This window comes from Paraburkholderia nodosa, from assembly GCF_001718195.1.
GTDB lineage: Bacteria > Pseudomonadota > Gammaproteobacteria > Burkholderiales > Burkholderiaceae > Paraburkholderia > Paraburkholderia nodosa_A.
Genome location: NZ_MCNV01000037.1, coordinates 1 through 57,671 on the forward strand (window position 1 = coordinate 1; position 57,671 = coordinate 57,671).

41 protein-coding genes and 17 pseudogenes (1 of these 58 running past the window's edge) are annotated in these 57,671 nt (G+C 57.4%); 18 read left to right on the top strand and 40 right to left on the bottom strand.

What is annotated here, in order from left to right:
• From BFD71_RS35100 to mdeB, 4 genes are all read right to left on the bottom strand, one after another.
• On the bottom strand, nucleotides 1–840 hold an 840-nt coding region (locus tag BFD71_RS35100; protein WP_141710900.1), incomplete at its 3' end, for an FAD-dependent oxidoreductase.
• A 43-nt stretch (nucleotides 841–883) separates the two neighbouring features.
• On the bottom strand, nucleotides 884–2,257 hold the full coding sequence (aceF, locus tag BFD71_RS35105; RefSeq protein ID WP_256095057.1) for a dihydrolipoyllysine-residue acetyltransferase: 1,374 nt from the start codon (nucleotides 2,255–2,257) through the stop codon (nucleotides 884–886).
• A gap of 99 nt (nucleotides 2,258–2,356) precedes the next feature.
• Complete coding sequence (ilvB, locus tag BFD71_RS35110; protein ID WP_141710901.1) at nucleotides 2,357–4,135, bottom strand: biosynthetic-type acetolactate synthase large subunit; 1,779 nt, start codon at nucleotides 4,133–4,135, stop codon at nucleotides 2,357–2,359.
• Nucleotides 4,136–4,161: 26 nt separating this feature from the next.
• Nucleotides 4,162–6,876: an alpha-ketoglutarate dehydrogenase gene (gene mdeB / locus BFD71_RS35115; protein ID WP_069268819.1), complete on the bottom strand. Its 2,715-nt coding sequence runs from the start codon at nucleotides 6,874–6,876 to the stop codon at nucleotides 4,162–4,164.
• 186 nt (nucleotides 6,877–7,062) lie between these two features.
• On the opposite strand from mdeB, the gene BFD71_RS35120 reads away from it, so the two are divergent.
• The gene (locus tag BFD71_RS35120; RefSeq protein ID WP_069268820.1) at nucleotides 7,063–7,602 is read left to right on the top strand and encodes an Lrp/AsnC family transcriptional regulator; all 540 of its coding nucleotides are present in this window, start codon (nucleotides 7,063–7,065) and stop codon (nucleotides 7,600–7,602) included.
• A gap of 306 nt (nucleotides 7,603–7,908) precedes the next feature.
• Here the strand turns inward: BFD71_RS35120 and BFD71_RS35125 are convergent, their stop codons facing one another.
• The 5 genes from BFD71_RS35125 to ehuB form a co-directional block, all read right to left on the bottom strand.
• Complete coding sequence (locus BFD71_RS35125; protein ID WP_069268821.1) at nucleotides 7,909–9,054, bottom strand: porin; 1,146 nt, start codon at nucleotides 9,052–9,054, stop codon at nucleotides 7,909–7,911.
• A gap of 416 nt (nucleotides 9,055–9,470) precedes the next feature.
• Nucleotides 9,471–10,253 (bottom strand): amino acid ABC transporter ATP-binding protein, encoded by a 783-nt coding sequence (locus BFD71_RS35130; RefSeq protein WP_069268856.1) that lies wholly within the window; start codon nucleotides 10,251–10,253, stop codon nucleotides 9,471–9,473.
• Between the two features lie 58 nt (nucleotides 10,254–10,311).
• Nucleotides 10,312–10,974, bottom strand: a complete 663-nt coding sequence (locus tag BFD71_RS35135) for an amino acid ABC transporter permease (protein ID WP_069268822.1) — start codon at nucleotides 10,972–10,974, stop codon at nucleotides 10,312–10,314.
• Entirely contained in the window at nucleotides 10,971–11,621 is a 651-nt protein-coding gene (locus BFD71_RS35140) for an amino acid ABC transporter permease (RefSeq protein WP_069268823.1), read from the bottom strand. The genes BFD71_RS35135 and BFD71_RS35140 overlap by 4 nt, the downstream gene beginning before the upstream one ends.
• A 30-nt stretch (nucleotides 11,622–11,651) precedes the next feature.
• Nucleotides 11,652–12,536: an ectoine/hydroxyectoine ABC transporter substrate-binding protein EhuB gene (ehuB, locus tag BFD71_RS35145; protein ID WP_069268824.1), complete on the bottom strand. Its 885-nt coding sequence runs from the start codon at nucleotides 12,534–12,536 to the stop codon at nucleotides 11,652–11,654.
• A 158-nt stretch (nucleotides 12,537–12,694) separates the two neighbouring features.
• Here ehuB and BFD71_RS35150 point away from each other — a divergent pair, with 158 nt between their 5' ends.
• From BFD71_RS35150 to BFD71_RS35175, 6 genes are all read left to right on the top strand, one after another.
• Nucleotides 12,695–13,387, top strand: a complete 693-nt coding sequence (locus tag BFD71_RS35150) for a GntR family transcriptional regulator (protein ID WP_069268825.1) — start codon at nucleotides 12,695–12,697, stop codon at nucleotides 13,385–13,387.
• Nucleotides 13,388–13,389: 2 nt separating this feature from the next.
• Nucleotides 13,390–14,586: a M24 family metallopeptidase gene (locus tag BFD71_RS35155; protein ID WP_069268826.1), complete on the top strand. Its 1,197-nt coding sequence runs from the start codon at nucleotides 13,390–13,392 to the stop codon at nucleotides 14,584–14,586.
• A gap of 91 nt (nucleotides 14,587–14,677) precedes the next feature.
• Entirely contained in the window at nucleotides 14,678–15,643 is a 966-nt protein-coding gene (locus BFD71_RS35160) for a succinylglutamate desuccinylase/aspartoacylase family protein (RefSeq protein ID WP_256095053.1), read from the top strand.
• Nucleotides 15,643–16,821 (top strand): threonine synthase, encoded by a 1,179-nt coding sequence (locus tag BFD71_RS35165; RefSeq protein ID WP_069268828.1) that lies wholly within the window; start codon nucleotides 15,643–15,645, stop codon nucleotides 16,819–16,821. The genes BFD71_RS35160 and BFD71_RS35165 overlap by 1 nt, the downstream gene beginning before the upstream one ends.
• 21 nt (nucleotides 16,822–16,842) lie before the next feature.
• Entirely contained in the window at nucleotides 16,843–18,306 is a 1,464-nt protein-coding gene (locus tag BFD71_RS35170) for an MmgE/PrpD family protein (RefSeq protein WP_069268829.1), read from the top strand.
• 526 nt (nucleotides 18,307–18,832) lie between these two features.
• Nucleotides 18,833–19,534: a GntR family transcriptional regulator gene (locus BFD71_RS35175; RefSeq protein ID WP_069268830.1), complete on the top strand. Its 702-nt coding sequence runs from the start codon at nucleotides 18,833–18,835 to the stop codon at nucleotides 19,532–19,534.
• A 291-nt stretch (nucleotides 19,535–19,825) separates the two neighbouring features.
• On the opposite strand, the gene BFD71_RS35180 is transcribed toward BFD71_RS35175, so the two are convergent.
• A complete protein-coding gene (locus tag BFD71_RS35180; protein ID WP_069268831.1) occupies nucleotides 19,826–20,452 on the bottom strand; it encodes a hypothetical protein in 627 nt (208 codons plus the stop codon).
• A 163-nt stretch (nucleotides 20,453–20,615) separates the two neighbouring features.
• Between BFD71_RS35180 and BFD71_RS43070 the strand changes: the two are divergent.
• A pseudogene (locus tag BFD71_RS43070) lies at nucleotides 20,616–20,702 on the top strand (IS6 family transposase); the annotation flags it as partial.
• Here the strand turns inward: BFD71_RS43070 and BFD71_RS35185 are convergent.
• Nucleotides 20,701–21,074, bottom strand: a pseudogene (locus BFD71_RS35185) (DUF4158 domain-containing protein); the annotation flags it as partial. The pseudogenes BFD71_RS43070 and BFD71_RS35185 sit on opposite strands and share 2 nt — an antisense overlap.
• Before the next feature lie 1,334 nt (nucleotides 21,075–22,408).
• A pseudogene (locus BFD71_RS43075) lies at nucleotides 22,409–22,840 on the bottom strand (IS6 family transposase); the annotation flags it as partial.
• Between the two features lie 345 nt (nucleotides 22,841–23,185).
• On the opposite strand from BFD71_RS43075, the gene BFD71_RS35200 reads away from it, so the two are divergent.
• Nucleotides 23,186–23,623 (top strand): hypothetical protein, encoded by a 438-nt coding sequence (locus BFD71_RS35200; protein WP_141710902.1) that lies wholly within the window; start codon nucleotides 23,186–23,188, stop codon nucleotides 23,621–23,623.
• Nucleotides 23,624–23,802: 179 nt separating this feature from the next.
• On the opposite strand, the gene BFD71_RS35205 is transcribed toward BFD71_RS35200, so the two are convergent.
• A complete protein-coding gene (locus BFD71_RS35205; RefSeq protein WP_069268836.1) occupies nucleotides 23,803–24,387 on the bottom strand; it encodes a hypothetical protein in 585 nt (194 codons plus the stop codon).
• Between the two features lie 42 nt (nucleotides 24,388–24,429).
• Complete coding sequence (locus BFD71_RS35210) at nucleotides 24,430–25,422, bottom strand: DNA-binding protein (protein ID WP_069268837.1); 993 nt, start codon at nucleotides 25,420–25,422, stop codon at nucleotides 24,430–24,432.
• A gap of 78 nt (nucleotides 25,423–25,500) precedes the next feature.
• Here BFD71_RS35210 and BFD71_RS42460 point away from each other — a divergent pair, with 78 nt between their 5' ends.
• On the top strand, nucleotides 25,501–25,905 hold the full coding sequence (locus BFD71_RS42460) for a type II toxin-antitoxin system VapB family antitoxin (protein ID WP_256095055.1): 405 nt from the start codon (nucleotides 25,501–25,503) through the stop codon (nucleotides 25,903–25,905).
• The gene (gene vapC, locus BFD71_RS35220) at nucleotides 25,902–26,306 is read left to right on the top strand and encodes a type II toxin-antitoxin system VapC family toxin (protein WP_027820332.1); all 405 of its coding nucleotides are present in this window, start codon (nucleotides 25,902–25,904) and stop codon (nucleotides 26,304–26,306) included. Before BFD71_RS42460 ends, vapC begins: the two co-directional genes overlap by 4 nt.
• Nucleotides 26,307–26,363: 57 nt before the next feature.
• Here vapC and BFD71_RS35225 read toward each other — a convergent pair whose 3' ends face one another.
• Complete coding sequence (locus tag BFD71_RS35225) at nucleotides 26,364–28,478, bottom strand: TOTE conflict system archaeo-eukaryotic primase domain-containing protein (protein ID WP_069268838.1); 2,115 nt, start codon at nucleotides 28,476–28,478, stop codon at nucleotides 26,364–26,366.
• Here BFD71_RS35225 and BFD71_RS35230 point away from each other — a divergent pair.
• A complete protein-coding gene (locus BFD71_RS35230) occupies nucleotides 28,477–28,824 on the top strand; it encodes a hypothetical protein (RefSeq protein ID WP_069268839.1) in 348 nt (115 codons plus the stop codon). The genes BFD71_RS35225 and BFD71_RS35230 overlap by 2 nt on opposite strands.
• A pseudogene (locus tag BFD71_RS39745) lies at nucleotides 28,796–29,036 on the top strand (integrase core domain-containing protein); the annotation flags it as partial. The gene BFD71_RS35230 and the pseudogene BFD71_RS39745, both read left to right, overlap by 29 nt.
• Before the next feature lie 88 nt (nucleotides 29,037–29,124).
• On the opposite strand, the gene BFD71_RS39750 reads toward BFD71_RS39745, so the two are convergent.
• Both BFD71_RS39750 and BFD71_RS40980 read right to left on the bottom strand, forming a co-directional pair.
• A complete protein-coding gene (locus tag BFD71_RS39750) occupies nucleotides 29,125–29,853 on the bottom strand; it encodes a GntR family transcriptional regulator (RefSeq protein WP_083245650.1) in 729 nt (242 codons plus the stop codon).
• Between the two features lie 84 nt (nucleotides 29,854–29,937).
• Nucleotides 29,938–30,171, bottom strand: a complete 234-nt coding sequence (locus BFD71_RS40980; protein ID WP_141710903.1) for a hypothetical protein — start codon at nucleotides 30,169–30,171, stop codon at nucleotides 29,938–29,940.
• 475 nt (nucleotides 30,172–30,646) lie between these two features.
• On the opposite strand from BFD71_RS40980, the pseudogene BFD71_RS35235 reads away from it, so the two are divergent.
• A pseudogene (locus BFD71_RS35235) lies at nucleotides 30,647–31,246 on the top strand (IS110 family transposase); the annotation flags it as partial.
• Here the strand turns inward: BFD71_RS35235 and BFD71_RS35240 are convergent.
• From BFD71_RS35240 to BFD71_RS41685, 11 genes and pseudogenes are all read right to left on the bottom strand, one after another.
• Nucleotides 31,173–32,309: pseudogene (locus BFD71_RS35240) on the bottom strand (IS630 family transposase). The pseudogenes BFD71_RS35235 and BFD71_RS35240 overlap by 74 nt on opposite strands.
• Before the next feature lie 126 nt (nucleotides 32,310–32,435).
• Nucleotides 32,436–34,079: a pyridoxal-phosphate dependent enzyme gene (locus tag BFD71_RS39755; protein ID WP_083245641.1), complete on the bottom strand. Its 1,644-nt coding sequence runs from the start codon at nucleotides 34,077–34,079 to the stop codon at nucleotides 32,436–32,438.
• A 22-nt stretch (nucleotides 34,080–34,101) separates the two neighbouring features.
• A complete protein-coding gene (locus tag BFD71_RS39760; protein WP_083245642.1) occupies nucleotides 34,102–34,986 on the bottom strand; it encodes a GHMP family kinase ATP-binding protein in 885 nt (294 codons plus the stop codon).
• Nucleotides 34,987–35,186: 200 nt separating this feature from the next.
• Nucleotides 35,187–35,428 (bottom strand): annotated as a pseudogene (locus BFD71_RS42465) (IS5/IS1182 family transposase); the annotation flags it as partial.
• Between the two features lie 359 nt (nucleotides 35,429–35,787).
• Nucleotides 35,788–36,154, bottom strand: a pseudogene (locus BFD71_RS39770) (secretin N-terminal domain-containing protein); the annotation flags it as partial.
• A gap of 8 nt (nucleotides 36,155–36,162) precedes the next feature.
• Nucleotides 36,163–36,999: pseudogene (locus BFD71_RS35255) on the bottom strand (IS5 family transposase).
• A 176-nt stretch (nucleotides 37,000–37,175) separates the two neighbouring features.
• Nucleotides 37,176–37,607, bottom strand: a pseudogene (locus tag BFD71_RS35260) (transposase); the annotation flags it as partial.
• Between the two features lie 18 nt (nucleotides 37,608–37,625).
• Nucleotides 37,626–38,016: pseudogene (locus BFD71_RS35265) on the bottom strand (transposase); the annotation flags it as partial.
• Nucleotide 38,017: 1 nt separating this feature from the next.
• Nucleotides 38,018–38,463, bottom strand: a pseudogene (locus BFD71_RS39775) (IS6 family transposase); the annotation flags it as partial.
• 24 nt (nucleotides 38,464–38,487) lie between these two features.
• Entirely contained in the window at nucleotides 38,488–39,228 is a 741-nt protein-coding gene (locus BFD71_RS39780) for an SDR family NAD(P)-dependent oxidoreductase (protein ID WP_083245643.1), read from the bottom strand.
• Nucleotides 39,229–39,358: 130 nt separating this feature from the next.
• Nucleotides 39,359–39,535, bottom strand: coding sequence for a hypothetical protein (locus BFD71_RS41685; RefSeq protein WP_176733000.1), 177 nt, complete (start codon nucleotides 39,533–39,535; stop codon nucleotides 39,359–39,361).
• Between the two features lie 870 nt (nucleotides 39,536–40,405).
• Here BFD71_RS41685 and fabF point away from each other — a divergent pair.
• Nucleotides 40,406–41,647 carry a beta-ketoacyl-ACP synthase II gene (gene fabF / locus BFD71_RS35275; RefSeq protein WP_069268843.1) on the top strand — a complete coding sequence of 414 codons (1,242 nt, stop codon included), beginning with the start codon at nucleotides 40,406–40,408 and terminating at the stop codon, nucleotides 41,645–41,647.
• A 287-nt stretch (nucleotides 41,648–41,934) separates the two neighbouring features.
• The gene (locus tag BFD71_RS42740; RefSeq protein WP_305120854.1) at nucleotides 41,935–42,156 is read left to right on the top strand and encodes a hypothetical protein; all 222 of its coding nucleotides are present in this window, start codon (nucleotides 41,935–41,937) and stop codon (nucleotides 42,154–42,156) included.
• A gap of 22 nt (nucleotides 42,157–42,178) precedes the next feature.
• Here the strand turns inward: BFD71_RS42740 and BFD71_RS35280 are convergent.
• From BFD71_RS35280 to BFD71_RS35290, 5 genes and pseudogenes are all read right to left on the bottom strand, one after another.
• Nucleotides 42,179–42,845 (bottom strand): annotated as a pseudogene (locus BFD71_RS35280) (methyl-accepting chemotaxis protein); the annotation flags it as partial.
• On the bottom strand, nucleotides 42,824–43,096 hold the full coding sequence (locus BFD71_RS41690) for a hypothetical protein (RefSeq protein ID WP_176733001.1): 273 nt from the start codon (nucleotides 43,094–43,096) through the stop codon (nucleotides 42,824–42,826). The gene BFD71_RS41690 and the pseudogene BFD71_RS35280, both read right to left, overlap by 22 nt.
• 544 nt (nucleotides 43,097–43,640) lie before the next feature.
• Nucleotides 43,641–43,793: an integrase core domain-containing protein gene (locus BFD71_RS42470; protein ID WP_370684338.1), complete on the bottom strand. Its 153-nt coding sequence runs from the start codon at nucleotides 43,791–43,793 to the stop codon at nucleotides 43,641–43,643.
• Nucleotides 43,767–44,641 (bottom strand): annotated as a pseudogene (locus tag BFD71_RS35285) (IS5 family transposase); the annotation flags it as partial. The pseudogene BFD71_RS35285 and the gene BFD71_RS42470, both read right to left, overlap by 27 nt.
• Nucleotides 44,642–44,878: 237 nt before the next feature.
• Nucleotides 44,879–45,145 (bottom strand): annotated as a pseudogene (locus BFD71_RS35290) (transposase); the annotation flags it as partial.
• An 888-nt stretch (nucleotides 45,146–46,033) separates the two neighbouring features.
• Here BFD71_RS35290 and BFD71_RS39785 point away from each other — a divergent pair.
• Nucleotides 46,034–47,200: a porin gene (locus BFD71_RS39785; protein ID WP_083245644.1), complete on the top strand. Its 1,167-nt coding sequence runs from the start codon at nucleotides 46,034–46,036 to the stop codon at nucleotides 47,198–47,200.
• A 527-nt stretch (nucleotides 47,201–47,727) separates the two neighbouring features.
• Nucleotides 47,728–49,014 (top strand): cytochrome P450, encoded by a 1,287-nt coding sequence (locus tag BFD71_RS35295; RefSeq protein ID WP_069268846.1) that lies wholly within the window; start codon nucleotides 47,728–47,730, stop codon nucleotides 49,012–49,014.
• Between the two features lie 418 nt (nucleotides 49,015–49,432).
• Here the strand turns inward: BFD71_RS35295 and BFD71_RS35300 are convergent, their stop codons facing one another.
• From BFD71_RS35300 to BFD71_RS35325, 7 genes and pseudogenes are all read right to left on the bottom strand, one after another.
• Complete coding sequence (locus BFD71_RS35300) at nucleotides 49,433–49,636, bottom strand: cold-shock protein (RefSeq protein WP_069268847.1); 204 nt, start codon at nucleotides 49,634–49,636, stop codon at nucleotides 49,433–49,435.
• A gap of 462 nt (nucleotides 49,637–50,098) precedes the next feature.
• A pseudogene (locus BFD71_RS35305) lies at nucleotides 50,099–51,341 on the bottom strand (IS256 family transposase).
• Between the two features lie 470 nt (nucleotides 51,342–51,811).
• Nucleotides 51,812–51,976, bottom strand: a pseudogene (locus BFD71_RS40995) (IS5/IS1182 family transposase); the annotation flags it as partial.
• 23 nt (nucleotides 51,977–51,999) lie between these two features.
• Entirely contained in the window at nucleotides 52,000–53,658 is a 1,659-nt protein-coding gene (locus BFD71_RS39795) for a C2 family cysteine protease (protein ID WP_141710904.1), read from the bottom strand.
• 331 nt (nucleotides 53,659–53,989) lie between these two features.
• On the bottom strand, nucleotides 53,990–55,438 hold the full coding sequence (locus BFD71_RS35315; protein WP_069268849.1) for a TolC family protein: 1,449 nt from the start codon (nucleotides 55,436–55,438) through the stop codon (nucleotides 53,990–53,992).
• Nucleotides 55,428–56,771 (bottom strand): HlyD family type I secretion periplasmic adaptor subunit, encoded by a 1,344-nt coding sequence (locus tag BFD71_RS35320; protein ID WP_069268850.1) that lies wholly within the window; start codon nucleotides 56,769–56,771, stop codon nucleotides 55,428–55,430. The genes BFD71_RS35315 and BFD71_RS35320 overlap by 11 nt, the downstream gene beginning before the upstream one ends.
• Nucleotides 56,768–57,671 carry the end of a type I secretion system permease/ATPase gene (locus BFD71_RS35325; protein WP_069268851.1) on the bottom strand. It continues 1,250 nt past the right edge of the window, so 904 of the gene's 2,154 nt are visible here — the last part of the coding sequence; the start codon falls outside the window, past its right edge; it ends in the stop codon at nucleotides 56,768–56,770. The genes BFD71_RS35320 and BFD71_RS35325 overlap by 4 nt, the downstream gene beginning before the upstream one ends.

Sequence of the window (57,671 nt, forward strand, 5' to 3'; positions counted from 1 at the left end):
CTGCGGAATCTGACGCAGTTCCAGCGCGCCGGTCGAATCGACCACGCGCGGATCTTCCGGCATGAACGGCAGTTTCACGGCCTGCGAACCCGCAGCGATGATCGCCTGCTTGAACTTGACGATCTTCTTGCCGTTCTCGCCCACCACTTCCATGTGGTTCGGATCGAGGAACGCGCCCACGCCCGTCACGACTTCGACCTTGCGCGCCTTCGCCATGCCGGCGAGGCCGCCCGTCAGCTTCTTGACGACGCCCGACTTGAAGTCGCGCAGGCGGTCCAGGTCGATTTGCGGCTTGCCGAACGTGATGCCGTGCGAGCCGAGCGCTTCGGCTTCGTCGATCACGAGCGCCGTGTGCAGCAGCGCCTTCGACGGGATGCAGCCCACGTTCAGGCACACGCCGCCAAGCGTCGAATAACGCTCGACCAGCACGGTCTTCATGCCGAGGTCGGCGGAGCGGAACGCCGCCGAGTAGCCGCCGGGGCCCGCGCCGAGCACGAGCATGTCGCATTCGACATCGGCGCTGCCGCTGAAGCTGCCGGCTTGCGGCGCCGGCGCTGCTGCCTTCGGCGCTTCAGCCTTCGGAGCCGGCGCCGCTGCGCCTTCTGAAGCCTCGACCAGAGCGATCACCGTGCCCTGCGAAGCCTTGTCACCGGCCTTGATCCTCACTTCCTTGACGGTGCCCGCGACGTCGCTAGGCACTTCCATCGTGGCCTTGTCCGATTCGAGCGAGAGCAGCGTCTGCTCCTTCTCGATGACGTCGCCCGCCTTGATGTTGACTTCGATGACGTCAATGTCCCTGAAGTCGCCGATGTCGGGCACTTTTACATCGATTAGCGTCATGTATTGGTTTCTTCCCTGCGGTTGTACCGGGGCTCGTCGCTCGTCAAAGCGATACCCGTCGATAGTCGGCCAGAATCGTGGCGAGATAGGCATTGAAGCGGCCAGCTTCTGCGCCATCAATGACGCGATGATCCCATGAAACCGACAGGGGCAGCATGAGGCGAGGCACAAACTGCCTGCCATCCCACACCGGCTTCATCGCGCTCTTCGACAGGCCGAGGATCGCCACTTCCGGTGCGTTGATGATCGGCGTGAAATGCGTGCCGCCGATGCCGCCGAGCGACGAGATCGAGAAGCAGCCGCCTTGCATCTGGTCGGGCTTGAGCTTGCCTTCTCGGGCGAGCTTCGAGAGCTCGGCCATTTCCTTCGCGATGTCGACGAGGCCCTTCTTGTCCGCGTCGCGGATCACCGGGACGACGAGGCCATTCGGCGTGTCGGCGGCAAAACCGATGTGGTAGTACTGCTTGAAGACGAGGTTGTCGCCGTCGAGGCTCGCATTGAACGCCGGGAACTTCTTGAGCGCCGCGACGCAGGCCTTGATGACGAACGCGAGCATCGTGAACTTCACGCCCGCCTTCTCGTTTTCCTTGTTCAACTGCACGCGCAGCGCTTCGAGGTCGGTGATGTCCGCTTCGTCGTTGTTCGTGACGTGCGGGATCATGACCCAGTTGCGATGCAGGTTCGCGCCGGAGATCTTCTTGATGCGCGACAGCGGCTGCGTGTCGATCGGGCCGAACTTCGTGAAATCGACCTTCGGCCACGGTAGCAGGTTCAGGCCCGTACCGCCCGCTGCCGCTGGGGCTACTCCAGCGGCAGCGCCAGCCGGCGCAGCGAGCGCGCCCGTCATTACGCCCTTCACGAACGCGGTGACGTCGTCCTGGCTGATGCGGCCCTTCGGCCCGGTGCCCTGAACTCGCGTGATGTCCACGCCGAGGTCGCGCGCCAGTTTACGCACCGACGGCGAGGCATGGCTTGATCCGCTCAGCCCAACCTCCTTCTCCGGGATCACGGCCGCTGGCGCAGGCGCGGATGGATGACCTGCCGGACTGCGCTCCTCATCAACAATGGGTGAGCCATCTCGACGCCCGGTCTTCTCGCTCGCGTCAACCTTACCGGTAACCGCCTCGGCCGCCGCACCTTGCGGCTCCATGAGCAGGATGACCGAACCTTCCGACACCGCATCGCCGACCCTGAGCTTTATTTCCCGAACGACGCCACCAAAAGGACTGGGCACGTCCATGGTGGCCTTGTCCGACTCCAGCGTAACCAGCGATTGCTCCTCCCGTACTACATCACCGGGGCCAACCAGTACCTCGATGACGGGGACGCCCTTGTAGTCGCCGATGTCAGGCACCTTAATCTCTGTTACACGCACGTCAGTAATCTCCCAATCGCGGTCCAAGGCGAGCGCAACGATCGTTGCGTAGTGTTTCTCGCGAATACGTCAATGCCAGAACAGGCAGCAGGCGCCGGGCTGCCCGAAGTCCTGGCTATGTTGAACATTAGCCATGCTGAACTACCGGTCGACATCGCGCGAATTCATCAGCATGTCCGTCAGTCCCGCGCCCGCTCGAACCATAGGCCAGACGTTCTCGGACGGATCGATGGCAAAGTCCATGAATACCGTACGCTGCTTCATGGCAAGTGCTTCGCGCAGCACGGGCTCGACATCGCATGGTCGATCGATGCGAAAGCCGACATGCCCATAAGCGCGGGCAAGTGCGACAAAGTCAGGCAACGCGTCCATGTACGAGTGGGAGTAACGGTCGCTATAAGTCACATGCTGCAGCTGCCTTACCATGCCGAGATAGCCGTTGTTGAGGGAAACGATTTTCACCCCGAGGTCGTACTGCCTGCAGGTCGACAACTCCTGGATACACATCTGGATCGAGCCGTCTCCGGTTACTGTGACCACATCCGCGTCCGGAAGCGCGCGTTTGACGCCCATCGCATAGGGCAGTCCGACACCCATGGTTCCGAGGCCTCCCGAGTTGATCCATCGGCGAGGTCTATCGAATCCATACAGCTGCGCGGCCCACATCTGGTGCTGTCCGACATCCGAACAGATATAGGCATCGCCTCCGGTAGCTTCCCAAAGTCGCTGAATGACGAACTGAGGCTTGATTACATCTTCTGCCGGCTCATAGGCGAGGCAGCGCTTCTCACGCCAAGTCTCAATCTGTGTCCACCAGTCCTTCCGGTGCCCAGCATGAATACGTTGTGCTTCGAGCTGTCTCAGTATCGCGCGCGCCGCGGTCTTCACGTCTCCCACGATCGGAATGTCAACCTGCACCCGCTTGTCGATTGTCGCGGGATCAATATCAACATGAATAATCGTCCTGCTATCTGACCGAAAGTCCCCGGTATTTCCAATGACCCGGTCATCGAATCTCGCACCGAGCGCAATCAGTACGTCGCAATGCTGCATCGCCATGTTGGCTTCGTACGTTCCATGCAGTCCTGGCATTCCGAGGCACCGCCTATCCGAAGCGGGAAATGCGCCAAGCGCCATCAACGTGTTCGTCACCGGGGCATCGAGTCGCCGCACGAGTTCCGCAATCTCCCCGCTGGCAGCCGATGCAACCGCTCCGCCGCCAACGAGAATGCATGGCCGGCGCGAGCGCGCGAGCGCCTCGGTGGCCCGCCGCACCTGTCCCGCATGAGGTTCCGTGCGCGGACGGTAGGATCGCAGCGTGACGGATTCAGGTATGCGCAATGGCGTCTTCGCCTGAAGCACGTCTTTGGGAATATCCACCAGCACAGGCCCGGGGCGTCCGGTGCGGGCGATATGAAACGCGCTTTTGAGCGTCTTCGCCAGTTGAGAGACATCCAGCACCAGAAAGTTATGCTTGACGATCGACCGGGTAATTCCGACAGCATCGCACTCCTGAAACGCATCGGTTCCGATAGAGTGTGTGGGCACGTTACCGGAGATCACCACCATCGGAATGGAATCGAAATAGGCAGTCGCAATGCCTGTCACCGCGTTCGTCACACCCGGCCCCGATGTCACCAGCGCTACGCCGACCTTTCCCGTCGCGCGCGCGAAACCATCCGCCGCGTGGACGGCGGCCTGTTCATGGCGAACCAGCAAATGGGTAACATCGATGGATTCATGGAGCGCATCGTAAAGCGGCAGGACCGCGCCGCCTGGATACCCCCAAACCGTCTCAACACCCTCCCCGCGCAGGACGGACAGGACAATCTGTGCTCCCGATGCATCGCCGTCCCTGCCCGAAGTATCCGGAGCGCCGGCTTTCGCAACCTGTTGGATCTCAGCACCCGCAATCTTCATTATTAGCTCCCGGTAGTGCCTGCCCGTCACCGTTGCCACGGCGCGGCCCGGTTCGCGTCATGCTTGCCATAGCGATCAACGGCACGCCTGACGAGCTCGACCGCTACTGCACCGTCGTCCGCGAGCGCTTTCAGCGCGGCAATCGCGATCGAATGTTGGTCGACTTCGAAGAAGGCCCGCAGCGCCGCACGGGTGTCACTGCGTCCGAAGCCATCGGTGCCAAGCGTCACATAGCGCCGCGGCACATATGCACGAATGAGTTCGGGAACGGCGCGCACATAGTCTGTCGCCGCGATCACGGGCCCGTGCGTGGGAGACAACGCAGACGTCACATACGGAGCGGCAGCGCGATCCTCGTCGAACAAGCGATCGGTGCGTTCGGACGCGACACCGTCCCGGTGCAGCTCGGTAAAGCTGGTGACGCTCCACACTGATGCTTCGATGTTCCAGTCTTCCTTCAGCAAGCGCGCGGCCGCCTGCACTTCGCCCAGAATCGCCCCCGAACCGAGCAACTGGACCTCAGCCCGATCGAGCGATGTTGTGTCAAGCGGATACATGCCCTTGAGCACACCATCACGAACGCTTTCGATGGGTGCATCCGGAAGTGAAGGCTGTGCGTAGTTCTCGTTCGTCACCGTCAGGTAATAGAACACATCGCGCTGACGTTCAATCATCTCGCGCATGCCTTCGTCTACGATCATGGCCACCTCGTACGCGAATGCCGGATCGTAGGCGCGGCAGTTCGGTACCGTCGAGGCCGCCAGATGGCTCGTGCCGTCCTGATGCTGCAAACCCTCGCCACCGAGCGTCGTCTTCCCCGCCGTTGCACCGATCAGAAAGCCACGCGCACGCTGGTCAGCGGCAGCCCAGATGAGATCGCCGATGCGCTGGAAACCGAACATCGAGTAGTAGATGTAGAACGGCAGCATGGGCAGGTCGTGCACGCTGTATGAAGTGGCTGCGGCGACCCACGAGGACACAGCGCCCGCCTCCGAAATGCCCTCTTCCAGTATCTGTCCGCCCGTATCTTCCCGGTAATACAGCATTGAGCCCATGTCTTCGGGCTCGTACAGCTGCCCGAGCGGCGAATAGATCCCAACCTGCCGGAACAGATTCGCCATACCGAACGTGCGTGCCTCATCGGCGACTACGGGAACAATGCGAGGGCCGAGCGACGCGTCTTTCAGAAGGCTCCCGAGCATCCGCACGAACGCCATCGTGGTCGACATCTCCTTGCCGTTCGCGTCCAGCGCAAATTGCCCCCACGCCGGCAATGCGGGAACAGGCAGCATTTGCGACGCGGTTGTCCGCCTGCGGGGCAGATACCCGCCGAGCGCTTCGCGCCGGGCATGCAGGTACCGCATTTCTGGACTGTTGTCCGCCGGCCTGTAGAACCGCAGCTGCTCGACGTCTTCGTCTGAGAGGGGCAAGCGGAACCGGTCGCGAAACGTTTTCAGTTGTTCGAAGTCGAGCTTCTTCTGTTGATGCGTGGTCATCCGGCCCTGGCCGATCGAGCCCATGCCGAAGCCCTTCATTGTCTTCGCGAGAATCACCGTGGGCTGCCCTGCATGTTTCAGTGCCCTGTCGTACGCCGCATACAGCTTGCGTACGTCATGGCCACCCCGGCGCAGGCGGTCAATATCGTCGTTGCTCAGATGCGCGGCAAGCGCAGCCAGTTCCTCGTTCTGTCCGAAGAAGCGTTCGCGGTTGTAGGCGCCGTCATTGGCAGAGAAGGTCTGAAACTGTCCATCGACGGTATGAGCAAACGCTCGCAACAACGCGCCGGTGCGATCGCGTGCGAAAAGACCGTCCCAATCAGAACCCCACACGACCTTGATGACGTTCCAGCCCGCCCCCGTGAATTGCGCCTCGAGTTCGTCAATGATGCGGCCGTTACTTCGCACGGGGCCGTCAAGTCGCTGCAGATTGCAGTTGATCACGAAAACGAGGTTGTCGAGCCGCTCGCGTGCGGCGAGCGACAAGGCACCGATCGATTCGGGCTCGTCCATCTCGCCGTCGCCAAAGAAGCCCCAGACCTTGCGGCCTTCCGTTTTGAGCAGCCCACGGTTCTGCAGGTAACGCATGAAGCGCGCCTGGTAGATCGAGTTGATAGGGCCGATGCCCATCGATCCCGTCGGAAACTGCCAGAAGTCAGGCATCAGCCACGGATGCGGATAGGAACACAAACCCGGACCCGCGATCTCGCGACGGTAGTGCTCCAGATGCTGCTCGCTCAGGAAACCTTCAAGGAATGCGCGCGCGTATACTCCCGGCGACGAATGGGGCTGAAAATAGATGAGGTCACCGCCATGAGCATCGTTCGCACCGCGAAAGAAGTGGTTGAATCCAACCTCGAAAAGATCCGCTGCCGATGCGTAGCTCGCGATATGTCCACCGAGTTCGCCGTAAGCGCGGTTCGCTCGCACCACCATCGCGAGCGCATTCCAGCGTAGTGCAGCGGCGAGTCGCTCTTCGGTATCGACGTCACCTGGAAACGGCGGCTGCTGTTCGACCGGGATGGTGTTCGCATAGGGCGTGACGTTCGCACGCGCCGTTGCGATGCCGCTCGACAATGCATGCGCGGCCAGGCGGTCGAAAAGATACTGGGCACGTCCGAGCCCAACATGCTCCACCACGCCATCCAGTGCGGACATCCACTCGGCAGTCTCCTGCGGGTCGTTGTCCATGCGGGTTTGATTGAGGGCAAGAACGGGCTGAACACCGCTCGATAAATCGGTCATGGCAACTCCAGGCTAAACAGTGAGATTCGTGAGCTTCGAGACTCGTGCGGGTCGGAATTTCGAGTTTGACGACATGGGAAGAGCTTATCCATCCCATCACAAAATGTGCGTCTCTTTTGTGGGGAGTTTTCAGCTCAAATAGGGTATAAATTCTGGTAACGATGCCTCACATGAGATTCCCATACTATGACGTCCGAAACAAAGCTCCCGACCCGCCGGTTAGACCGCACCGACATCGCGATCCTGCGGCAGTTGCAGGACAATGCGCGTATCACAAACGCTGAGCTCGCCCGCGCGGTTAACCTCTCGCCAACTCCCTGCTTCAATCGCGTACGCGCACTTGAAAAGCTCGGCCTGTTCCGCCAACACGTGACCCTACTCGACGCCGGCGCGCTCGGGTTACGAATCAATGTGTTCATTCAGGTCAGCCTCGAACAACAGGTAGAAGACGCGTTACGCGTTTTTGAAAAGGAGATCGAGGATCGGCCAGAAGTGATGGAGTGCTATCTGATGACAGGCGACGCCGATTATCTGCTGCGGGTCGTCGTGCCGGACATGCAAAGCCTTGAGCACTTCATCGTCCAATGGCTCACGAAAATACCTGGCGTGTCGAACATCCGCTCCAGCTTTGCGCTTAAGCAGGTGCGGTACAAGACAGCGTTGCCGTTGCCGACCGTTGGCCTCACGTTGCCGAGTGGCGAGGAAACGCCTCAGGAGTGGACTTGAGGGTGGCAGTAGCCAACGTCTAGCGTTGGCACTGGTAACGCCCTTGTGCCGACAAGTAGTCGACCGGGCAGACAGTTAATGCAGAAGCTGAAATGCCCAGTCGCACACGGCCGCTGGTACCTCAACCGAATCGCGAACTATAGGATTGAGTCGAACTCGTTCCTTGAACAGTTAATACCTTCACACCGGCACTAGACGACGCGAGCTCGACACCTTTTCCCCTGTCGCGCTGAGGCGAGATTGGGTCAACAGACATCGGTTTTCGAGCCCGCGTGATCTCATCGATTTGGTGCTTGGCTGAGTCGACTAGAATTTATGACGGAGCCCGAGGCGCAAAGCGAGCTGGCTGTTGCCCGAGGAAACACCGTACGCGCCGGGTACATATGCGAAATCCAGCACTGAACCCGTCGTATCTCCTCCTACATGCTGATAGGCACCCTGAAGATAAACGTCTGTTCGCTTTGAGATGTTGTAGTCGCCCATCAACCCGACCGTCTGATAGTTCGGATGGAAGCTGCCCGCTGCCGTGGTCATCGTCGCGTGCGTGTAGGTGTACATCGCGCCAACATAGAACGCTGGCGTGAACTGGTACTTGCCATTGATTTCGAAGTTCTGGAAGCGGAGGTCCGAAGCCGGACCACTGACAGGCGTAATAGCGCCCACGTACCCGGAGTTCACCGGATTCTTCACATCCACGTTCGAGTATGCGAAGCCGAAAGTGGCGCTTCCAATATAGTAGTTGATACCAGCACCAAAGATGCGCAGCCGGTCACCCACAAAATTTTCATCGCCACCATTGTTGATCGCACCGGTCGCGGTTGATGACGGATTGTTGGCCTGTAGATAGGACGCCGCGATCAGGATGCTTCCGGTCTCATATTGTGCTCCCAGACTATACTGACGATTATTGGCGAAATTGGTGTCATTTGAGAAGCTGTAAGTGCCACCGAATTGGAAGCCACCGAAATTCGGGCTGGTATATTTCGCCGTATTGTTGACCCGAAAAGTGCCATCCGTATTGTCGTTGTCGTATGGGTGCGAGAGCAGATAACCTGCCCATGTTCCATTTGCTGTCGTCGACGAGAAGTAGTCGACAACAGAGTCATACTGGCGACCAAAAGTAAGCTTGCCATACGTCGAACTTGACAGCCCCATGTATGCCTGACGTCCAAACATCAGGCCGCCCTGGCCGAGCTTGCCGTTGTTCACGTTGAACCCACTCTCGATCTGAAACACCGCCTTCAGCTGGCCACCGAGGTCCTCCGTACCTTTCAGCCCCCACCGACTACCTTGCACGTATCCGCTTTGAAGCTCGTATGCCCGGCTTCCAGCTGCGTTATTCGTAAAGTCAAACCCTTCATCGATGAGTCCATACAACGTGACGGTACTTTGCGCATAGGCGGACACTCCGATCCCGGCCAATACGGACGCCACCAGCAATTTCGCCTTCATATCATCGTCTCCAAACGTGGTAATTATAGAAAATCAATTTGTAGTACGTAACAACTAGCTTGCATAAAGTGGTGGTGCTCTCCCGTTTCCCGAGCCGCGCATTCTTCATCGCCCCGGTCCCATCGATCCTGCAATGCGATACCGATCGTCATTGCGCGGTAAACCTCGACTGAAACCGCGGTCCCGCAACGTTGCGCGATCTACTCGCGCTTCCTCGCTCCGACAACTGTGAGTGCCCGTTTTCCAATACGGGCGGGGGGCCTAACGTATAAACCTCTCGGAGCGTAATGCCAGCGTTAGGTTCGTGCCCCGTCGAACACCGGCAGGATTCTTTGTGGCCTCAATTTCCTCATCGATTCACGATGTTTTGGTGCAGCCGCCGATACCCTCCTATCGAAGTCGGCTGCGACCTCGCATTACTTGTGCAACAACTGACTCAGAAACTTCTTCGCTCTGATATGCGTCGGATTGCGGAAGAAGGTATCCGGCGGCGCACATTCGATGACTTCCCCACCGTCCATAAATACGATACGGTCAGCAACTTCACGAGCGAATCCCATCTCATGAGTCACACAGATCATCGTCATGCCATCGTTCGCAAGTCCGGTCATCACATCGAGTACTTCTTTAATCATCTCCGGATCGAGCGCTGACGTCGGCTCGTCAAACAGCATGACCTTTGGTTTCATGCAGAGCGCACGAGCAATTGCGACGCGTTGCTGCTGCCCACCGGAAAGCTGTGCCGGATACTTCTTCGCCTGGTCCGGTATGCGAACCCGGTCGAGGTTTGCCATCGCAATCGCCTTGGCCTCCGCCCGCGACGCTCGGCCAGTACGGATCAACGCCAGCGTACAGTTGTCGATCACGCTCAAGTGAGGGAACAGATTGAAATGCTGAAATACCATTCCGACATCTCGGCGCATATGCGACAACCCCTTCATCTTCGCGTGCATCTCGACACCGTCAACAACGATCCGGCCTTCCTGGTGCGTCTCCAGTTGATTGATGCAGCGGATCAGTGTCGATTTTCCTGACCCTGACGGACCGCAGACCACGATCCGCTCGCCGAACGCCACATTCAAATTGATGTCGCGCAAAACCTGAAATTCGCCGTACCACTTCGATACACCTTCAATTGCTACCGCGATCGACTCGGGCGTATTCGCTTGCAACCCCGCCGGTTCGCGTGGTTGCGTCATTTGGGATACCATGTCTTCCTCCACAACACTTCAAACGTCTTGATAGACTGCTGTCGGCTTATCGTTGAGGAGCGCCAATCCCAAGGTGGCGCTCGACCTTTCCGACCAATACGACCGCGATCAGGGCTAGTGCCAGAAAGAGCACACCAGCAACAAGCATCGGCTCAGCGTAACGGTAGGTTTCGGAAGCCACGTCCATTGCGCTGCCTAGCATTTCGGGAACCGCGATCACCGCCAGGTATGGCGTAGACTTCAGGATCGCAATGGCATACGCACCCAGAGGCGCGGCCACGTTTCGCAACATCTGCGGAGCGATAACGAAGGCCGTGGTGTCCCACCAAGTGAGCCCGAGGCTTTTCGCACCCTCGCTCTGGCCAACCGGAACGGCGTCGATGCCGGCCTTGAACACTTCGGCCATATATCCGGAGTAGTAAAAACTAAGTCCGAATACACCGATGAATAACGCGGGCAAGACGATTCCGTAAGAAGGGAGAACGAAAAACAGGAAATAAATCTGAACAAGTGCCGGAGTAGACCTGATCGCATCGATGATGAATTGAACCATCGGACGCACAACGGCATTGGAACGGCGCAGCATTTCCCAGACGAAACCGAGCGCCAGCGCACCCACGAAGCTCAGGATCGCAACGAGGATCGTATTCCCGACACCTTCCAGGACTTGCGGCACGATTCGCAACGCAAAATCAAAATCGAAGTTCATGACCGCCCTCGCCGGCTCCCGTGCGATGTCTCAAGATATCGCCCAAAAATAGTCACTGGATAACATAGAATCAGATAGGATAACAAAAGACTCGAATAAATTAACAACGGGTTATAGCTCAACTCCGAGATCTCCTTGGCACGGAACGTCATGTCAGACAACGTAATAAGAGATACCAATGCGGTTCCCTTGATCAGTTGAATAAGATCGTTGATGAACGTCGGAATCATGGCTCTGATTGCCTGCGGCAACTCGACAAGACAAAGCGCTTCAAAACGATTCAACCCCAAGGCCAAGCCTGCCTCGCATTGTCCGCGAGGCAGTGCTTGCAAGGCGGCGCGGACCGACTGACTGCTATATGCACCCGAGTTCAGTCCGAGCACGAGTGCGCCAACCGTGATCCCGGAAAGATGAATTCCAAAAGCGGGAAGCGTATAGTAGAACGCATAGAGCAGCACAATAACAGGCGAGCTTCGCCACAGCTCGATGATGAATGTAATTGCTTTGCGCGGAGTGCCAGTCGCGAAGTTCTGCAATATTCCAGCGACCAGCGCAAACGGCACCGCATACAGGAGTCCGAGTAGAGTGACGGCCGCGGTGATACCGAACCCCTTGTATATTCCGATAATGACGTCAGGAAAGTTCATGCGATCGCTCCTCAGATTGACAAATCCCGATCATCGATAATCCGCGCCACACACCGCTTTCGCCGTTACGTCAGTTGGCGCCATCTCGGTTTCCCCGAATCCATATTTTTCGAAGACTTTCTTGATCGAACCATCGGCCTTCATTTTTGCTAGCCCCGCGTTATACAGGTCACGCAGTTTCGAATCCTCCGTCCGGAATGCGATTGCCGCGTAATTGGCAACCTGCTGCCCATTCTTTACCAACCCGGTAAAGGGCGTCGCGCGCTCGAGCCGGTTGCCGACGTTTGGATCCTTGAGCGTACTGATTACAGTTGAAGCCGATTCGGTGTCGGCGTCAATGCGACCGGCCAGAATGGCTCCGACCGAAGACTCGACGTCTTTAAGCAGAAGAATCCGATCCTTGGGGATTCCGGCAGCGATCGCATGCTCGACAGCAGAACTTCCCCGTCCGCCGCCAAACCGAATCGCTGGGTTCTTTGCAACGTCCGCATAACTATGGATATTGAGAGGATTCCCTTTCTTCACCAGAAGCGCATCGCCGATAGCCAAATCCGGATTGCTGAAAATTACCTGTTTGCAGCGCGTCGGGGTAATTGCCAAGCCCGAAGCTACGGCATCGATCCGCTTGGAGAGCAGGCTCGGAATCAGCGCGTCGAAGTCGACGACGACAAAGTTGATTTTCTTGACACCCACCTGACCGAGAACGGCCCGGATCATGTCAGGACCGACGCCAGAAACGCTGCCATCGGCGTTTCGGTATCCCCACGGCACCTGATTGTGAATTCCTACCGTGATTTCCCCACCGTGGATCGCCTGGCTATCGCTTGACTGCGCCTGGGCGATGCTGCCGCCAATCAGCGTGCTCGCCGCAGCAAGAACAAGCGCCAGCCGTTTACTCCAGACCTGGATCGTCATAACTGTCTCCTTTCCTTTTGTTGGTGCGTTGAGTATACTTGGCATACCAGGCATGTCAAGCAACGATCTTCGACGGTGCACTCGTGTTTACCCGAGTAGCGAAACTGGAAGGTCGATCTAAAGCCGCTTGAATAAACAGACCAATACTGGAGACAACTTTGTCCTTGTACGAGACAGTGCGCGACGAACTTCTCAAGCGGGTCAGGAATGGCATATACGCGAGCGACATGCCGATTCCGTCCACCGCCATGTTGAGTAAAGAATTCAATGTCAGCGTGATTACCGTGAAGCGGGCGCTGCGTGACTTGCAGGCCGCTGGCGTGCTGGTCACGATTCGCGGCAAGGGCGCCTACGTGAAGAAACAGCAGCGAATCCTGCGTCAACTCGATATGCGCATGTCGTCCCTGCATGGGGCCGACATCAGCTTGATCTCGGTGACGCGGGAAAAGATCGGTGATCCGTCCATGGCCACGCTTGCGGCCCCCGACCATACAATGCTCTGCGTCAGGAAAGTCATCTCATCAGACGGCTCACCACTTCTCTATGACGCCAGCTACCTCTCGGCGAACGTAGAAGACGAGATCATCGACGAGTTCGGCAGCAGCTTTATCGTCGACGCGCTGAAGCGCCGCGGCATCCGGCTCGTCAAGACACAGATCGTTGTGGAAGCCTTTCCTGCTTCCGATCGCGCGGCCGAGATATTTGGGGTTCCGAACGGATATCCGATGCTGCGTCGCATTTACAAGATGATTACCACCGACGCGAATTTGACGATCTATGGCGTTGTTCAAGCTCCGTTTGATCGCCTCGCCTGTTCCATTGACTTTCCGTCTCATGACATGGAGATCTAAAGATGACTGCACTTCAACTCGACATTCCTGCCGTCTTCCGTGCGCCGGCTCCCCCGGTTCCCGAAAACGAACTCCGCCAGCGATTGACCAACATCCGCCGGGAAATGGCAAAAGCCGGGATCGACGTTATTGTTTTGACCGACAAGAAAAACGTTGACTATTTCACGGACTACCAGGAACTCTCCTGGGATCACAAAGCACGCCCGATCTTCGCTGCCATTTCATCCCAAGACTTCGCACTCTTCGGCAGCCTTGGCGAAGCAACAACGATCCAGCTCAGAGATCGAATTTTCGAGCCGGTCTACTACAAAGGCTATCTTGACGAAGCTGTCACCGCTGTTTCGGACTGGCTAGAGGGCAAGACGACCGGGAGCGGTGTCCATATTGCAGTGGACTATGGTCAAGACATGTTCGGACGTGGTTCGTTGGGATTGATCGACGCGCTCAGTTCGATCGATGCGAGCGGTCGCGTCAAAAGTGCAGCCGATGCGATCTGGAAAGTCAGGCTGGTCAAGTCCAGATTCGAAGCCGATCTCAATCGAACCGCATATGAGATCGTCAATACGGCATTCGACCAGACGATCAAGCACGCCTATGTTGGCATGACGGAGTACGAACTTTATTACCTCATGCAGGCACAGATCTATCTGAACGGCGCCGAAAGTGCCGATCCGATTGCGATGCTCTTTTCCAGCGGCGATTTCGCCTACGCTCGCACGGCGAAGGATCGGAAGCTCGAAGTAGGTCATTACGTATGGACCGATTTTCGCGCTACGTATGGTGGGTATCCGGCCGATCGCAATCGGATCGCTCGTGCCGGTGACCCCAAGGATTGGGAACTCGAGACCTACACGGCGGTGAGATTGCTGACGCTGGATGTTGTCAACCATATCCGCCCCGGAATCACGTGTTCCGAGGTGTACCAACACTTCGACGCACTGTGGCGCGACGCCGCATTGGGGTCGGTGTACGGCGCCGTATCGCGCATCGGTCATGGTGGTGGCCTCGACGTAACCGAGCCGCCGTCGCTGTCGAGGGCCGACACGACGGTCATCGAGCCAGGGATGATTCTGCACATCGAACCGAAACTTGAGCGCGATGGCGCTGTGTTTCAGTTCGAGGAAGTGGTCTTCGTCACCGAGTCCGGCATCGAGTTCCTGTGCCCACCCTCGCCAGAAACCCTTCCCGTGATTCGATAAACATCCGATCTCTCATAGGTTTCACATGTCAGGCTCTACACGAATCTGGTCGACGATCGACTACGAAAAGAACGGCAAGCAAGTCGATTGCTTGCGGCTGCCGATTTCCACCGACACGTCCGCGTATGGCTGGATTCCGATTCCGGTCGTCTGCGTGAAAAATGGCGACGGTCCGACTGCGGTACTGCTCGCGGGAACGCATGGCGACGAGTACGAAGGCCAGATCGGCCTTATGCGCATCGCGAGACAGTTAGTCCACGACAATCTGCACGGACGCGTGATCATTCTTCCGTCACTCAACTTTCCGGCGGTCAAGGCGGGGCGAAGGGTTTCACCCATTGACGGAGGCAACCTCAATCGCGTCTATCCCGGGCGCGCGCACGGTACCGCCACCGAAATGATCGCGCACTATGTCTGCGAAGTGCTTCTGCCGATGGCCGATCTCGTCGTTGATCTCCACTCGGGCGGCCGCTCGCTCGACTATATGCCGTGTGCACTCGTCCGTAGCGCAAATACGGAAGCGGAAATCGAACGCCTGCACGACCTGCTGCGTGTATTCGGCGTGCCGCTTGCGGAATTTACCGACGGCGCCGGTGGCGGCGGCAATACCACACTGCCTGCTGCAGCTGCCCAATTCGGGGTGCCGGTCATCACGGCGGAGCTGGGCGGAGGTACCACGCTTCGAGGCAACGGCTGTACGCTGGCCGAAGAGGGCTCGCTCAGACTTCTCAAGCATCTTGGCATCCTGTCGTCATGCGACGTGCCCGATCCCGCGCAAGTCACGTTGATGAGTTGCGAGAGCATGGACCTGTTCGTGTATGCCGAATACGACGGGTTGTTCGAGCCCATGGCGCAGCTCGGCGAGCGAGTCGAAGAAGGTCAGCTTGCCGGGCTCCTGCATTCGATCGACCGACCGCATGACCCGCCCGTCGAAATCTACTTCCGCCGTGCGGGACTGGTCGTTTGCAAGCGGCATCCGGCATTGGCGAGCCGCGGCGATTGTCTTTTCGGACTTTTGGAGGACGCGGCCACGTCATACGTCCCGGGAGCGAACTGATGAGCCGACTCAATCCCAACGTTTCCGGCATGAAGTGTATCCAGTGCGGGCTAGTACACGCGCTGGACGACTATTTCGAAGGTTGCCCGTCGTGCCAAAGGGCGGGCACACCGGCGAGCGTCGCACCGCATTACACCGCTTTTCCGGCGGACCTGAATACCGAAAACATCACGGACTGGCTGTCGTATCGCGGTGCTACGGGACTGGGAGAAGGCAACACGCCGCTATCGGCGCTGCCCCGGCTCGCCGTCGCACTGGGCATCGATGCATTGCATACAAAAAATGAATTCTGCAATCCAACCGGCTCCCACAAGGACAGGATGGGTGCAATCGTTGTCCAGCGAGCGATCGACGTCGGCGCGACGACCGTCGCGGTTGCATCGAGCGGCAATGCCGGGGTTTCGACGGCAGCCTATGCCGCCCGAGCCGGTATCGAATGTGTGGTCGTGACGACACCGGAAATCAGCCCGAACTGGCGCAGAGCAATCGAAATGCATGGCGCGCGAATCATCGCGACCAAAAATCCAGACGATCGCTGGGCCCTCATCGCCCAGCGTGTGCGGCAGGGCGAATGGTATCCGGTCACAAATTCGATCATGCCGCCCGTCGGGAGCAATCCGTTTGGCGTCGACGGTTATCGCGCAATCGCATTCGAACTCTACCTGCAATTTTCGGCGCGTCCGCCGACGGACATCATCGTTCCGACCGCACGCGGTGACGTGCTCTGGGGTATTGCGAAAGGCTACCGGGACCTTCGCGACTCGGGTCTGGTGCACTCCATTCCAAAGGTTCACGCTGTCGAACCATTCCCACGAATCAGTCTAGCGCAACAGGGGCATGGCATGGTTTGCAGCGACTATTCGGGGGACACGGTCATGGAGTCAATCGGAGGCGATACCGTTACTCGCCAGACTTTACTGGCGCTCGATTCGACTGACGGTGTGGGTGTCGCGGTCCGCGATGAACAGGTCATCGCAGACCAGCTTGTACTCGCGCGTGAGGGACTGTACCTCGAGCGCTCGAGTGTCGCCTCGCTCACGGGACTGCGCAGATTGATAGATCACGGGCAGATTGGACAGAACGCTCGCGTCGTCATGGTGGCCACTTCGCATGGCTACAAGGAGCAGCCCGAATTCGGCGATTCGCTATCCGCGATCAACGTTTCTCGCGAAGCATAATTCTAGACATAGAGGGCACGAATGATAAACGAAGAGGACTGCACTGCGTCGGCTGACGCGCAATCCGCGTCGTCACACCGGGACCATATCCTGTTTCCGAACAATCCAGTCCATGCACACGCCGGGCTGTTAGCGCGCTTTCTCACGGATCTCAGCTACGAGCGCATTCCCGAAGACGTCGTCCATAAGGCAAAACTGCTGACGCTGGACACGATCGGATGCATTGTTGCCGGAACGGACACGGTGCTCGGCCGCAAGATCCTGGCCAGCTACGGGAGCACCAAACAACAAGATGGCTGCACCGTTTTGGGAACCTCATTGCGTATGCCGCCATCGCTGGCTGGCAAGGTGAACGCGTGGTTGTCGGATGTTCTCGACTACGAGGACGTCGCGGTAGGCCATCCAAGTGCGACGGTCATACCTGCCGCGCTGGCGCTCAGCGAACATCTAAATACCCCACCAAAGCGGTTTCTCGCCGGTGTCGTCGCCGGTTATGAGGCAGGTCTCCGACTGCACGACGCCACGCAAGCCAGTCCCGAAGTGTATCTGCGATTCGCTGTATATCACGCATGGCACGGCCTGGCTGCCGGAGCCGCCGCCATGGTCGTCGCTGGCGGCTCGGAAGAGCAGTTCCGCTCTGCGCTAGGCCACGCCGCGGCCAATACCTGTCTGCCTCTGTGGTACGTCCAGTATGGACAGCCTGCGCATGCACTCAAGGCGAACTATGGCCAGATGGCCCTAGCGGGAATCGAGGCCGCACTCTGCGCACGTCACGACATCATCGGCCCCTTCGCGATGCTTAGTGACCCCCACAGAGGTTTCGCTAGCATCATTGGATCCGATCGATTCAATGCCAGCCTGCTTTCTGCTGATCTCGCCCACAATTGGCGAACGAGAGAATCGTCCTTTAAAGCATTTCCATGCTGCGCATTTCTCCATACGACCATCGAAGCAATTTCAAATCTGGCCGAACAGCACTCGATTGACCACAAAGATATACGCAGCATTCAGATTCGGACGATTTCAAGAATATCGGAATGGTTCTCCGACAGGCGACCGCCTTCCGATATCAATGCCCAATTGTCCGTCCAGTATGTATCTGCAATGGCGGCGCTCTCCCTCCAAGCGGGACGAGAATGGTATGAACCATCCTTGATGGCAAGCGAGGACGTTCTTGAATTGATGGAAAAGATCGACGTCGAAGTCGATCCGGTCGCTGAGGAAGCATTCTGGAAGATCGATCAGCATATGTCGTCCGTGACCATCATGCTATCAGACGGTCGTTTGCTCGAGACGTCAGTGAAATGGCCACTGGGTCACTGGCGCCGTCCGTTCGAGGATGCAGACGTGGAAGAGAAGTTTCTGCGCAACCTCCGAGGAACCGCCTTGGTGTCGAAAGGCGCGGAAATCTTCGAACAAGGAATGGACATGGAAAACCATGGCTCGATGCGCGAGTTCATTGAGTTATTGCGCATTGCAGACTGATGACGATCGCGAAGCAGCGGCAGTAGGACCCTTGGCGTCCGACGTAACGATCCCGATCGGCCAGCTCGTGATCTTCAGTGCGAGATCGGCAAACTTGAGTGCGCTCGTGATGTTGCTATCCCGGTGTTCTCGTAGAGGCTCAGTCGCGACGCCCGCGTTACGACCCCGGGGGCCGTTATGCCGTTTGGGGTCGGCTCCCCAAGCCATGGATGCCGGTCGCTGCGCCATATCGCCCTATTTTCAGTTGGCGGTTACACCGAAATGATACCTAGTATATTTTGCGAGGCGCATGAGCTTCAAGGTGAGACCTGAACCGTCGTTGATGTCGGTGCGCCGATTGTTTAGCGCCTTCCCGACATCCGACAGTTCGTCACAGGACGCCTGGGCTGTTTCGATGTAAAGCGGTGCGCCGGATGCTGCCCGTTGTCCGCAAAACGTTCCGTAAATGCTTGGGATACTAGGCATCCATGGACGCCCGGGCTATAGTCCCGTTGGTCCCATCGACCTTTCGCGCCCGAGAGTCAACTTGATCAAGCCCCAATTACAACCCTCACCGTCGCTGCATGAAACGGTACGCGAGGAACTCCGTCGACGCATCGCAGTCGGCACCTATTCTCCCGACGCCGCGATCCCGTCGACGGCCATGCTTAGTGAAGAATTCGGTGTTAGTTCGATTACGATAAAGCGTGCGCTACGCGACCTGCAAGCCGCAGGGACGCTCGTATCGATTCCCGGGAAAGGAACATACGTCAAACAACAAAAGCGGCTGTTGCATCAACTCGACGCGATGCAGCCGTCGTTTGACGATTCGAGCATACGTTCAGTATCGGTCACGAGAGAGAAAATATCCGATCCGACCTTGAGTACGATCGCCCTGCCCGACCACGTGATGCTCTGTGTCCGAAAAACGATCTGGATGGACGATGCGCCAGTCGTGTACGACACGACCTATCTTTCTCCGGATATCGGCGACGATATTGTGGACGAGTTCGGAGAGCGCTTCGTCGTCGACGCTCTGGCCAAGCACGCGATCCACGTCACCCGGACCTATCTGATCATCGACGCGGCACCCGCCACCGCCGAAGTGGAAGAAATATTCGGCGTTCCCAATGGCTATCCCGTGCTGCGGCGGCTATATCGGATGATGACGAGCGAACCCGGAATTATCGTTTATGGCGTCCTCCAAGCGCCGTTTGACAGGCTCGCATGTACCGTGGACTTCCCTTGAATGCAGGCAGTCCTCTCGTCGGCCTAACTCAATTGCATCGGGGACTGCGGCGAGAAGCCTCCTTTACCCTGCCGCGACTCGATACATGCCCGCGCATACGCGAACGAAAGCAAAGCCTGCGCAACGGCACTGAGTCCCGGCAAGGGGTAGCGACAAGGTAAGCACTTATGCCCTGCAGCGCATAAGTGCTTATCGTGGTCAGGGGCCAATCAGCGGCTCTCAGAGACCAAGTTCTGATCGTCAAGACGGCCTCGGTTTGACGCTTACCTTACATTCGCTGCGGGCAATGGTTCAAAAAATCCATTTTGGACCAAAATCAACGGTGCGTACTCCAAATATTTTTACGTGGAGATGGGCTTCTAATTGCACGGCGAATCCATCTTTTACGCGTATGGTGATGGTGTAATTGCCACCGAGGCTTTCTGTTCCGATTTTTTCAGTACGAGTTAGCTGGCCGTCCGAGAATGTCAAAAGGGCCTCACCGATTGTAAATCCGAGAATTTTGCTTTTGACAGCAGCGGTGTACTTGCCATCCTCTGGATTTTGAATTTCTAGATGAATGCTCGCTATGGCTAAGGGGATGTCCAATTTATATGGAAAACGAATCGCACCACGGACGGCTCGGATTTTGAATTCGTTAAGAATAGCCCCATCTTTTTCGAGCAGCTCATATGCTTCTTTGCAGGCCGCGTCAAATTCCTGCTCGGACAGGCCGCTATCTGTGCGTAGCTTGTCACGGTCGGCATCGTTGCGAAAACTTATGGTATCTACAACAGCTTCTGTTGACATAATGATCTCTCGTGCAAAATCATTGAATTGAATGGGCACGCACGACGCGATGGCCGGTAGCACTCCTTCGCTTCCGCCCCCCAGAACACGCGTATCCCCGATGAACTCCGTAGCAGTAAGAAAACCCATTTCTTATTGCTTAGCAAGCAAGATAGTCCCACCAAATGGCAAAGTCACTGATGCGAATCAAGGAAATGCTGTTTGTGGGGTTCGCCGCCTTGGCTGGCTCTGGTGCAAATAGGGCCGGCGAATGGGTTAGAGTTGTCGGAACAAAACGAACCGACGAGCCGAGATGAGCAAGCTGAAGAGTCCGGAGAAGTTGTTCGGCGGACGCCATTTTGATCGGGAGATCATCATTCTGTGCGTTCGCTGGTACCTGCCCGTGTCGCGATCGCGTTCGCGTCGGTGCCGTAATACGGTTTCACGTCGAGCCAGGTGCGAACCGCCGCGTAATGCCGGAACAGCGTTGGGGAGGTCTCAGTGTCGTAGCCTAATTGCATGGTGTCGCCGATATCGGCGGCTGCCCGAACTTGTTCAACGACGCCGCCGGAATGGTATCGAGCGGAGGGAAATAGTGCAGTTGCTGAAAGACCTTCAGCAGCACCAGCAGGCCCAGTCGAGGTCGCTCGCCGCGCGTTGACCGGCGTGCCCATTCGAGCTCGTCGGGCAGTGGCGTGTAGCAGGTTTGCAGTTCCCGGGATGCCAGGACCTCGGGGAAGCGCGGGTACGCGGTGCGTTCGAGGGTAGCCATTGCGGATCGTCCGGATCGCAGAGGGCCGCTCAGATTAGCGCAAGAAAAATCAGAGGTTACTGCACAAATCGTAATAACCGGCGCAGTCTTTATAACTCCAAGGCTTATGATAGGAACTTATGCTTACCTTGTTGATACCCCGTTAACGGACATACCTCCTCTCTCTGCCAACGCTCTTTCGCCCGCTTGAATTCTGGCAAGATCAGCGTCCATTGCCTCCGACCCTAGCTGACGGGCGGCCCGGACGTCTCTTGCTGCGCGCTCAGCCGCCTGTCGGCTGGGGAAGCCTCTGGCGGCGGCCAGGGCGTCTCTTGCTGCGTGCTCAGCCGCCTGTCGGCTGGGGAAGCCTTTGGCGGCGGCCCGGGCGTCTCTTGCTGCGCGCTCAGCCGCCTGTCGGCTGGTGAAGCCCTTGGCGGCGGCCCGGGCGTCTTTTTCTGCCCGGTCAACCGCGCCGGTCGTCGTTACGCCTAGTTTTTGCGCTTTTTGATACATTGATTTTCGCCTTGCAACTCGGTCTAGGGCTTTCTTGTCGCCTTGCTTCAGTTCATCATCGGTGACGTCACATCCAACAAATGTGTCCGTATTGACGACACCGCCTGGCTTGTGGCTGCAATTGATAGGCTTGACGGTTGTGGCGCTCGAGCGGGAACGTTGCGAGGGGGGAGGATAGGGCGCGGCTGCCACCTGCCTGCCCTCGCGGCTGGAATTTGTCACTGTTGCTGGCGCTCTTGAGGAACTGGCAAGTGAGCTGGGTGGGAGCTGCCCAGACGCATCGGAATAGCGCGAGTCATACGTCGATCCGGTTGCGCGACTATCGATCCCGGAAGGCAATGGTGCGCCAGCGAAGTCTTGAGGGTTGCGGCGCGCAATCAACTCCCGCGTCAGATCGGCTTGAGAGTAGTGCGTCAGTGCGCTGGCTGCTGGACCACCGCTGCCTGCAGGGGCGCTTTGCGGCGGAGGAGCTGGATTGCGCAACTGATCTTGCAGTTCAGCAATCCGATGATCGATGCGGCCGTCCACGTTTGCAAGGTAGGACCTCTCGTCTTGCAACTGCGTGATCTGTTGATCAAGAGTAGGCGCTACGGTCGGTTGGTTTATTGAAGCGCGGGGAACATGTGATTGACCTGACTGCCCCCTGCCTCGTTGGGGCAGTCCACCCAGCACAGATGCTGCATTCTGATTCTGGCGGAATTGCCGGATGTCATCCGCCTGGTAGGGAATCCGGCCAGGGCGATGCCGGTTAACCTCGTTGGTGGTGGACTGCGCGTCATAACCTTGCTGAAGGTAATAGCTGGCCATATGCTGTGAATCAGGCGATAGTCGCATGGTTGCTCCGGTGAATGGGTCTGGTGTTCGATGACAATCCTTCGTGGCGCGTTGGCACAGGCGGCCAGCACGCGGTTGAAGAAGCGCTTTGCTGCGGCCTTATCGCGATGTTTCTGCAGCAGGATGTCGAGTTCGGCGACGTGCTGGTCGACTGCCCGCCAGAGCAGATAAGGCTCACCGCGCAACGTAACGAAGACTTCGTCCAGATGCCATGTGCGCCCAGGCTTGCGGCGGGCAACTTTGACGCGATGTGCGAGGCCCACGCCGAATTTGTCGCACCAGCGGCGGATCGTCTCGTAACTGACAACGACACCGCGCTCGAACAGCAGTTCTTCAATATCACGCAGGCTCAGTTGGAACCGGAAATACCACCGAACCGCGAGACTAATGACTGCCGCCGGGAACCGGTGGCCGTGATAAAGCGATTTTCTTTTCTTCATCGTGTCATCTTGCGTGACTACCTCGCCAACGTGACAGTGCCCCCGCAACCACTTGTTATCGTAACGGCCCTTACTCGCCCTGAGTCCACTATCGCGACACAGCCATGGATAAACTTAACAGTCATCTTCTCATGAACTATCACACAGACAGTTACGACCAGCCCAACCATTTGTGCTTTCCGTCACTAAGCTTTGGGCAGCGGTTGGCGCGCCCCTTTTTCACGAGGACAGCGTGGCGTGATCAAGCTGTCGACCACGCAGAACCGAAATCGAAACCAAGAGGTCTTTTCGGCCCGTTAGGAATTGATTCTTACCTCATGGGCAGTGCAGCATAAGGATGGTCACGTGAATAAGGTAATGCAGTCTCCTCGCGCTGCGGTACCACCCCAATTAACCCTCGTCGTGGGCGTGGTATTCCGACTGGTCCATCTAGGCATCTATTGCGTTGAAGGTCCCGACGCGATGATCCAAGAGACGTTCAATAAGATCTGCTGCGACGACCTTGCAGTCGACATTGAGCGAGAGTGGCTTCAAGAAGGCGACTTGGTGGTCAGTCTGTGCCGTGTTGAAAAAGCATTTGAAGTGTTAGGGAAAGCTGGCTTCAGGAGCGCGGACGCCGTCGTCACGATGCAACGTTACTTTGGCATCGAGCATGCGAAGGCCCGGCATTACGTATCCTCACGAAATCTTGCGTCGCTGTACCGCGAGCAGGTAGTGGGGCGCTCTCGTGGTGGTGAGAAGCGCACTGTCAACTTGGCTGACTTCGTCGATGACGATCCATAACGCACTGCGGCTCAGAAACCAGTCGACGGAGCTTGGGTTGGCGAGCCCACTTGGTTACCGCACACTGCCCGCGCGAGATAAAATTTTCGCCTCCTGGGGGGGGAGACACAAGACAATTAACATCAAAATAATTGATATGTAGTTCAGCCAGAACAAACTGTGTGGGGCAGCAGTTTTTTTCATGCGGCCCAGTGCAAACATTCCTCGGCGGCGGCGGCGAGCCATTCCGCATCCAGCATCAGAAACTCGGCCAGTGCTACCTGTGCGGGCGTCAACGCCTGTAATCCCGCAGGCACCGGCGGTTCGATTTCATCATCGTGTAGCTCATCATTCCCGAGGCGGGCAAGCCAGCCAAGATAAAGCGGGCGAGCATCGCCGCCGAGCAGCTCGTCGCGTACAGGCAGCAGGCGCGTCATCCACCCCGCACCATCCATCTCCTCCGAGAAGCGGGCGTGTTCGCCCGAGTCATCGTTGAACGACCAGTCGAGGAGGCACCAGTCATCGACGTCCATGGCCTCGAACGCTTTCTCGAAACGGGAGCGCCTCTTTCGTCCAGCCTTGACGTAATCGCGGAGGGTCGCCGCGTCAAACGTCCCGCGCGGCAGGCGAAGAAGCAGGCGGCAGCTCCCCCAGTTGGAGGAGTAGACGTGGGCATCGAAATATTGCTGTACCCACTCGAGCGGGTCGCCCTTGAGGTTGCCCCAGTGATATTCGTTGACGAAGCTCGAGGCGGTAATCGTGGCCCGCGTGGAGAAACTGCGCAACTCTGCCAGCGTGATGTCCTTTCGGCACGCGACGCGGCGCTTTCAGCCCGCCGCGTCCGCGCCGCCCAGCCGCATCCGGTAGTCCACCAGGAGCTGCTGCTGTGCTTCGAGCTGCGCGGCCAGCTTCGTGCGGTCCGCGCGGAGCGAGTCGCGAGCCTCGCGTACCTGGAGCAGCTCGGCTGCCCGCGCATCGGCTGCCGACTGCGCTGCGTCGCGCTCGGCCTCGGCGCGCGCCCGATCGGTGAGCGCACGATTGAGGGCGGACTGCAGCGCCTCGCCATGTGCCTGCTGATCGCGTGCGAGCCGGGTCGTGGCCGTCGCTTCTGCGACGAGCCGCGCGTTGTCCCGGTTCAGCTGTGTGATCTCGTTCTGCCGGACGATGGCCGTCTGGTTCGCCTGGCGTAGCTCAGCCTGCACCTGCTGGACCTGCTGCTCATGTCGGCGCGCTTCCTGTTCGCGCTGCTCGCGCGCAGCCGTACGGAAGTGCTCAAGGGCATCGCGCGCATGCACGAGCCTGGCCTCAAGCGACAGGCGGAAGCCTTCCTGCTCGGCAAGGCGCTCGGTCTGGTCGCCTACCTGCTGGGTGAGCCGCTCGACGTCCAGGTCGCGCTGATGCAACGCCACGCGAGTCCCGGCGTGCGCCTCCTGCTCCGCGCAAAGGGCGGCGGTCGCGCCAGAGAGCTGCTCCCGCACCGTGGCCAGCTCAGCGCCGAGCCTTGCGATTTCGGACTGCGCCTGCTGGCGCTGCGCGGCCGCAGCGGCGGCCTGCTGGTCGACGAGGGCTTGTGCTTCTTCATGCAGGCGGGCCGCGAGCCGGGCCGCCAGATCCTGGATCGCGTCCGAGAGCGACCCGGCGCGTGTCAGTGACGCGCCCTCATCTTCTTCCAGTTCCCTCAGGTAGCGGTGGATCGTGGTTTTCGAGCCCGTGTTGCCGAGCGCGATACGTATCGCGTCGATCGATGCGTGCTGCCCCTGTGCGAGCAACGCGTCGCGGGCGCGCTTCACGTCCATGCGCGTAAGACCGGTGCGGGCCATCTGCTTCCTCGCTCGAATATCGTACTGTATTACGTACCATGTATATACGTATCGCTGAACGCGGTCAAGGGCGGCCGGATGTGGGTGTGGCTGGCCTGCGATAAAGGCGCATTATCCAGTGTGATGGTCCGAATCCGGCTGGTTCCGCCGCACAACCGGTACGAAACATGGAAATTGACGATCTCCAGGGGATTGCTGGTCAAATCGGGATGTCGCAACCCGGAGCGTGGACCACAAGCGTTTGATGTGTATAATTCAATTGTTTTATACACATATACGAGGCGCGCCATGCGTACCAATATCGAGATCGACGACCGGTTGATGGCCGAAGCGCTTGCCGCAACGGGCATCCGGACCAAACGTGAAGCGGTCGAGCTTGGCCTGAAAACGATCATCCGGCTCAAGCAGCAGGAGCAGATTCGCCAGTTCCGCGGCAAATTACCGTGGGAAGGCGACCTGGATGCCATGAGGCGCGACCAGTGATACTCGTCGATTCAAGCGTGTGGATCGACTACTTCCGGGGGCTGGCTTCACCCCAAGCCAGCCGACTGGATGCCCTGCTGGGCCGGGAGGTGCTGGTCACCGGCGACCTGATCGTCGCCGAGGTGCTACAGGGATTTGCCGCCGAGTCGGCGTTCAATACTGCCCGGCAGCTGATGACGACGCGATTCGATGTCGTCTCGCTGGTGGGGCCGGATAACGCCATTCAGGCGGCCCGGAATTACCGCATCTTGCGAGCGCAGGGCGTAACGATCCGCAAAACCATCGATACGCTGATCGCGACGTGGTGCATTGAAAACGGTGCGCCGCTGCTCTTCAGCGACCGGGATTTCGATCCGTTCGTCGAGCACCTCGGTCTTCAGTCTGCAATGCGCGACGACTAACGTGCCGGTGACAGCAAACAGCAAGAAACGATACGGAATACGAATTCACCACCGGTTTCAGGCCAACTGGAGCTGGATATCTTCTCCGGGCGTGCGGACCTGATAGCCCATTGCCCGGTAGCCGCGCTGGCGTTTCTCCCACATGCGCTGCAGCACCGGATGGCCGCCATCCACATAATCGATCACCCGTACGCCGGTCTTGCCCGCATGCTCGCGGTGCAGCCGGCCGGCGTACTGCTGCAGCGTGCCCCTCCACGCAACCGGCATGGCCAGCACCAGCGTGTCCAGCGCCGGATGGTCGAAGCCTTCACCTACGAGCCTGCCAGTCGCCAGCACCACGCGGGGCGTGTCACCGGCCAGCGCGTCAAGGGCAGCCAGCTGTGCCACCCGCGCTTTCCGGCCGAGGCGACCGTGCAGCACGAACAGCGGTTGTACCGTGTCTTGCAGCATCTGCTGCAGGCTTTCGAGATGGTCCGTGCGCTCGGTGAGTACCAGCACGTTCCGCCCCTGCCCGTACTGTTCATGTACAGCCGCCGCGATCATCTGCGTGCGCGGGGTGTCCTGCGCGAGCTGAGCGAACACCGCCTGGATTGGCGCGTCGGCCGCGACGTCCACTGCGGAGGTGAGCCTTTGCGGGAAGACCTCGAGCATCTGGGGCGCGCTGGCCGGGGATTTCGCCGCATGCCGGATCGGCCCGCACAGCATGAACATCACCGGTTGCTGGCTGTCGCGCCGCACGGGCGTCGCCGTCAGACCCAGCACGTAACGGGCATGGACGGCCTTGAGCACCGCCTCGAAGGAATCCGCCGAGACGTGGTGACATTCGTCGACAATGACATGGCCGTAACGCCGCAACAGCTCGCCGCGGGCACCATCGGGTGCCACGGATTGCAACATCGCGACATCGATCCGGCCCGTCGCCTTCGACTTGCCACCGCCGATCGTGCCGATCGCGCGCGCGTCGAGTGCGAGAAACGACTGCAGGCGCTCGCACCACTGGTCAAGCAGCTCCCGGCGGTGCACAAGCACGAGCGTGTTGACGCCACGCTGCGCGATCATCGCGGCCGCCGTCACGGTCTTGCCGAACGCCGTCGGCGCATGCAGGATGCCGGTGTCGTGTCGCAGCAGGTCGGTGACGGCCGCCTGCTGGTCATCGCGCAACGTGCCGGCAAACGGAACTGCAAGCGGCTCGCCGGTGCAGCGCTCGTCGCGGATGTCGCAGGCGATGTCGTTATCGCGCAGTAGCGTCACGACGTCGTCAAGGCATCCGCGCGGCAATGCAATGTGGCGCGGGCAGTTCTCGGCGCGCCCAATGATGCGTGGCTTGTCCCATACGCTGAAGCCGCGCGCCTGGGCCCGGTAGAACTCCGGATTCTGGAAGGCGGCCAGCCGGATGAGCCGGTTGAGCAGTGCCTGCGGAAGCTGCGCCTTTTCAAGATAGAGCTGGTTCGCGAGCGTCAGTGTGAGCGATGCCGGCATCGTTCCGGCCAGCCGCTTCGGCTGCGCGGGTGGCGGCTTCCACGGTTCGGCCTGATCCTCCTCGGCGATGAACGCGACGTCGAGCGGGTGCGCACCGCCCGTGGCGCGAAAGATCACCCCCTCGATGTCGCGGCTGTCCATGGTTTGCACGGACGCGAGATACGACCACTGATCAGCGTACGGCTGAAAGCCGTCATCGACAAACACGCTCCAACCATGCTCGCGCGGGTGCTTCTGCAGCGGCAGGGCAATGAGGTTACCGAAGCCGCCTTTGGGCAGCACATCCTGGTTCGGGAAGAGCCGGTCATAGGACGTCAGTTCGAGCTGACGGGTCCGGGTACAGGTGTGGCTGATGATGGCTGAGCCCATCCGTCGCGCGTCACGTGCAGCAACGGCCGACGAGAAGAAGATCCACGCGTGAGCGCCGTTGCCTGAACGCGAGATTTCGAGCGATACGGGCACGTCCATCTCGAGGCAGGATTGCCGGAATGCCTGCGCATCTTCACGCCAGCCTTCCTCGTCGAAGTCGACAGCGAGCAGGTAGCAGGTGCCGTCCGGCATTAGTGGATAGAGGCCCACTGTGCGATCGCCGGCCAGGTGCGTATAGACGACCTGGTCGTCCAGCGTCAGCAGTACACGATGCCCGCAGTCGGCACACCGGATGCGGGGCTTTCTGCCCGCGAGCGCTGACATGATCGCGCGGTACCTTGCCGATCACGCAGAAACCCTGTCTATCAATACCCTGCGCTCGCGGCTTGCAGCGCTCGCGCAATGGCATCAGACGCAGGGTTTTCCGGATCCGACGAAGGCACCGCATGTACGCAAGGTTCTCAGAGGCATCGTTGCGCTGCATCCCGCAACCGAGAAGCGGGCGAAGCCCATGCAGCTCGCGCAGCTCGAAAAGCTCACAGCCTGGCTCGATGAGCAGATCGCCAGGGAAGCAGACGAGCGCGAGCGCCTCGCGTGCATTCGCAACCCAATCAGGTGTTCACCTCGGACATCACGTGCATCTGAGCCGCAAAGGCAGTTGCTGGGATAACGCACCGACGGAAAGTTTCTTCAACAGCCTGAAGAACGAGCGCCTGCATGACACGAGGTATCGCACGCATCGCGAAGCCGTGGCGGACGTTCGAATATTTCGAAGAGTTTTATAACCGCAGTCGTCGTCACTCATCGCTTGGCTTCGCGTCGCCATCCCAGGTCATGCAAGACTGGCTTGTGGCTCAGCGGACAAGAGGTGCGGCTGCATAACCCGGGCCTCTGGAAGGCGAAAAACCGGGGGAATCTCACGTGACACTGTCAATCAGCATTGCCCTCGACCCGAAACATCCCATCCCATTCACTCCGTCCTCCATGCCAGCCGGTCGAACGGCGACTCGGATACCCCAAAGACCGAGACCACTGGGTCTTCTGCTATTAACTGATAAACCCGCTGTAGCGTTGGAAATCCTTCTGGAATCGAAAAGACAGCTTTCGCCTCATCCGAGGCAGGCCGTGCTTGTAAAAGCAATCTTGAGCTTTCGACGGAAATTCCACGGTCATGTAGCAACTCACCAACCGACTTCCTATCCAGCTCGTCAACAATATCATCGCCAAAGCATTGCGACACGTATAGAGTGTCAAACACAATCGGCATTGTAGCAATCGACGTCAACGTTCTGACACAGCAAATGGGTTCAATTGGAACATCAAATTCTCTGAATGCGAAGCTTGAGAGCTCTTCTCGTGTTACGGAAACTATCGTGGTCTGTGGCTCAATAACAGGGGGCTGCCGACCGACAGAACGCGTAAGCGAAAAACCAAAATCAAGGATGAATCGTCGCTTCTCCCTCACAAAGATTCCACGCCCGGGCACGCAGTCCACTATCCCAGTCGACCGGAGATCTTCTATTGCGCGACCTACAGTTGTCACACTGACACCGAAACTATCGGCGAGCTCGCAGATCGACGGCAGTCGTTCGCCCACGGCATACTCCTGCTCTGCCACACGCCGCGTTATCTCGTGCCGAATTTTTTCGTGTAGTCGCTTTGCTATCATTTTTTCACTCAGAAAAACTCCACAAAACATGCAAACCTTAATCGCGGTCGCTCGTAAACTTATCATATGTTCTGTTCCACTGAACCAATGAAACTGCACTAACCTGATAGACGTCTATTGCGTTTCCACTGGGTGGTAGATCGCATTGAGTACTTCGGCCGTGGCAAGCTGGACAAGCTTGTCCTCCAGCGCCGGCACGCCCAGCGGGCGTTTGCTGCCGTCGGCTTTGTCGAAGTACACGCGTCTGATAGGCTGGGGCCGGTAAGCCCCTCGGGCGAGCCGGTCGGACAGGTCCAGAAGCCGGCCTTCAAGGTCCAGTCCGTACGACTGCCACGTCTCGCCGTCCACCCCGGCAGCCCCTTGCGCTCCCGCCCGAAGTAAGCTGCCCGCAAGCGGTCGACCGCGTAGATGTGATGCAACAGGGTGGTCAGCTTTACACCCGGTCGGCCTTTGGCCGTCTGTCGTATGCCGTCGAGCGCCGTTCCCATGTCACAAGACCGCCCCAATCTGCGGGATGTGCGCGCTGCGACTGCATTGCCCTTGGCCTGCTGCCTTTCCTCCATCCACCTTCATATCAACCAAATTGATTCGCACGAGCGACAACTCGCTCGACGGGATAAGGGTCGTCCGCTCCGCGCAGCGTTTGGTCTCAGTGTTGTCCGTTCCTCGTTTCAATGTTTACCGCTTCCCTCCGATGACCACGTCGGAAGCTATTTCAAGAGCCTCCTAGACATCATGTATGGACCTGCCGCACCTCAAGTTACGCGGATTAAGCTTGAGGTGGGCTACACCGCGGCTCAGAGCCGCATTGAGGGGGCAGGTCATGAACAAGTTTAGCAAGTACGTGGGCCTGGATGTACATCAGGAAACGGTTGCCGTGGCGGTCGCCGACACGGCTGGCGAAGTGTGGTATGTGGGCGAGATTGTGAACACACCTGAGGCCATTGCGAAACTGGTCGCACAGCTCAAGCGGGGCACAGGACGGCTTGCGTTCTGCTACGAAGCCGGCCCCTGTGGCTACACCATTTGCCGACAGCTGCGGGAACTCAAGCAGGACTGCCAGGTCGTGGCGCCGTCGCTGATTCCGAAGAAGCCGGGCGAGCGCGTGAAGACCGACCGGCGCGATGCCCTGAGCCTGGCGCGCCTGTATCGCGCCGGTGAGTTGAGCCCCGTGTGGATTCCGGATCAGGCACAGGAGGCGCTGCGCGATCTGACCCGTGCGCGTGAGGACATGAAGCATCTGCAACGCCAGGCCAAGCAACGGCTGCTGTCATTTCTGGCGCGGCATGGCCATCGCTACACGGGCCGCTCCAGATGGACGCAAGCGCATTGGCGCTGGCTGGAAGGCATCAGGTTCGCCCGGCCGGAGCAACAGATCGTCCTGCAGGAATATATCGACACAGTGCTTGTTCTGTCCCAGAAATAACTTTGCATAGCCGAGCCACTTTCTGGAAAATTGAATCGGCAGTCGCGGTCCATACGAACGGTCGGCCGTGTTGGTTGTACTGCGCGATATATCACTCGATGCTGGTGATGAGTTGACGCACGTTCTTGAACGACCCTCGACGGATCGCCTGCTGTGTAATCAGGCCAAACCAGCGTTCGACCTGATTCAGCCAGCTTGAGTAAGTCGGCGTGAAGTGTATGTGGTAGCGCGTATGCCTGGCCAGCCACGCCCTGACCTTGGGATGCTTGTGTGTCGCATAGTTATCGACGATCAGATGCACATCGAGATCGGCAGGCACCGCCTGATCCACATGCCTGAGAAACGCCATGAATTCCTTATGTCGGTGGCGCGGCTTACATTGCGCAATAACTTCACCGGTTGCCGTATCGAGCGCGGCGAACAGAGTGGTGGTGCCGTGCCGGACGTAATCATGTGTCACTCCTTCGAGATAGCCCAACCCAATCGGCAACATCGGCTGCGTACGCTCCAGCGCCTGACACTGGCTCTTCTCGTCGACGCATAGCACCAGGGCATTGGTCGGCGGACTCAGGTGCAGGCCGACGATATTGCGCACCTTCTCCACGAAGTAGGGATCATTAGACAGCTTGGAGCTTTTTGACCGATGAGGCTGTACGCCGAACAACGACAGATATCGGGCCACCGAACTCTTCGAAATCCCTGTCTGCGCAGCAGCGGAGCGCACGCTCCAGTGCGTTGCCCCGTCCGGCTTCTCATGCAGCATCCTCGCAAGCAATTCCGCGACTGCTTCATCATCATGCGTGCGAGGCCGGCCTGGACGGGCTTCATCATGCAGACCGGCAAGTCCGTGGGCAACAAAGCGCTTCTTCCAGTGCGTAATTGCAGGCGGTGTTACTTCGCACTGCGTCGCAATTTCTTGACCCGTATGACCGTCAGCGGCCATCAAGATAATCTTTGCCCGGCGCACGAGAGAGTGAGGCAGCGAACGCGAGCGGCTCATTGAGAAAAATTGCTCTCGCTCCAGCTCCGACACGACAAGCTCGATTCCTTTGCGTCCCATGATCGCCCCCAACTCACCGTGATTCGATCATAGACCAATCTGAATTTACGTTAAGTCATTTCTGGGACGAAATACTAGGCTTGGGCCGAGACAAGAAACGCTCAGTCAAAAGCCAGTTGAAGGCAATCACTTTTCTGGTGTAATTTCATATTCAAAAATATTCTGAATACCAATCGGGCCGCAGTAGGTTAGTCCTGTATCTCTGAAGCCAAAGCCTAGGTACATGCGTTTAGCTACCACATTCCGCGCATTGACGGCAAGCATTAAACGGTCGACATTTGGGCGATTGGACGCGATCCACCCAATAGCTAGTTCTGCCGCAGCTTTACCGTACCCCTTACCTTGGTATGATAGGCCCACCCGCAGGCTGTGCATCGTCATAGCGTCCGGATTCGCCCATTCTGGCACTGCGGCCTTTTCTCGAAGGACAAAAAAACCTACAACATCGTCATGCGCTACGACTGAAAAACAATGCTCGAATTCCGAATTTTGGCTTTGCCTCAGTTCTGAAAACACTACGTACAACGGGTCGACATATTGACATTGATCGGCATCCAGCCTGAGGTGCGCGACGGTAGCACTGTCGAGACACGACAATTCTAACAGCCTGGCATCGCCTGCCACAATGTGGGAGGTCGGTGCGGTGCAAAAGGATTGTTCTGAGGCACTGGCGACTGCTTGTGAGACTTCCAGTTTTTGCTGTCGAGAGACAAGCTCGGGCCTCTCTTCTTCAATGACACGAGAAAGAACCTCGTCAAGTGTTCGTCTCCCCCACGCATAACACGACCAACCGCTCAACACCTCCGTGGGTGCCTCCACAGTTACCGGTGCCTCCCGCACATAAGAAGACGTAATGGACAAAGACGAAAGCCAGTCGCCTTCATAGTTATAAATAGTATCGACATAGCGGTGTCCCTCATCTGGAAAAATCGCCACAACGTTTTTCCCGGGGTTCTTCCTGGACCACCAATCTGCCACTCTATAGGCTGCGCCACTGGTCGGCCCCATAAATAGCCCATGTTCTCGATGTAGTTGATGAGTTGCATGAAACACTTCTGCAGGCGTCAGCCAGTGAACCTCGTCAAACTGCCGATGATCCACGTTGGAAGGCACAATTTCCCCCCCGAGCCCACTAAGATCCCCCAAATCTCCGCAGGGCTGTCCGAACAAAACAGAATGTGGCATATCCACGCCAATAGCGTGTAACTCAGGGAATGGCACTCTTAAAAATCTAGTAGTGCCTGACATCGACCCACCGGAACCAACTGGCCCCACCAGGCAGTCGACCTTCACAAGTTTTTGGATCAGTAGTTCCGCGAACTTACCGTAGGCCAGTGGATTGCCGGTGTTAGAATATTGAGACGGCCAGAAGCTGCCAGGGATTTCCTTCAGATATTTAGCCAACCTATTTAGCCTAGCCTGTTGTAGCCCCCCTTGTGGTGCCGGATCGTTCACAACTTCTACGTGTGCACCAAGCTCTACAAGGCGGCTTTTAAGGTGACGATCGATTGCCCAATCGCTTACCAATATGAGTTTATAGCCATACTGAACGGCTAACATGGCTAACGCTAGACCAAATGTACCAGAGGAGGACTCGCAGATGGTGGCACCCGGTTTGAGCAGCCCCTCCGACACAGCTTGTTCGAGTATGAACCGCGCCGGAAGCAGCTTCATCAGAAAGAAGCTTGCCCCATAAAAATTAGCATCCAGCCTGACGATCCGTGGATTTTCGAAATCCTCAAGGTTTCGCATAATATTTCGATTCATCATCCTTTTATTCCCAGTGTTTTTATCACTTCGCGATAACAGTAGCTTCAAATCCTGAACACACTAATTCACGGGTAGCCAAATACATGTTCTCCGCAGTTCTTTCGCTCGCCGGATCGAACATCACGCCAATAACCGTTCCGCTGTGTGCTATCTGTAGTCCAACTGAACCATATTTTCGCCCAATTTCTTCAATATCGCGTAGACGTGGCTTTCGTAAAAATCGCTGATTAAGCCAAGTGCTTGCTGTCGCGACGCGGCCGAGCAATTTTATATCGGATGTATCAATCCCTTTACGCAATAGAGCTCGAATCGGTCGAAAGTTCTCGACCTCTTCTAAGTTGTACTGGGGCAATTCCATATCAAGCGTGTTGACAGTCTGTTCGGTATCCGCAGTCACACTTATAAAGTCAATCGGAGGAATCGGTCTCCTGAATGCTTCAAGAACAAATCCATCTCGTTGCGCAAATAGTACCGCCTGCTGCGAGAATATTGTTGAATCACATGCCGACTCAGCGCTTACTGCAATTTGCATAACATCGCTAGGCGGCAGCTCGATATCAAGCGATTCAAGAACTGCCAAGATGCTGGCCACTACATCAGCTGTGGATGACCCCATACCACGCGCAACAGGGATATTGCTCGTAAGCCCAAGTACCCCCCCCACCCTCGCAGCCGAGAACCGCTCAAGCGTGATTTCTGCGGCGCGTTTGGCTTTTTCGCAACGGCTTGGAAAAACGTCTACTTCTCGCTTGTTCTCGTTCGGCAGGAACTCTGCCCTTGACTTGAGACTCCGGTAAGGCATGGAGACTAAACCACGCCACAGCAAACCATCATCGTCTTCAAACATTCCCTGGAGGAGCTCCCCGTGGTGTCCTGCGGCCTCGCCACTCCCTTGTTTCCGGTGCATATTTTCTATCTCCTTTGGCTCTGGTTCAAGAAAGTCCAGTACGAATACTGGGAGAGTTTCATACGCGGCAACGGGGCGGTCTGCAACTCCTGGTAGTCTGCTGAGATACAGCTCACCAGCTCGAGTAACCTCCCAAGAACTGCCGCATCTGTCTGGTCCGTATCGAATTGATACCGACCGTCTTGCCCCTGTCTCTGCGTACGCTCGCTTCGAACCGAATACCACACCTGCACCAGCAGCGCACGAATCAGTTTGTCCTTGGCGCTGCACGGCAACTGCACTTCGGATGACTCGCGTACAAGCGTGCGAACACCCGGCCCATGCGCTTGCGCGCATCATTCCGCCAGATACGAATCGGCCGCAAGGGGTGGCTCGTAGCCTCAAAGTCATCCAGCGCTGCCATTGTGAACATCGCTTTGGCGTTGCCATCTGCTCCACGGATCGTTTCAGTCTTCAACAGCCCGCTAGGTCGATTCGCATACAAGATGCATGCCTGCAAAAATGAGACCGCCGACGGTCAAAGTGATTGCACAACCACGCAATCAATTGAACGAATTCCTACAGCCGACGTCATCTAGATAACAAACGGGACAGCACGGGCTGTCGTTTCGGGATTCAGAGATGGCTTCGCATTTCGATGTTTCATGGTCGAATGTCCGAGGCTGTTAGCGCCGATGTACTGCCCCCCGGGGGTGCGGACGAAAACTTGGACTACCTAGACGTAGTTCATGTACTCGTATGAAGAGCGTCTTCGAGCGGTTCGGCTTTATCTAAAATTGGAAAAGCGCCTCGGGGCGACCATCGGGCAGTTGGGTTAGCCGCCGCGAGGCGCGCTGCGTTCGACGCACGCAGCATTAGCGAATTCGTGCGCGGATCAGCCTGCACCAAGACCTTCAGCGTCGCATCCACATTGCCGATCGCCCCAGGGTCAAGCATCTTGGGTCATCTGGGTCGCAACGTCGAGCGAATTCGCGTTCTTCAGGTATGCTACCTGCACCTGCTGGCCAGCCGCAGAATCTACGCCCTCGATGATCTGCTCGATGCGGCGGATGTTATCCGCATAGTCAGTGACGACGATCGTATTATTTGATGGATAAGCGGCAACCATATTACTCGGCGAAATGAGCGGACGCAGCACCGGCAGGAGGTTGATCGCCGATTCGTTTCTAGAGAATGTTAGATCCTTTGGATATTGGGCACAGCATGGACGAGCATGAGCATGGCAAAGACGACGAAATGCAGACCGGCCAAGGTTTCAGGCAGGCGCTCGTAGTCTCTTGCCAGTCGGCGGAAACGGTTGAGCGCAGCCGAAGCTGCGCTCAACCACCCAGCGGCGTGGCAGCAACACGCCCCCCTTTTTTGCCTCCGACAGCTTGATTACCTGAAGCTCAATGCCTTCATCGAGTGCCGCCTGCGCGGCTCCTCTCCGGTATAGCCCTGATCGGCGAACGCCACTTTGATTGTGTGGTCCGTGGCCTGCTGAACCTGACGAGCCAATTCCGCGACCTGCGCGCTCCTGTTCGTTGGCCGGCGTCACATGCACCGCAAGCAGTTGCCCCAATGTATCCACCGCCTATGCACCTTGCTGCCTTTCTTACGCTTGTACCCGTCATAGCCTGCGCGTGGACCGCTCTCGCACGTCGACTGCAGCGTACGGCCATCGAGGATGACTGCACTGGGATGCCCCCGGCGATCCTGCGCCACGCGGATAATCGAACGTAGGTCATTGACCATGGCTTCGAAACAGCCTGCCTGAATCCAGCGCTGTGTCTGCTGATAGACCAACTCCCACGGCGGAAAGTCATTGGGCAGCAGACGCCACGGTGCACCCGCGCGGACAATCCAGCGCAAGGCGTTGAACATTTCGCGCAATTCGTAGCGACGCTGAGGCGCGTCCTGATTCATCAATTTCAGGTACGGAGCGGCGAAGGACCACTCTTCATTCGATACATCCGTTGGGTAGGGTCTGCGTTTTTCATCCCGCCAGGGTACCAGGTCTGGCCGAAAGTTCATAACACCGTCTAAACGCTGCCATACGGTTGCCGACCAAGCGGCCCATCGTTCCAGCGAGCCGCCGCGCGACCTGCGGTTCCGGAAGGGGCGTGCCCGTCGCGCGGTACCGCGCGGTGGTCAACGCGCTGCAGCCCTCGAGACATCACCTGCCGAATCCTGCCGACTGTCTTGCTTCAGCTAAAAAACTGCTCGATGCATTTGCGCTTGCGCTGACTGATGGCGTAGCCGGATCAGCGCGTTGTACGTCCGTCAATGGCCGAGCTGCCCGCGCGACCATCGTTTTGCGCAACATGCGGCGTCACGCCATTTGCGCGACACGTTGCCACGAAACCAGCCGTGTCGTAGTTTTTGTCAGCGCCGACCATAATCGATGTACTGGCAAACTGCGCGGCATACGCAAGCATCTCGGTCGCTGTGTCTCGCTCGGCTGTGCCGTTGGCCTGCGTCACCTGTGCGTTCACCACGAGGCCATGCCGGCTATCCGTCAGCACGTGCCCCATATCAGAAAGCATCGCGCCCGTACCACGACTCTTGCGAAACAGCCGCGGCTGACTGTCCGCGCTGAATTCATGCGTGTCGTTGCTGCGCTTCTCGCCATGCCAGTTCTCACCCCAAGCACTTGCAGCCTGCGAAATGGCGTCGCCCACGCTCGGGGCAATCGTATCGGGCACTGCCGAACGCCGCCTCGAGGTGTTTTGCGTGTTTTGCGCAACGTGCGGGTGACCCTCATCTGCTGGCACGCCTCGATGAACTCCTGGCCATCGTAACCCTTGTCCGCGCCCAGTGTGATGTCTGCGCTGGCATCGTCTGCCGCTTGCCGTGCGTCGTGGATCATGATCTTAGCCGCTTCACGCTCAGCATGTTCGTCGGCGCGTGTCACGCGCGCATTGACCACCAGACCGTGCCGGTTATCGGTCAGCGTACGGCCCATTACCCCAATTCGCTGGCCGTTTTGCCTTTGCGATAGAATTGCGCATCGGGGTCGGTCCTGGACTGATGTGTCTCGTTGCTGCGTTTCTTCCTGCTCGACGATGATATTCAGATACTTCGACTGACAGATCTTGGTCGGCGTCTCGCGCCCGGCGTCGATAGCCTCAAGCGCAGCGAGATTCGCCCCATTCTTGTCGATCGTTACCACCTCGGGTTCGCCGCTGCGCTCGATCGACTTTTCGAAGTGGCGCTTCGGGGCAGCCTTGTCAAGGTGGGCGCGCAGCAGGAAATCGATCATCTTCCGCTTTGTCCACGGCCCGGTACAGTACTTCCACTGTCCCTTGACCTTGATATACGTATCATCCACGCGTCAGCTCCTGCCGACTGCGCGCTTGCGACGTCGAAATGCCTTTCCGGAGCGGGCAGCAACTTGATCGCCCATCGGTGCACGGTTGAATGGTCGACATCGATGCCACGTTCAGCCATCATCTCTTCCAGATTTCGCCGGCTCAGCCCATATGCCACATGGCGTCGGTCTTTATGTGCCGACGCATGACTTCAGACATGCTGCCCTCCATTGACGTGCAACTCTGCTCCGTTGATGTACGACGAGGCCTCAGTGCAGAGGAAGTAGATTACTCGTGCGACTTCGGCCGGATCTCCGAGACGACGCATAGGAATACCGTGATCCACGATCTCCTCAGTGCCGGGCGACAGGATCGAGGTATCAATTTCGCCCGGCGCAATAGCGTTGACGCGTACGCCCTCGGGGCCAAACTCGTGTGCCATTTCTCGTGTTAGAGCTGCGAGCGCAGCCTTTGAAGCTGCGTACGCAGTACCCGCGAAAGGATGAACCTTCACCCCGGCGATCGATGTTACGTTGGCAATCGCTCCTTTTGCTCGGACCAATTCTGGGAACAGCGATCGCGCCAGTAATGCGTTGGATACCAAATTCACGTTAAGAACAGTCATCCATGTCTGAATATCGCTGTTGAGAATTCCGAGGCGCGATCTGTTCTCGCCTTTAGGCGAGATTCCAGCATTGTTGACGAGCGCATGTAGTTGTCCATCAGGTAGCCGTCGCCTGACTTCCAAAGCGATCCGGTCGATGTTATCGAGGTCCGCGAGGTCTGCTTGGATGTGCGTTTCACGCGCCGCAGGCCACTTGCAACTGTCCGAGAACGGTCGCCGTGAGACAGTGAACACCTCCCAGTTGTTTTCCTGAAAAAGCTTAACTGTGGCATGACCGATACCGCGGCTGGCGCCGGTCAACAGCATATAACGATTAACTTGGCCCATCTGTGCAGTTCCAATTTGGATAGATCGTTGCTTGCGATCGCTTGCATTGGGGCGCGACGCTCTGCGTGCGGTGAGGCGAACCTGCACGAGTTGTGGCGCGGCAATCTGGATGAGAGGAACAGCGCGTCAGTTAGATCGTCGAAGTCGTGACTGCCGCGCAGAAGGAACGCATCACGCACCCGTAGTTGAACACCTTCTGTAACAGCAACGTCGGCGGCGGCCACGGCTCAGATGCTGCAATACAAATGCCCGACTGCTCATCCGTCAATGTTGTGGGGATCGCCTGCCGGCCATGTTTTGCAGCCATTCTCGTATCCGCAAAGCCTTGACTTTAATCCGACCGCCCTCGCCAACCCCGCGAGCCAGTCCCGACGGGGCACGCAAGCAAATTCCGCCCTTTCGGAAAACCCGCAATCAGTTGTTTATCTTTTCCATACACAATCCTTATCGGGAAAATGTTAATTAACCTAAGCTCTGCGGGTCGTCGTACTACCCACCTACCTAACACGGCACGTTACGCGACTCTCTGTGCAACTACCAGAAGAAAGGCGTCAAATGCATTGATACCAACACTAAGCGTCATTGAAGGGTTGTGTCGCATTAGTGCGGGGGCGCTAGAATGCGCGTCTGACGAACCGGTTCTGACCCGATGATCAAGAAGGCACCCACGAACGGCCCTTGCCCAGGAATTGCGAAGGTTCTGAAGCGACTGCACTATCCGCTCGCTGCGCAGAACATCGACGATGCGCGCGTTCGTCATGCCGGTCCTTCGCAGATATTCATTTGCGATGCGAATCAGTGTTATCCAAACAATTGATTTTGTAGTTCGAGGCGAGATGCCGCATAGTCGCTTCCTGCGACGCGCGGCACAGCTTCCGACTATCCGTGCCGGAAAGAGAACTTTCCCGACATGCCCCGATGCAAGCGACGCTATCGGAGCGGATATCCATCTTAACGTCAAAATCAATTTTCTACGGGAGCGGATACGAGAACAACCATAGGAGCCGTGGCAATGACTGTATCGATCGTGATAGTGGGTGCCGGCTTTTGTGGGACGATGACGGCCACATGGCTACTATCGGATCAAACCGTAAAGCCCCTCCCTATCGATCGCACGGGTCGACAGCTTTAGCATTTCGCGCGGTATTGGTCGATTTTCGATATCAAATAAGAAAAAATGGACAACCGAAGAGTCGTCGTCACCGGTCTTGGTGCCATTTCCCCGGTCGGGATTGGCGTCGAGGAAAATTGGTCGAATGTCATTGCCGGCCGCAGCGGAATCGGCCGGGTCACCTTTTTCGATACGACCGATTTCCCGGCGCAAATCGCTGGCGAAGTCAAGGGGTTCGACGCAACTCGCTTCATTTCGGAAAAAGAGGTCCGCCATATGGATCGCTTCATCCAACTCGGTGTCGTGGCCGGCATGGAAGCATTCGTCGACAGCGGCCTCACAGTGACCGAAGCAAATGCCTCCCGGATCGGCGTTCATGTCGGGTCCGGAACCGGCGGCGTACAGACCCTCGTCGACACTGCCTTCACGATCAGGGACAAAGGGCCGCGGCGGGTGTCCCCATTTTACGTGCCCTCATCCATCATCAACATGATCGCGGGGCATCTCTCGATCCGGTACGGGCTCAAGGGACCGAATCTCGCCATGGCGACGGCGTGCTCGACCGCCACTCATGCGATCGGAGACGCCGCCCGGCTGATCGAGTATGGTGACGCCGATGTCATGATTGCAGGGGCAGCAGAGGCGGCGATCACCGAGAGCAGCCTCGCGGGCTTTGGCCGGGCCAAGGCGCTCTCGACGCGCAACGAAAGTCCCGAGACAGCGAGCCGCCCGTGGGACGCGGAGCGCGACGGCTTCGTGCTAGGTGAAGGAGCGGGCATCATCGTGCTCGAGGAGATGAAGCACGCGCGCCAGCGCGGCGCACGGATTTACGCGGAATTGGCCGGATTCGGACTAAGCGGTGACGCATTCCATATTACTAGCCCGTCGGAAGACGGGGAAGGCGCGGCCCGCTGCATACGCAATGCCTTGCGCAATGCACGCGTCGCGGCCGACAGCGTGCAATACATCAATGCGCACGGCACTTCGACGCCGCTCGGCGACCGCGCGGAATCGCTCGCGCTGAAGGCAGCCTTTGGCTCGCACGCCAAGGACCTCGCGATCAGCTCGACAAAATCAGTGACCGGGCACCTGCTTGCCGCTGCGGGTGGTGTCGAGGCCGTCTACACCGCGCTCACCGTGCACCACCAGATTGCGCCGCCGACCGCCAACCTGACAAAGCCCGACCCGGAATGCGACCTCGACTATGTACCCCTCGTAGCTCGACGCATGCCGATTGATGTTGCCATTTCAAATTCGTTCGGGTTCGGCGGCACCAACGGCACGCTAGTATTCCGCCGGATCGAGTGAATGGCTAGGACAGAGGAATCTGCCAAGTTCGCGAAGCAGATCTTGAAGGCACGTCAACGTAAAGAATCTCTATTGGTCGGAGATAGCTGCACGCCTGCCCAGTTTGAACCACCCCGGAAATGTGGGGTAGTCGGACTGGCTTGCGAGTCCGCTGCGTGCCGGCTTGCTATCACGGGGCCAGACGGCGAGTCCAACCCGTTATCGCGTGTGTGATCGAGCGGTAACTCGGCAGACCGCCGATGTGACCGGGCCTCGCCCTCCTGTCTCAAGCGACACCGCAAGCACGGATGGCTCTGAAACCGTTGTGTATGCTGGTCCGGCACCGCATGATTCTCTTCCATGAGTTTGGGTCAACGTACAGATTTTATGCGCCGCCAGGTCGTCGAGCAAGCGAGCTCGTGGAGCAGGCAGCCGCCGGCGTGCAGGCGTTGAACGCGCAGGCGGTCGAACTGGAGGATTCAGTGTCGGTGTTCAACGTGTCGGCGGGCGTAGGGGTGAGCAATCCCTGAAACTGGAGAATAAATTCTATGAAGCCGCGTTTTGTTGCGTGGCCCTGTCCATCTCACTGATGCCGGTGTTGACATACTTGATGCCGACGCTTTGCTCTTCAGACGCCAGGAAATCTCGCTGACGATATCCGCGACACACCTGATCGCATCCTTGACTGGCCCTATCGTTGTTCCTGCGTCGGCCGCCTGGCTTGCCCCATGCTCCACGACCGCCACGGAGTCACCAACAAGCGACTTAATTTCCTTGGCCGCCGTGGCCGAATGCTGTGCGAGATTGCGTACCTCACTTGCCACAACCACAAAGCCGCGCCCCTGGTCGCCCGCCCGAGCAGCTTCCACCGCCGCATTGAGCGCCAGAATATTGGTCTGGAAGGCGATGCCTTCGATTACACCCGTGATCTCAGCAATTCTGGCAGAACTGTCACTGATTTTCTCGATGGTACCAATCATGGTTGACACCACGTCGTTGCCACGTTCTGCCAGATCGGTCGCGTTCAAGGCAAGCGTGCTCGCCTGAATAGCATTGTCAGCGTTGTTTCGAACCGTCTCGGTGAGCTGCGCCATCTTGATGCGGTTTTCTAAAGGGATGCAGCGTGCTTTTCGGTACGCGCGGACAGATTCTCGTTTCCAACGGATATATCCGTCACCGCGCGACCGACTGAGTCCGTCAGCTGGCGCACTGAGGCAATCGCCTGCCGACCTGATACGTCGCCATGTCGCGCACAGCTGCATGCAGTTCAGCACGGCGACCGTCGTAAAAATATGGCGCGGTCAGTTCCACGTTGCGCAGCGTCGGCGTCTTGAACGCATGGCAATCGAGCGATTCTTTTGTAACATTCGCCCGACCGTTGTCCTGCGGACGTGTAGCCCCGAACGGAAAAGTAGTCGGCCGGGAGACCCATTCGCTCGAACGACTGCCCGCCCAGATTCTTGCCCACATGGCAGGTTGCGCAATGGTTTGCCTTGAATAACTGGTAGCCGCGCAATTCCTCACTATTCAGCGCACGCCTGTCGCCGCGCAGGTAAGCATTTAAGCGACTCGGCGTTAGCAGCGTCACTGCTATTCGGCGATCGCATCTGTGATGTTCACGCTCGACCAACCGCTCGGGTACACCGCCAAGAACCGTTGCGACATCGACGAGTCTTGTTCTCGAAGGTGTTAGGGCAACGCTGATCAAGCCCGGTAAACACGACTGGTTGCGACCAAGACATGCGTCAACTTTCGAGATCGCGAAAAACAGCCGCAAAAGCGGGCATTCCAGCTCATGTTGGGCCCATTGAGGGGCTCTGCACGGGCTCTTCGCCCGTCTTTGGCCCTCTATGGGCGCACCTGTGCCGTCGAGCGACCACACATGTAAAGATTGGCCAGCGCGAGCGCAACGAAGGCGCGATTGGCGTTCTTTGCCAGCCCGCGATAACGAACCGAGTTGGCCTCATTCGTTCGGACAGGATCCACGAGTTTTTAAGTGGAATCGCAGAGGCATTCAAGCTGCCGATTTTATCGCTGGCAGCGTGGCGAAGTATGCTTCATCCGGTGTCTGATCGGCCAGCCTAGAATGAGGCCGATTCTGGTTATACCAGTTCAGGTAGTTGCCGATTGAGCGGCGGGCGTGGCTGACCTTCGCGAAGCCCCACAGCAGCTTCATGACCGCGAACACATGCTCGACCCGGGCACGGATCTTCGACTTGTTGCGGTTCTTGCGGCGCGCCACCTCGTCGACGATGTCCTTGCGGCGCGTGCGCTTGTTGGTGAAGTCACGTGCGTTCGGGGCCTTGCTGTGAATCAGTGCTTTCTGGCTCGCGTATGCGCTGTCACCGTAGACGCATTGCTCCTCACCGTGCAGCAACTGCGGCTGCGGATGCTTGCTGTGTACGTTGGCGGCGGTTACGACCGCGCTATGAGCCAGCCCGCTCTGACTGTCCACACCGATGTGGTGCTTCATGCCGAAATACCATTGCTGGCCCTTGCGCGTCTGATGCATTTCCGGGTCACGCGCCTTCTCCTTGTTCTTCGTCGACGAGGGTGCACCGATCAGTGTGGCGTCGACAATCGTGCCGCTCTTGAGCTTTGCCCCCGCGCCTGCAGCACCACTCCCACTTCCGCGAAGATTCGCTCGCCCAGCTTGTGCTCTTCCAGCAGATGCCGGAATTTGAGCATCGTCGTGGCGTCCGGCACCGTTTCGCTGCCCAGGTCAATGCCAACGAAACGGCGCAGGCTGAGGCTGTCGTACAGAGCCTCTTCGCATGCAAGGTCGGCAAGGTTGAACCAGTGCTGCACAAAGCGAATCCGCAGCATGCGCTCCAGTGCAATCGGCGGGCGACCATTGCAGCGTGTCGGATAAAACGGCTCCACCACTGCGCACAGCTGCGCCCACGGCACGATCGAGCTCATCTCATCGAGAAACGCTTCGCGTCGCGTGGGTTTGCGCTGCGCCCCGAATCGCCCGCATTGATCGACAGCCATCGCCAGTGTCAGTTGCTTCATCCCGTTTTTACTTTCGCCGTTGCACGTCCACGCTATAACGCACGACAGTCATGAACGGTGGACTTGATCAGCATTGCCTTAGGGCTACGCTGATCAAGCCGTGTAAACACAACGGGTTGCGATCAAGAGATGTGTAAACTTTTGAGATCGCGAATAACAGTCGTAAAAGCGAGGCATTCCTGCTCATGTTGGCCCCTTGAGGGGCCCTGCACGGGCTTGTCGCCCGTCTTTGGCCCTCTACGGGCGCACCTGTGCTGTCGAGCGACCTCGCCACATGTAAAGATTGGCTAGCGCGAGCGCCACAAAGGCGCGATTGGCGTTTTTTGACAGCCCGCGATAACGAACCTTCGTGAAGCCCCACAGCCGCTTCACGACCGCAAACACATGCTCGATTCGGGCTAGGATCTTCGACTTGTTGCGGTTCTTGCGCCACGCCACCTCGTCGACGACGCCCTTGCGACGCCTGCGCTTGTTGGTGAAGTCTAGCGCCTGGCCCAGTTGCGATGGTTGCCGGCCTCGCCTTGCTCAGCCTCGTTGTCGCATCATGATTTACCAGTTCGATACTACCGAAGAACTTCTTGATGTCGAGGCCCAGCGCCCAAGCATAGCCCCCAGCCGCGCCGCCGGCCCACGTCGGGCGCCTGATGCGCGGACCGCCCAGGATGATAGCCGCATGAGTCGTCGTGAAACCACAAGCGATTACAGATATCGCTTGACCACCATCTGGGCGATGCACTGAGATCGTGGGAATTCCAACGGCCTCGTCCCCACACCCTGCCTTCCGGGGGTATGTCAACCTTCGGCACCAGTGGTCTTCGCGGCATGACTGCCGCCCTCGTGAGACGAATTGTTGAGTGCGACTCGTGACAAGCCCCCCGTTTTACACGACTAGTCAAGGACACTACCGGCTTCGCGATCTCTTACGAGGGTTCTTGTTCGAATAGACGGCTCTTCAGCCCATGTCAATTGTCGCGTATTGACCAAATGCTCACAAACGAAATGAGGACTGTCGCACATCGGGCGGTCCGCACGACGATCTTCATCGGATATCAATCCACCTGAAGACGTCGCACTGCGCCTGGTGGCTCCTTTTCGCCGACTAATCTGAGTCGGCACGATCTGTGCTCTGGAAATGTGAAGCGATCTTGCGCTCAACCCGTTTGACACCTTGGACGCCATACAGTAAAGCCTAAGTCGCACAGATATGATCTCCAAAAAATGCAAAGAGGCAACTGCACATATCAACGATACAGTGGCTTTCTTCCGCTGTAGCGCTCTATTTTGGAGCACACCAACATCGGCGCAATCGTGGCAGCACGTCGCAGCGCTGTACAGACAGATGTCGTCGAGCGAAACAGAGCTTCTCACTCACACGCTCCTGGAAATCTAATTATGCGTGGTTGGGAAAGGTCGATATTTCTGGCTTTATTTGGTGCGTCATCCTTGGCTCAAGCACAAGGGACTGTGAATCTCTACGGTGTACTCGACGAAGGCATTATGTACCAAAGCAACGTTGCTGATAGCAAGAGAATTTCGCTTGACTCGCTTAGCGGCCTCATGGGAAGTCGATGGGGCCTGACCGGGAGCGAGGATCTCAGTGGCGGTTTACATGCAACGTTCACCCTTGAGTCAGGCGTAAACCTAAATCAAGGTCAGGCTGGTCAGGGCGGCCTGCTATTTGGTCGTCAAGCCTTCATCGGTATCAAAAGCGACAACTGCGGCGGCCTGACATTTGGACGTCAATACGACATGATCTTCTACTTTCCCGAGCCGCTGACTGCCGAAGCACTGGTCGGAGGCGCGCCGGCGGGACACCCAGGGGATCTGGACAATGCGTCCAACACGGTTCGACCGAATAATTCTGTCCGATACATGAGCCCTGACATCTACGGCGCGAGCTTCGGAATTGAGTACAGCTTTGGTGGTATTGCCGGTAACTTCACATCTACCAGTGGTTATTCGGTAGGTGCAGGTTACGTGAAAGGGCCATTGAAACTGGGGGCATCATTCGAGTACTTTAAGAACCCCACCGCAGCGCCAGGCACAGGATTTTTTACTGCCTATTTGAATGGAATCTCTCCTCTTCAAGGTGCTATCAACCGTGGATATGCCTCCGCCCAAGCGTATCAGTCTGTAGTCGTAGCATCCAACTTCACAATCGGCCGCGTCATCGTGGCAGCATCGTTCTCTAATGTTCAATACGCGAATCTCGCCCTGCCTCAGCTGGACGGAACAGTCATATTCAACAACTACGATGTCGGAATAATGTATCGTTTCAGCCAAGCGTGGACAGTCGCAGCATCATACGACTACTTGCAATCGAATGGCATTCAAGACGTTTCGGGACACATACTCGGAAACCAGCACTTCAACCAAGTAACGATTTCAACAGACTACTTTTTATCCAAGCGAACCGACGTCTATTTCGAAATCGGTTGGCAACAAGCATCTGGGACATCGTCTCTTGGGGTTCCCGCTGTTGCGAGCGTCGCGAATGTGGGTGACTCATCCAGCAATCGCCAGATCCTTGCTCGCGCCGCGATCCGTCAAAAGTTCTGAATAGAGCTAAACATGCTGGAATGCAACGACTCACAGCACCGATCGATCCTCCCAAATGACCCGACTGACGCTGCCAGCGTTGGCGAGTCACGCCCCCACTTTCGATGCATGACTAAATTTTCTGACCTTCCTGACATTCCTGATCGGCGTCGCGTCTTATTGGTTAAACTGGCGAAACCATCACACCAATTAATTATCTTAACTTCAACAGGAGACTACAGTCCGCGCATTAATTTGCATACGTTCCGCCGCGTATCCTCAATATCATCGATATCAAAGAACAATGTTTATATGGATTAAGGATGAAATGGGAAATCATAATATGATAATTAGATACGCCGGACGCAAATTGACAGCCACCACACCAACCACCACCCGCGGGGAGCACCCGCCTGCGATAAAGTTAAATCGATCGGCAAGCACCAACTGAAATGAGCTCTCTACGTTAGCAGACTGGATCATCGCGCGCGTAGACGCTCTTTCGTGTCGCGCGTCCACTAACACGAACCTCCCTGGACTCAAACAGAATGCAAAAATATGACCTACCAAGAGAAATAGCGAACCGCATCGTCGATCCGAAGTCCCACACGGACATCGATGGCCTCCACGAAATTTACACTTGGGCACGCGCAAACAACCCTGTCGGGAGAGCGACGGCTGCCGGGCATGACCCGTTTTGGGTGATTACAAAACACGCCGACGTCTCTATGATCTCACGGAATAATTCTCTATTCCACAATGGAGATTATTCTGTCGTGTGTCGCCCTAGAGCATCGATAGAGCATATTATGTCCACGACCGGTTCACCGAACATTGTTCGGTCGCTCGTGCACATCGATGGCGAAGAACACAAAAGTTTACGCGCGCTGACTCAATCCTGGTTCATGCCGAACAGTATTCTCAAGCTTGAAGACCGTATTAGATCGCTAGCCCGTGCGATGGTCGCGAAGCTGCAGCAACACAACGGAAAGGTGATCGATTTTTCAGGCGCATTCGCGTCGCAGTACCCACTGCACGTAATCATGGATATTCTCGGTGTCCCTCAGGAGGATTTTCCTCGCATACTTGCACTAACTTACGAGATGTTCGGGAGTGAAGACGAGGAATACACACGCGATACGGTGCGCCAAGGCGACGCGAGCAGTGCGACGGGCAATGCGCTCCTGTCTGTAGTTGACGACTTCAGGGAGTACTTCGAAAGCTTAAACGAAGCGCGCCGGAAGGACCCGCGCAATGATGTCGCGACTTTGCTAGCCAACGCGGTCATCAATGGGCAGCCTATCGATGACGTAACCCGCCTCGGCTATTACGTAATTATCGCTGCCGCAGGGCATCATACAGTGTCGTCGTCCACGTCGGTCGCAATGTGGGCATTGTGCCGCTTTATGGAGTTGCTACCACAGCTTCAGGCAAATCGATCGCTCATTCCACATTTTATCGATGAATGCCTTAGATTCGCATCGCCGGTTCATCATTTCATGCGTACAGCGACTGCCGACACTAATATCCGGGGCCGAAAAATTCGCAAGGGAGATTGGCTGATGTTGTGCTATGGCTCGGCGAATCGCGACGAAGAAGTCTTCCCTTCGCCATTCACATTCAATATTGATCGCAGACCCAACCCACATATCGCGTTCGGTGTCGGCGGCCACGTATGCCTTGGTCGACATCTCGCGCACATGGAGATGCGGATTCTGTTCGATGAGCTGATTCCGAGATTGCAACGCGCTGAGCTAGTGGGTGAGATCGAATACATGGAGTCAAACTTCGTTTGTGGACCGAAACACCTTCCCGTTCGCTGCATGTTGCAATAACACAACCCGCGATATCCGCATGCACGAAACAGCTAGCCGTGTATCGAACGAGCACGTCAATAACAGGGGTGGCATCATATCCGGCATGAGGTGATAGGCCTACACAGAAAGCAGCCCAGGCCCAACCTTCGATCCGGGCGCCATACACGCTGGCTCTATGACATTGACATGCCAAGCTGCGAATTGGACTCTAGAACCGTGCGCATTGCCGGGATTGCATCGCACCCTTGCGTTCGCGATGAGGACAGCTGCCGTATCACGCGCAGCGACCATTCCGCCGCTGTGTCACCTCGGCTATCAACCAGTGTTAGGTTCCAGCTCTCCTCGCCCAGATTAAACGCCACCTACCGGCGGCCACCTGATGCCGCATTGCGCCCATGTCTTCCTTGCTGCCGCGGCATTACCAGAAAGCGCATGGTCAGTGCGGCTGGATGCTTATCGCCTGCCTGCCCTTGGGCCCGTTTTTTGCTTCGAAGGTTACCCTTTGATTATCCTGTAGCGTCTTGAATCCCTCTATCTGGATATCAGAGTAATGCACAAACAGATCGCAGCTTCCGTCGTCTGGCTGAATGAATCCGTACCCTCTTTCATCGTTGAACCATTTAACCTTACCCGTTGCCATTTTCATTTCCTTATCGACGTTTTCTATCAATATAGGATATGCTTAAAGAAAAGTAGCCGACGCACCAAACTCGCAAATTGATTTGCGTCGACCTACCTTGTCCAAATACAGACCATTGCCGCGCGTCGCGCTCTTTAACCGCATATGGCCCCCCAAATCTCCCCTTCCGGACACCCCCGGGTTATGCAGCAGAATCCCCTTCCCGCTGCGCCGCCAGCCAGGCTTACACGAACCGGGTTGGCGTCATGAAGCCAAGCGATGGATGAGATGACTGTTCTACATGCAAGTTTCAACCGGGAATCTTGGTCCGGGACATCGGAGCGCGGCCGCAGTCACACCCCCCTCATTCATTCGCCCTCATTCACTCACAATGAGCGGAATCCACGATCTCTTTGTCTTCACGCAACACGAAACAGAGCTAACGTCAAGAGTGGTGTATGGGCAGCATCGTGACGGTCGATATCAAGCGGCGAGTTTCTGCTGAACCGGTCGATCGTCTTGCACCGAGTCGCCGTCCTTGAAGGCAATGCCCTCGAGCAACAGCTTGATTTTTTCCGGGCCGTTGATACGGCGCCAACTTTTCTCAGCTTTCTCAATCAGCTTGAATGCCAGGCCGAGGAAGGTCGGCCGCGACACGCAGTTACGCGTGCGTGTCGTACGGTGACGCACCGTCGCGAACGTCGATTCAATCGCGTTGGTCGTGCGCAGGTGCTGCCAATGTTCGGCGGGGAACTCGTAGAAGGCCAGCAAGCTGTCTCGGTCCTTCTTCAACGTCTCGGTCGCCTTCGGATATTTCGCCGCATAGATCGATACGAAACGATCGAACGCAGCGTACGCGTCGGCGCGGGTCGCGGCCATCCAGATCGATTGCATGTCGGCCTTCGCACGCGCTTGTTGCGACTTGGCAGCGCGTTCAGACGTTGCCCATCTTGTGAAACCAACAGCGCTGACCACGCGTGGCCGGAAACACCTCTTCCAGCGCCGCCCAGAAGCCCATTGCGCCGTCGCCGACCGCCAGCCAGAGGTCCTGCCTTCAGACCGCGCTTTTTCAGGTCGAGCAGAAGCTCCAGCCACGACGCTTTCGTCTCGCGATACCCATCGCCGATCGCCACACGCTCTTTGCTCCCGTCCGGTTTCACGCCGATGATCACGAGCAAGCATTGCCCATCGGAGTTCTCGCTGCGCAGCCCCGTGTGAATGCCGTCGACCCACCAATAGACATAGTGCGACTCCGACAGATCACGCCGGCTCCAGGCCACATGCTCGTCGGCCCATTGCGCCTTAAGCCGGCTTACCACGTTGGCCGACAAGCCCTTGGCGTCATCGCCTGGCAGCACGCTCAACGCTTCGCTCATATCGCCCGTCGAGATACCCTTCAGATACAGCCAGGGCAGCGCTGCGCTCACGCGAGGCGACTCCTCACGTACGGCGGCCAATCGTCGAATTGAACTTCACGCCCGATCCCGATCGGTCGCGCACCTTTTGGCACCTTCACAGCAATCGGGCCGGCGGCTGTCAACACCTCGCGCTCTGGCAAGCAGCCGTTGCGCACGACGGCGCGCTGCCCGTGCAAAGTCTTGACGTTCGCGAACCGCTCCATCAGTTCTGCCAGCTCCGCTTCGATCGCTTATTGAATCACTTGCTGCGCCCCGTGACGAACCAATTCGTCCAGACCAAGTCCACCGCCTTCAATTCCCCGCCTCAGATTCCCCGTACACCGTGGGTGAGTAGCCCGCGGGAATCGCACCCGCAGGCCCTCTCAGGTAGGGTCGAGAACTGGCGCGCGGTGGTCTTTCCACCGCTTTCGCGGTGGCCCTCAGTCCGGCTGCCATAGTCACGTTTCCAGCTCCCGCCACGTCGAACGCAGCTTGCGGTTTTCCCGCACTACGCTCTCCTGTTTGCTTCACGTCAAGGTTTATGGGGCCTATCATGCCGGGCGCGCTTTCGGTGCGACGGTAACCATACGAATCCGCATGGAATAGTGGATCGAGGATCGGCTCAATGAGCCCCCGGCGTCATAGTAGTTGTCGCCTCTGAACTTTCTTATCGAGAAGAGTCAGAGGTACGAGTTGAAGACGAAACAAACGTATTCTGTTGAGTTCAAGGACAACCGAGCGCTTGAACCGCACGCTGTACTTGCTCATGAAAAAACACCCCAAATTGTTGGACGGGTGTCGCATGCAGCGCGTCACCGAGCGCTCCCTTCGGCCAGTTCCGATCGAGTTTGCCATCTGTTTTCATGTGGCCGATGGCTGGCTCAATCGCACTGCGGCGTCTGATCATCGCCCGCCATCCGCGCGTGACGCCTCGCCGCAGTCCCGGGTGGTAGACCTTCACACCTTCGATCCACCTTGCGTTTTGGCCTACGCTATATGTGTTGTGTTGATTTGCTGATCGACCGAATGCAGCCTCGTATACGCCGCACCCCATTCGGATGATTGAAAATGCAGCGCGCTCATACTGGCGACCAGGCTATTAACCTGACTACCAAGCGTGCCACCGGATGTGGATTTGGCAACGCAATTAGATTCGGGATCTGAAATGATTACTTCGCCGCCCCCACCCTTGTTCCAAAGTTGATCGGCAGACACTTCAAACTGAGTGTCGTATCGATTGTTGCCATTATGGTTTCCCCACGGATTCCGGAGAATAAAATCCCCGGTTGATTGGTCATACCCAAGAACAGAGAACATGTGTTCGTTCACCAGCTCTATCTGGCCTGAAGGATCCGTAGTGTTCTGAGAGCAACCGTACATCACCTCGGTTTTATTATTCAAACCACTGATGATGGATTGCTTCACCGTGTCATCCCACGATGTCTGTGAAAAAGAGGAACACTCATAGGACTCCGCTTGCCTTCCAGTCACAGCCGCGAGGCCAATGTCACAGCCACCGTCAATTGCTTTATATTGATTCGCGAGGCCGTTCATGTGCTGGTATTCTACAAAGGCCTTCTCGAGAATTTGAACCCAGCTATCACAGGAATTTTCCGCAGCATTTTGAGCAACTGCATCATTCACAGTAACGTAAACGGGATTTCCTGGGCCATCATAGAACCTAACCCCGTAAACCCCGTTGCCATCACTCGTAAACATCGACGCAATTTTGCTCGGCTCATCCTGTGCCACACATGCGAGTGCCGCCATCAGATAACAGTCGCCTACGCGGCCTTGGTTGACATCGTTTGCAGTTGGCGCGCCGCTCGTGCCGAACAACGGCTGCGTAACGTTCGCATAGCTACCGCCAAGGCCCGACAACGATGGGTTGTCGGAGCCTAGGAACCATTTATCAATCAGCTCGTTGAACTGGAGCTGACTACTGCCAGGGGCAAGATCGCCCAGCTTGGATGAGGTGTTCTGTCCGCCCGTCCAGTCAACGTTAGCGGCGTTGCCGTTGACCAATGCATTGGTCACATAGGCAAGGCATGACGATTTTCCAAGTTGCGCCGATACTTCTGACGCGTAAGTCTTAAGACTATTCAATTGTGCGTCTGTTAATCCACCGCTTCCAATGGCGCTAGCAACGCTTTGTAAATCTGAAAGTATCGAGCTGTATGTGTATTTTTGCTGTGATTGTGGCTGCGGATGAACGCAGGCGATCTTGTCGTTATATCTGCGCATTTCAAAGCTATCGATCGTATCAGATAGATATGCGGCGACGCAGTTTCGGTATATATCGACTCTATCCGTAAGCTCTGAAAGATGGGTTCTCAAGCCATTGACACCGGTTTGGGCGATATCATCGGTCCTGTACATACGAGTTGATTTTGGAAGCCCGCAATCAATTGACATAGAGTCGAAATCGTTACGAGCGAGCCCCACTGAGTTGGCTTGACCGCCGATCATATCGTTAAAATTTCCAGATCCTGCGCTGATTAATGGGCTCCCAAGTGAATTACGTAACACATCGATATTGTTATCTACTCTACCCTCGATCGTCTCGCCCGTTTTTGATGATTTCGTCAAAAATCCCTGTCTTTCCGTAACGACCAGTTCCCTTCTGCTTCGCGTAATTGACGCCATGTCACCCCCTGAAAAGATCACAAATCACAACACTTGAGGAACAAGCAGGCACGCCTTTCAAACTGCCTACCAACTATTCCGGGCCCCTTCAAACACATGAACGCGCATAGAAGAGAGATCGTGGAGATTGAGTTTCATCTTGCGCTGATATGCCGGAGAAATCGTCAAGAGTGGTGTATGCGGGTCGGTCGCATGATTAGGCGGCCAGCGCTTGAGGAACCGGTGCGCTTTCAATCACCGGGACTCCGTCTTCAAAGGGAATGCCCATTACGGATGGCAGCTGCTCCATAACCACCGCCAGTCCGATGCTTGCGGCAAACTGGATTCCCCGCTAGAACACATGATCTCCTATCGCACTCCGATCAAGTGCGCCGGCTGCCGCCCGCAGCTTCACGCGGTCCGACTCCCATTCGACAACGCTGCGAACTCGCTCCTGCTGAGCGTCCGCAAGTGCCGACTGCACCGATAGCAACTCAAGGATGTTGGCAACGCCCTTGTCGTAGCGCCGCCGCGAAGACGCAACCGCAGAGCGGGCCGCTCGAAGCAGCTCTTTCGCGGCTTGCAATTTTCCTGCCGCGGCGACAGCCTCCGCCTGAGCCTTAATCACGTCCGTTAAAACTTGCTGCTCAGTATCATGGAGCTGGGACTCGCTTTGTTCTGCCTGCGCTTGCGCTCTTCTCACCTTGTATGTGCTTGAGAACCCATCAAAGAACGGAATCGTCACAGTGATACCCACAGTTGTTGTATTACTGTGAATCGCCTGCATCCCTTGGTTCTGGTAACCGTTCTGATAAAAGTTGCCCACGAGGTCAATAGTCGGTAGGCCTTCGGACCGTGCGACCTTCACCTCCGCCCGCGCGGCTTTCCACTGCTCGCGGGCCGCGATAATCGCTGGATGCCGCGTGGCAGTCTCCTCGAGCCAGTAATTCAGGTCTTCCACAACATGAGATGTCGCCGCGTCTTCCAATCCTGCGAGCCTCAGTTCGGTTGAAGGAGCTACCCCGAGAAAATAGAGCAAAGCTCCATTCGATACGCGATCGTCCGCGGCAGCCTGCTGTTCGGCGAGTTTCGCCTTGGCAAGGGCCGTGGCGGCTTGCAAGCTATCGCTTTGCTCAGCCACGCCCATTCGCTGCCGGCGTTCAACGGCCTCATAGGTTTGTTGAGCCATCGAGGTAGATTCGGCGCGCGCCGCTAGCGTCGCCTGAGCCATCTGTGCGTTGAAGTAAGCCTCCACAATGTCCGACATCACCTTTTGAATCGACGCGTCGTGGCTAGCCAAAGCGGCCTGCAATGAACGGTTTGCAGCTTCGCTGCTCGCAGCGCGCGCGCCAAAGTCGAACATTCGCCAAGCCACGCCCGCACTCAGGGTATGCCCATTTGCGGTTGAGCTAGAAATAGGCGAGTCAGGGTACTGTGTCCGGGTACGTAAGGGTGATACATCTGCCGACAGCGTTGGAAGATAGGACGCCCGTGCTTCGCCGACCGCCGCGGCTTGCGCTTTGATTGCGGCAAACGAAGCACCGATCTGTGGGTTGTTGCATAAACCGATGTCGACTGCGCCGGCCAAGGTCAGCGGCCGTGCGAGATCGATGGCGGCGGGACATGTAACCGCCGGCGTTCCACTTTGTAAAATGGCACCATGACTGAGCAGGGGCGGTCGGGTCAGCAGCGGGTCTTCCAGAAGGTCCGGTACGCCAGAGCTATGGGCGCGTGCGCCGACGAATAAGCCAAGCAGAATCACTATTCCGCGCAGCCGGCTGCTCGCTCTCTTACCGTTCATGCAAACTCTCGCGGGATTCCTCAATAAGCGGTGACAAAACATATTCAATGACTCGTCGCGTTCCAGTTTTGATTTCGACACTTACGCCCATACCAGGCGTCAGGGCAACGGATCGGCCATCAATTTCCATCGTCGGTCGATCCAGCATCACCTTTACGGAATAAATCAGCCCCCGCTTCTCATCCTTGATAGCGTCGTGTGAAACATGGGTCACACGCGCAGCAACAGTGCCGTATTTTATGTATTCGAAGGCATCGATCTTGACAGCCGCGCTTTGTCCCTCCCTGACGAAACCGACATCCTTACTTTCGATAAAGGCTTCGACCTCTACCTTGCTCGTGGTGGGAACTAGCTTCATCAAAGGCACAGCCGCCGGGACCACTCCTCCGATAGTATGTACAGCCAGTTGCTGCACAGTACCGTCCACAGGCGCAACCAGTTTGAGAAGGTCGCCGTGCGCTTCGGCGCGTGCAGCATCCTTCGTAGCATCATTGAGCACCCGCTCCGCGTCGTCCAGCGCATCGAGTGCCGTCTTGCGCGTTTCCGCAATCAAAACCGCTCTCTGGTTTCGCGCGTCAATAAGTTGAGCCTGGAGGTCGATACGCTCCTGCTTCTTCTTGAGATATGCATCGCGTGACACGTCGTCTTCTTTCGACAGCTGCGCGTAGTCCCGCTCGCGCTCTACTGCCAACGGAAGCGCCGCTTCAGCGTGGCTGATCTCTCCCTCCAATCGGCGCCGCTTGGCGACATAGTCATGCCACTGCCCGTTCAAGTTCTGTTCGGTTTCATGCCAGCGCTCACGCGGAACGCCCGAATTCGGCGCCAGAACAGGCGGCCGATCGCTGTCAACCGCCGCAATCAAAGCGCGTGCACCGGCAGCGTGCGATGCAGCTATCGCTGCACCGCCGCGAGCCTTTTCTAGGTCGCTGTCCACAGTGCGCGAATCGAGTTCAACGAGAACGTCGCCAGCGTGAACCGTCTGACCTTCCGTGACGTGCAATGCTCGCACGCGAGCGACCTCAACTGACGCAAGAGCCTTGCTGTATCCTGATGGAATCACCTTGCCGACGGCATTCACAACTATGTCGACATGCCCCAGAATTGACCACGTGATTGCGACCACAATCCACAGAATTAAGATCTTTGCCACCCAGCGGCCAGTTGGCGAGACCGGTTTTTCCTGCAACGATAGAGCTGCAGGCAAAAACTCCGCCTCCTCGGAGTTCAGGTCACGTGGTGTAAGTGCGCGTCTCTCCCGCCACGCGTACGCGAAATGATCGCGGTACCTGCGCCACAGTTCACCCCATGCCTGCCATTGGTGACGCAGATTCACGCCATGCCCCCCTGCTGCAGGCTGTACAAGTGAGCGTACATTCCCTGCGGGATCTTGAGGAGCTCTTCGTGACTGCCGACCTCCGCTATCTGGCCGCGCTCCATTGTCACGATGCGATTCGCCCCACGGACGGTTGATAGTCGGTGCGCGATGATCAGCACAGTGCGCCCACGGCAGATGCTTCGCATGTTTTTGTGAATGATCTTCTCCGATTCATAGTCCAATGCGCTCGTGGCCTCGTCAAAAATCAGGATTCGCGGATTGGGAAGGAGCGCACGGGCAATCGCAACGCGTTGCCTTTGCCCGCCCGACAGACCGGTGCCGTGCTCGCCTACCATCGTGTCGTATCCTTCTGGCAACTGGCAAATAAACTCATGCGCACCGGAAAGGCTAGCCGCTGCGATGATCGCATCCAGAGAGGCGTTCGGCATTGACAACGCGATGTTGTCTCGTATCGATCGATTGAATAGCATGTTTTCTTGCAGCACCACTCCGATTTGCTGGCGCAATGAAGCGGTTTCAATCGTAGCAATATCGTGACCGTCAATTAGTACACGCCCGCTTTCCGGGATGTAGAGCCTTTGTGCCAGCTTCGTAAGCGTGCTTTTTCCCGAACCCGAACGACCAACAATTCCAATCACCTCGCCCGGCCTGATGGACAATGAAACTCCGCGAATGACTTCCGGTGCATCGGGCCGATAGCGGAACACAACACGGTCGAATTCCACCGCACCGGTCAGCTTCGGCAAGCGCGACTTGCGGCCGACGACCTCCGTGCGAGCGTTGAGGATGTCGCCTAATCTTCCCATTGAGACGCCTACCTGCTGGAAATCATTCCATAGTTGCGCTAGGCGCAAGATTGGGTTGGAGACCTGCCCTGCCAGCATATTGAAAGCAACC

What these genes read in the sequence shown, in the direction of transcription:
- BFD71_RS35120 (WP_069268820.1), top strand. Translation starts at nt 7,063, where the DNA reads ATGACGTCCGAAACAAAGCTCCCGACCCGCCGGTTAGACCGCACCGAC.
- mdeB (WP_069268819.1), bottom strand. Translation starts at nt 6,876, where the DNA reads ATGACCGATTTATCGAGCGGTGTTCAGCCCGTTCTTGCCCTCAATCAA.
- ilvB (WP_141710901.1), bottom strand. Translation starts at nt 4,135, where the DNA reads ATGAAGATTGCGGGTGCTGAGATCCAACAGGTTGCGAAAGCCGGCGCT.
- BFD71_RS35140 (WP_069268823.1), bottom strand. Translation starts at nt 11,621, where the DNA reads ATGAACTTTCCTGACGTCATTATCGGAATATACAAGGGGTTCGGTATC.
- BFD71_RS35225 (WP_069268838.1), bottom strand. Translation starts at nt 28,478, where the DNA reads ATGTCAGCGCTCGCGGGCAGAAAGCCCCGCATCCGGTGTGCCGACTGC.
- BFD71_RS39760 (WP_083245642.1), bottom strand. Translation starts at nt 34,986, where the DNA reads ATGCACCGGAAACAAGGGAGTGGCGAGGCCGCAGGACACCACGGGGAG.
- ehuB (WP_069268824.1), bottom strand. Translation starts at nt 12,536, where the DNA reads ATGACGATCCAGGTCTGGAGTAAACGGCTGGCGCTTGTTCTTGCTGCG.
- BFD71_RS35130 (WP_069268856.1), bottom strand. Translation starts at nt 10,253, where the DNA reads ATGACGCAACCACGCGAACCGGCGGGGTTGCAAGCGAATACGCCCGAG.
- BFD71_RS39780 (WP_083245643.1), bottom strand. Translation starts at nt 39,228, where the DNA reads ATGGGCCAAGTTAATCGTTATATGCTGTTGACCGGCGCCAGCCGCGGT.
- BFD71_RS35180 (WP_069268831.1), bottom strand. Translation starts at nt 20,452, where the DNA reads ATGGGTTTTCTTACTGCTACGGAGTTCATCGGGGATACGCGTGTTCTG.
- BFD71_RS35125 (WP_069268821.1), bottom strand. Translation starts at nt 9,054, where the DNA reads ATGAAGGCGAAATTGCTGGTGGCGTCCGTATTGGCCGGGATCGGAGTG.
- BFD71_RS35300 (WP_069268847.1), bottom strand. Translation starts at nt 49,636, where the DNA reads ATGGCAACGGGTAAGGTTAAATGGTTCAACGATGAAAGAGGGTACGGA.
- BFD71_RS41685 (WP_176733000.1), bottom strand. Translation starts at nt 39,535, where the DNA reads ATGGCTGCAAAACATGGCCGGCAGGCGATCCCCACAACATTGACGGAT.
- BFD71_RS35230 (WP_069268839.1), top strand. Translation starts at nt 28,477, where the DNA reads ATGATCGCGCGGTACCTTGCCGATCACGCAGAAACCCTGTCTATCAAT.
- BFD71_RS35165 (WP_069268828.1), top strand. Translation starts at nt 15,643, where the DNA reads ATGAGCCGACTCAATCCCAACGTTTCCGGCATGAAGTGTATCCAGTGC.
- BFD71_RS35210 (WP_069268837.1), bottom strand. Translation starts at nt 25,422, where the DNA reads ATGGCCCGCACCGGTCTTACGCGCATGGACGTGAAGCGCGCCCGCGAC.
- BFD71_RS39755 (WP_083245641.1), bottom strand. Translation starts at nt 34,079, where the DNA reads ATGATGAATCGAAATATTATGCGAAACCTTGAGGATTTCGAAAATCCA.
- BFD71_RS35315 (WP_069268849.1), bottom strand. Translation starts at nt 55,438, where the DNA reads ATGAACGGTAAGAGAGCGAGCAGCCGGCTGCGCGGAATAGTGATTCTG.
- BFD71_RS39795 (WP_141710904.1), bottom strand. Translation starts at nt 53,658, where the DNA reads ATGGCGTCAATTACGCGAAGCAGAAGGGAACTGGTCGTTACGGAAAGA.
- BFD71_RS42460 (WP_256095055.1), top strand. Translation starts at nt 25,501, where the DNA reads ATGTGGGTGTGGCTGGCCTGCGATAAAGGCGCATTATCCAGTGTGATG.
- BFD71_RS35155 (WP_069268826.1), top strand. Translation starts at nt 13,390, where the DNA reads ATGACTGCACTTCAACTCGACATTCCTGCCGTCTTCCGTGCGCCGGCT.
- BFD71_RS35295 (WP_069268846.1), top strand. Translation starts at nt 47,728, where the DNA reads ATGCAAAAATATGACCTACCAAGAGAAATAGCGAACCGCATCGTCGAT.
- fabF (WP_069268843.1), top strand. Translation starts at nt 40,406, where the DNA reads ATGGACAACCGAAGAGTCGTCGTCACCGGTCTTGGTGCCATTTCCCCG.
- BFD71_RS39750 (WP_083245650.1), bottom strand. Translation starts at nt 29,853, where the DNA reads ATGTTTTGTGGAGTTTTTCTGAGTGAAAAAATGATAGCAAAGCGACTA.
- BFD71_RS35170 (WP_069268829.1), top strand. Translation starts at nt 16,843, where the DNA reads ATGATAAACGAAGAGGACTGCACTGCGTCGGCTGACGCGCAATCCGCG.
- BFD71_RS35135 (WP_069268822.1), bottom strand. Translation starts at nt 10,974, where the DNA reads ATGAACTTCGATTTTGATTTTGCGTTGCGAATCGTGCCGCAAGTCCTG.
- BFD71_RS41690 (WP_176733001.1), bottom strand. Translation starts at nt 43,096, where the DNA reads ATGTGGGCAAGAATCTGGGCGGGCAGTCGTTCGAGCGAATGGGTCTCC.
- BFD71_RS39785 (WP_083245644.1), top strand. Translation starts at nt 46,034, where the DNA reads ATGCGTGGTTGGGAAAGGTCGATATTTCTGGCTTTATTTGGTGCGTCA.
- BFD71_RS42740 (WP_305120854.1), top strand. Translation starts at nt 41,935, where the DNA reads ATGGCTCTGAAACCGTTGTGTATGCTGGTCCGGCACCGCATGATTCTC.